A 50,546-nucleotide genomic window follows, 5' to 3' on the forward strand; every position below is an offset into this window, starting at 1 on the left:
TATCAGGAGATCAACGGCAAGCGGGTGCTGCTGGAGCGCGGGGATTTCGTCTTTATCCCCATCGGCTCCTACCACCAGAGCTTTTACGAGTTCGGCGCGACGAAAATCTTCAACGTGGCGGTCAGCAAAGCGTTCTTTGAAGAGCACTATTTGCAGCAGTTGCCGCGCTGCTTCGTCGCCTCGCAGGCCTACAGCCTGAGAAACGAGTTTTTGGCCTATATCGAATCGGTGGTGAGTTCGCCGCAGTTTCGCGAGGACGACTTCGCCGAATTTCTCGAAACGCTGACCTTCTATGTGATCAGCCGTATTCGTCACCATAAAGAAGAAAACGATGGCGGCGATGATATCCCGCAGTGGCTGAAGAACACCCTGGCCGGCATGCATGACAAGGCGATGTTCGGTGAAAGGGCGTTGGCTAACATGGTGGCGCTGTCGGGGAAAACCCAGGAATATCTGACCCGGGCGATGCGGCGTTACTACCACAAGACGCCGATGCAGGTGATCAATGAGATCCGCATCAACTTCGCCAAGACGCAGCTGGAGGTCACCAACTATTCGGTTTCCGATATCGCCTTCGATTCCGGCTATGGCGATGTCAGCCTGTTCATTAAAAACTTCAAGCGGCTCACCGATGTGACCCCAGGCAACTACCGAAAAAAGTGCTACGGCCCTCTTTAGGGCCGCTCCCGATCAGTATCAACGCCGATATGCCGATGAGCTTCAGGCCGCCGGCCGGTTAATCATTCGATTTTTACCTTAGCGAAGGGGAATGCCGCGCCGGTCGGTCGGGCTTCCCTTGCCAAAAATTCATCCCGCGGGAGCCACTATGGAAAAACTACTGATCGTGAATGCCGATGACTTCGGCCTGAGCAAGGGGCAAAACTACGGTGTTATCGAGGCGTATCAGCATGGCGTCGTTTCCTCTACCACGGCGATGGTGAACGGCGGCGGCGCACAGCACGCGGCGGCGCTCAGCCGGCAATATCCGGGGCTGCCGATCGGGCTGCATTTCGTTTTGACCCATGGCAGGCCGCTGGGCGCCATGCCTTCGCTGGTCAACGAGCATGGCGAATTGGGCAAATGGCTGTGGCGCCGCGTCGAGGCCGGCGAGCTGCAGCTGGACGAGATCCAGGAGGAGCTGCAGCGCCAGTTCGCGCGGTTTGTGACGCTGTTCGGCAGGCCGCCGACGCACATCGACAGCCACCACCATGTACATATGCAGCCGCAGATTTACCCGCTGGTGGAGGCGTTTGCGCAGGCGCAGGGTCTGCCGCTGCGCCTCGATCGCGAAGAGGCGAAACGGCGCGATATTGCGTTGCAGACGCCCTGCAGCACCGACGCGTTTGACGCGGGATTCTACGGCGAAACGATTTCCGAAGCCTTGTTCCTGCAGCGGTTGGCGCGCGCTGACGAGCTGGGCGCCGAGTCATTGGAAATGATGTGCCACCCGGCGTTCCTCGACGCGACGATCCTGCAGAGCAAATACTGCCACCCGCGCCTCGTCGAGCTGGATGTGTTGACCGCGCCGACGCTGAAAGCGGCGATCGCCGAACGCGGTTTTCTGCTGGGCTCTTTCCTGGATCTGTAGCTCCGCGCCGTTTACAGCATGGCGTGCGCCTTTTTCAGGCCGGTGTCCTCTTGCGGATCGGCGCCCTGAGGCAAGGGCTCTGCTTCCTGTTCTTCAGGCTGCGGCTCGTCGACATCGGGCGCCGCTTCCGGCGGCGGCATGGTGTCGTGAATGATCTGCTCATCAAAGGTCGGATTGAGCGCAGGCGACAGCGGCGAGCTGGCGAGGCTGTCCGGCAGCGGAATGTGCGGCACCGGCGCGTCCTGCGCCAGCTGCGGCTCCTCCGCTTTCGCCGTGCGGCTGAGGGCCGCCAGCAGCACGCCGCACAGGGCGAAGAAGGCGTACAGGATATTGCCGCCAAGCGGCTCGATCAGCGCGCCGACCGCCAGCGGCCCGATGCTGGCGCCGACGCCGAACGCCATCAGCAGGCAGGCGGCCAGCGAGACGCGACGCTCCGGCTCGATCAGATCGTTGGCCAATGCCACCACCAGCGGGTAGAGCGTAAACTGCAGCATGCTGACGACGAACCCCACCGCCAGCAGCAGCGGGAAATCGATGTGCGGCAGCAGCGCCAGCGGCAACGCCGCCACGATCAGAAAAATGGCGTTGAGGCGCATCAGCAAGGGGCGGTTATAGCGATCCGACAGCCAACTGAGCGGGAATTGCGCCACCAGCCCGGCGAAGATGGCCAGCGCCATGAACAGGCCGGTTTGCTGCGTGCTTAAGGATTGCAGGCTGGCGTAGACCGGCGCCAGGCCGTAAAACGAACCTACCACCATGCCGATCACCAGCGTGGTGGCCAGCACCTTGGGAATTGCGCCGACAAAGTAACGCAGTTCCATCGGCGCCGGCGACATGTGGCGCGCATTGGTGCGGGTGGTGAGAGCGATCGGCACCAGGCAGAGCGCGAAGCACAGTGCGATCACCAGCAGCGTGGTGATACCCAGATTGCTTTGCAGCATCAGCACGATCTGGCCCAGCGACATGCCGAGATAGGTTGCCGCCATATAGAAACCGAACACCATGCCGCGCTGGTTGGATTCCGCCTGGTCGTTCAGCCAGCTTTCCAGCACCATGAACTGACACATCATGCACAGCCCGATCACCAGGCGCAGCGCAACCCAGGCGGGAATGAACGCCGTCAGGCCGTGCCCCAGCACCGCGGCGGTAATGATGCCGGCGCAGGCCACGTAGGCGCGGATATGCCCGACGCGGGCGATGAGAAAGTGGCCGACCTTGCCGCCGATCACCAACCCGATGTAGTTGGCGGCGATGATGGCGCCGATCAGCGCGCTGCTGACGTGGATGGAGGCCAGCCGCAGCGAGACGTAGGTGGTGAGCAGGCCCGAGCCCAACAGCAGCAGCAGGGTGGTGGTGTACAACGGCAAGAATACGCCCAACGTTTTTTTCACGCTATCATCCTAATCTCTTCTGGTGCGCCCTGAGGCCGCCGCCGCAGCGTGCCGCCTCCGTGATGTTCCTTGTGCTGGTGCGCCGCCGCTCGCTGGGGCGCTTCTTTTGATACTAGCAGCTTGGCCGGGCGCTTAAAACCGCACCTCCTGCGAGGCGCTGCGCATTTCTGCGCGCCAGACGTCGCGCCGCCTTGATAAATGCTACTATCGGGCGCATATACCTGAATTCGCGAGGGAGGGGTTATGAGTGAAAACCAACTGCGCCGGCTCAGCGTGCTGGCGGGGGAAAAACTGAAGGCTCAGGGCCGCTGGATCACCTGCGCGGAATCCTGCACCGGCGGCGGCATCGCCAAGGCCATTACCGATATCGCGGGGAGCTCCGCCTATTTCGATCGCGGTTTCGTCACCTACAGCAATGCGGCGAAGCACGACCTGCTGGGAGTGAGCGAAGCCACGTTGGCGGCGCACGGCGCGGTCAGCGAAGAGGTGGTGCGCGAGATGGCGATAGGGGCGCTGCGTGCGGCGCGGGCCGATCTGGCGCTCTCGGTAAGCGGCATCGCCGGCCCGGACGGCGGCAGCGCGGAAAAGCCGGTCGGCACCGTGTGGTTCGGCTTCGCCGGCAGCGATGGCCGGGGGCTGTCGCGCAAGATGCAATTCGAGGGCGATCGCGATGCGGTGCGGCTGCAGGCGACGATTTTCGCGCTGCAAACCGCCATCGACGAATTTTTGTAAATTAGGCTTGATACTGTATGACTATACAGTATAATTAGTGACATTTCCTGCACAACATACATTCAGTGGCAGTGTGGGGTAACACCGGCATTGCGAAACGAAGGAGCAAAAATGGCTATTGATGAGAACAAGCAAAAGGCGTTAGCTGCGGCACTGGGCCAGATTGAGAAACAGTTCGGCAAAGGCTCCATCATGCGCCTGGGTGAAGACCGCTCCATGGACGTGGAAACGATCTCTACCGGCTCACTGTCACTCGATATCGCTCTGGGCGCCGGCGGCCTGCCGATGGGCCGCATCGTCGAAATCTACGGCCCGGAATCCTCCGGTAAAACCACCCTGACGCTGCAGGTGATCGCCGCTGCGCAGCGCGAAGGCAAAACCTGTGCGTTCATCGACGCCGAGCACGCGCTGGATCCTATCTATGCGAAAAAGCTGGGCGTCGATATCGACAACCTGCTGTGCTCCCAGCCGGACACCGGCGAGCAGGCGCTGGAAATCTGTGATGCGCTGACCCGCTCCGGCGCGGTTGACGTCATCATCGTCGACTCCGTGGCGGCGCTGACGCCGAAGGCGGAAATCGAAGGTGAAATCGGCGATTCGCACATGGGTCTGGCGGCGCGCATGATGAGCCAGGCGATGCGTAAGCTGGCCGGCAACTTGAAAAACGCCAATACCCTGCTGATCTTCATTAACCAGATCCGTATGAAAATTGGTGTGATGTTCGGCAACCCGGAAACCACGACCGGCGGTAACGCCCTGAAGTTCTACGCTTCGGTGCGTCTGGATATCCGCCGCATCGGTGCCATTAAAGAGGGCGACGAAGTGGTGGGCAGCGAAACCCGCGTGAAAGTGGTGAAGAACAAAATCGCTGCGCCGTTCAAACAGGCTGAATTCCAAATCATGTACGGCGAAGGCATCAACAGCCGTGGCGAGCTGGTCGATCTGGGCGTGAAGCACAAGATGATCGAAAAAGCCGGCGCCTGGTACAGCTATAACGGCGAGAAAATCGGTCAGGGCAAGGCGAATGCCTGTAACTTCCTGAAAGAAAACCCGGCTATCGCCGCCGAGCTGGATAAGAAGCTGCGCGATTTGCTGCTGCACAGCGGCGGTGAGCTGGTGGCCGCTTCCGGTGACGACTTCGAAGACGACGAAGCGGAAACCAGCGAGCAGTTCTAATCGCTGAAGATGTGCGCCGCCGTTCGTGTGGCGCATATCCCATAAATTCAGGCTTGAATGATGAATGACTTGCTAAGCCGCGCCATGCGCCTGCTGTCGCAACGCGATCATAGTGAAGCTGAACTGCGCCGCAAACTTGCGGCGCAGCCGTTTGTGGCGAAAGCCCGTTTTGGCAGCAAGGGGCCACATGCGCCGGCATCACCGCCGGTGGTTGAAGAGCCGGTGGATCCTGCGCTGATCGAGCAGGTTATCGCCTACTGTTACCAGCATAACTGGCTGGACGATAAGCGTTTCGCTCACAGCTACATCGGTAGCCGCAGCCGTAAAGGTTACGGTGCGCAACGCATCCGCAGCGAACTGATGCAAAAGGGCGTCGACAAAGCGCTGGTGCAGGACGCGCTGGCGGATTGCGATATCGACTGGTGCGAACAGGCAAAACAGGTGGCGCAGCGAAAATTTGGCGATGCGTTGCCAACCGACTGGAAAGAGAAAGCCAAAGTGCAGCGTTATCTGCTCTATCGCGGCTTCTTCCAGGAAGAAATTCAGTCAATTTACCGTGATTTTGCGCAATGAGCGCACACGGGGTTTTACTTCCCTCTGAAGAAAATTTATCTTATCCCCACTTTTTGTTCGTGAGCTGGTTGTCATCGTCGGGATGACGCGTCACCGGCTTACGTGTCGTTATTCTAGCCTTTCCAGGAAAATTATGAGCAAGAGCACCGCTGAGATCCGTCAAGCGTTTCTCGATTTCTTTCATAGTAAGGGTCATCAGGTTGTAGCGAGCAGCTCCCTGGTGCCTAACAATGATCCGACATTGCTGTTTACCAATGCCGGCATGAACCAATTTAAGGATGTTTTCCTGGGGCTCGACAAACGCGCCTATTCCCGCGCCACCACCTCGCAGCGCTGCGTGCGCGCAGGCGGCAAGCATAACGACCTGGAAAACGTCGGTTATACCGCGCGTCACCACACCTTCTTTGAAATGCTGGGCAACTTCAGCTTCGGCGATTACTTCAAGCACGACGCGATCGGCTACGCATGGGAACTGCTGACCGGTGAAAACTGGTTCAACCTGCCGAAAGAGCGACTGTGGGTCACCGTGTATGAAACCGATGACGAAGCGTTCGACATCTGGCAGAAGCAAATCGGCGTACCGGCCGAGCGCATTATCCGCATCGGCGACAACAAGGGCGCGCCTTTCGCTTCCGACAACTTCTGGCAGATGGGCGACACTGGCCCATGCGGCCCGTGCACCGAGATTTTCTACGATCACGGCGATCACATCTGGGGCGGCCCTCCAGGCAGCCCGGAAGAAGACGGCGACCGCTACATCGAGATCTGGAACATCGTTTTCATGCAGTTCAACCGTCAGTCCGACGGCACCATGCTGCCGCTGCCGAAACCTTCTGTGGATACCGGTATGGGTCTGGAGCGCATTGCGGCGGTGTTGCAGCATGTGAACTCCAACTATGAAATCGATCTGTTCCGTACCCTGATCGCCGCCGTGGCTAAAGTGACCGGCGCAACCGATCTGGACAACAAATCCCTGCGCGTTATCGCCGACCACATTCGTTCCTGCGCCTTCCTGGTGTCGGACGGCGTGATCCCGTCTAACGAAAACCGCGGCTATGTGCTGCGCCGCATCATTCGTCGCGCGATCCGCCATGGCAACATGCTGGGCGCGAAAGACACCTTCTTCTACAAACTGGTGGCGCCGTTGATCGAAGTGATGGGCCCGGCGGCCGACGAACTGAAACGCCAGCAATCGCTGGTGGAGCAGGTGCTGAAAACCGAAGAAGAGCAGTTTGCCCGCACGCTGGAGCGTGGTCTGGCGCTGTTGGACGAAGAGCTGGCCAAGCTGCAGGGCGATACCCTGGACGGCGAAACCGCTTTCCGTCTGTACGATACCTACGGTTTCCCGATCGATCTGACCGCTGACGTCTGCCGCGAGCGCGGTTTGAAAGTCGACGAAGCGGGCTTTGAAGACGCGATGGAAGCACAGCGCCGCCGTGCGCGCGAATCCAGCGGCTTTGGCGCCGACTATAACAGCCTGATCCGCGTGGATGGCAGCAGCCAGTTCAGCGGTTACGATCACGACGAGCAGCAGGCGACGGTCATCGCGCTGTTCCGCGACGGCCAGCCGGTCGATCAGATCAACGCCGGCGAAGAGGCGGTGGTGGTGCTGGATGAGACGCCGTTCTATGGCGAATCCGGCGGCCAGGTCGGCGATAAAGGCGTGCTGAAAGCCGCCGGCGCTGAGTTTACGGTCAACGATACCCAGAAATACGGTCAGGCTATCGGCCATCAGGGCAAACTGGCGCAGGGTTCGCTGAAGCTGAACGATCGCGTGGACGCGCAGATCGACGCTGAGCGCCGCAACAGCATTCGTCTGAACCACTCCGCAACTCACCTGCTGCACGCCGCGCTGCGCCAAACGTTGGGCGACCACGTCGCGCAGAAAGGCTCGCTGGTTAACGACAAATACCTGCGTTTCGACTTCTCGCACTTCGAAGCGATGAAGCCGGAGCAAATCCGCGCGGTGGAAGATCTGGTGAACCAGCAGGTGCGTCGTAACCTGCCGGTGCAGACCGAGCTGATGGCTTTGGAAGATGCCAAAGAGAAGGGCGCGATGGCGCTGTTCGGCGAGAAGTACGATGACAACGTGCGCGTGTTGACCATGGGCGACTTCTCCACCGAGCTGTGCGGCGGCACCCACGCCAGCCGCACCGGCGATATCGGCCTGTTCCGCATTCTGAGCGAGTCGGGCACCGCGGCGGGCATCCGCCGTATTGAAGCGGTGACCGGCGCTGGCGCTATCGCTACGCTGCATCAGCAAAGCGATTTGTTGCAAGACGTTGCTCAGTTGGTCAAAGGCGACAGTAACACCCTGACCGATAAAGTGCGCTCGGTGCTCGATCGCACGCGCGCGCTGGAAAAAGAACTGCAGCAGTTGAAAGATCAGCAGGCGGCGCAGGAGAGCGCTTCGTTGTCCAGCCAGGCAAAAGTGGTTAACGGCGTGAAGCTGTTGGTCAGCCAGTTGGACAATGTCGAAGCCAAAATGCTGCGCACCATGGTAGATGACCTGAAAAATCAATTGGGTTCGGCCATCATCGTGTTGGCAACGACGGCTGATGACAAAGTCAGCCTGGTTGCTGGTGTGACCAAGGATCTGACTGACCGCGTGAAAGCCGGCGAGTTGATCGGCAACGTGGCGCAGCAGGTCGGCGGCAAGGGCGGTGGTCGCCCGGATATGGCGATGGCGGGGGGGACGGATATCAACGCCCTGCCAGCGGCGTTAAACAGCGTAGAAGCCTGGGTGGCCTCGAAGCTGTGAATATAAATAAATAGCACGCACAAACGCCATAATACTTTGTTGATTATGGCGTTTTCATACTGTGCTAACACAATTTAGTTACAATTGCGGGAACAAAGTTTTTCAGGTCGGCTAAACTTACCATTATCTGAGGTGGGACCAAGTCTGCTTACACTTATTGTGGGTTGCGCGGCTTACGTTTTCACCACATATGATGGATAATGACGGGGAAACTGAGAGACCCGACTCTTTTAATCTTTCAAGGAGCAAAGAATGTTAATTCTGACTCGTCGAGTTGGTGAAACCCTCATGATTGGCGATGAGGTTACGGTTACTGTGCTAGGGGTAAAAGGCAACCAGGTGCGTATTGGTGTGAACGCCCCCAAAGAGGTTTCGGTTCACCGTGAAGAAATCTATCAGCGCATTCAGGCAGAGAAGTCTCAGCAGACGACTTACTGATTCCGAAGCAGCGTCTCGTTGCCAGACGAGACGCTACTGCATCGTTTTACCCACTTCCTTCACCCTCCCTCTTCTTTTTCGTGATTATTTTCCCGGTTAGTTTCCTGCTTTGTTGCTACAGACGCGGCGGTTGCCTGTTGATAAAACGCCCTTTTTGCCGTGAAATCGCCCATGTTGGGTGCGAATTGTGCAAACGCGCATGAGTTGGGAAAAATTGTTTGACTTAAAAGTCGGAGAAAGTAATATGTGCGCCACGCAGTGCCGATGAGCTTCTCTAAAGCGAGTTAGGCACAATTCGAAAGAAGCGTTTGGTGAGGTGGCCGAGAGGCTGAAGGCGCTCCCCTGCTAAGGGAGTATGCGGTCAAAAGCTGCATCCGGGGTTCGAATCCCCGCCTCACCGCCATTTGCATCCGTAGCTCAGCTGGATAGAGTACTCGGCTACGAACCGAGCGGTCGGAGGTTCGAATCCTCCCGGATGCACCATATTAGCCGTATGGTAGAGTTGGGAACAAAGTACCATAGGGTATCAAAGAATTACTGTGCATCCGTAGCTCAGCTGGATAGAGTACTCGGCTACGAACCGAGCGGTCGGAGGTTCGAATCCTCCCGGATGCACCATTCTTCACTTCCCGTACTGCGAAGAGAAATCTTCAGGCGGGCAGTAAAAAAGAAAGTGTCCCTTAGGGAGGATAACGTTGCTTCAGCAACGGCCCGCAGGGTGAGGCGCAAGCGCCGAATCATCCTCCCGGATGCACCATTCTTTAAGTCTGGCTTCATTAGCGAAGCAGGCAAGCAGTAAAAACAGTAATGCATCCGTAGCTCAGCTGGATAGAGTACTCGGCTACGAACCGAGCGGTCGGAGGTTCGAATCCTCCCGGATGCACCATCTAAGAGAAACCCGCTTCGGCGGGTTTTTCGCTTTTCAGCATTTAACCATTCTCTACTTCACCCCTGTCCTCCTTTGCGCCCGATAGGGCACAGCACATTCCGTTATGACGCAGTCAGCGACAACCCAACGGCTTTACGCTAAAGTAGTTTTCTTTCCTCAACGATCATGGAGTAACGATGTACGACCGCTATCAGGGTCTTATTTTCGACATGGACGGCACGATTCTGGACACCGAGCCAACGCACCGTAAAGCGTGGCGTGAAGTGCTGTCCCGTTATGGCATGACGTTTGATGAAGCGGCCATGGTGGCGCTGAGCGGTTCGCCGACCTGGCGCATCGCGCAGGCGATTATCGCCAGCCATCAGGCCGATCTCGATCCTCATCATCTGGCCGCGGAGAAAACCCGCGCGGTGGAAGCGATGCTGCTGGACAGCGTGCGTCCATTGCCGCTGATCGAGGTGGTGAAGTCCTATCATGGCCGCCGTCCGATGGCGGTCGGCACCGGCAGCGAGCACCGCATGGCGGAAATGCTGCTGCGTCATCTCGGCCTGTTCAACTGCTTCGACGCGATCGTCGGTGCGGACGACGTGCAGCGCCACAAACCGGAGCCGGACACCTTCCTGCGCTGCGCCGAACTGATCGGCGTGCCGCCGGAAAAATGCGTGGTGTTTGAAGACGCTGATTTCGGCATTCAGGCGGCGAAAAGCGCCGGTATGGCGGTGGTAGACGTCCGTACGCTGTGAGTAGTACGCTAGCCGTAATATCGTTATTTGGCAGTAGCTTCCTCAGTGCGACGCTGCTGCCGGGAAATTCAGAAATCGTTCTGGTCGCCTTGCTGACCCAGAGTCGCGTCTCGCCGGAGTTGTTGGTGCTGGCCGCGACCCTGGGCAACACGCTGGGTGGCTTGACCAATGTCATTATCGGGCGCCTGTTACCGGCGTTGAAACCACAGCGGGGGCTGGCAACGGCGCTCGGGTGGCTGCAACGCTTCGGCCCGGCTGCGCTGTTGCTCAGCTGGGTGCCGGTGGTGGGCGATTTGTTGTGCGTGTTGGCAGGTTGGCTGCGCATGCCCTGGGGCTCTGTCGCGCTGTTTCTGTGTATCGGAAAGGCGCTGCGTTACATCGTTTTGGCTATGATAACGGTACAGGGCATCGCCTGGTGGCAGTAACCAAGTGAATATAACTCAATATTCTCTCGGGTGCGGATTCAGTATGCTTACGAGTTATTGTTTTTAGAAGCGGGAGGTCAATTTGATCCCGGACGTATCACAGGCGCTTTCTTGGTTGGAAGCCCATCCCCAGGCATTAAAAGGCATTCGTCGCGGCATCGAGCGTGAAACGCTGCGGGTCACGCCGAACGGCACCTTGGCGACCACCGGGCATCCGGAAAAGCTGGGCGCGGCATTGACGCACCACTGGATCACCACGGATTTCGCCGAAGCGTTGTTAGAGTTCATTACGCCGGTTGATGACAATATCGATCACCTGCTGACGTTCCTGCGCGATATTCATCGCTACGTGGCGCGCAATATCGGCGATGAGCGCATGTGGCCGCTCAGCATGCCGTGCTTTATCGAAGCTGAGCAGGATATCGAGCTGGCGCAGTTCGGCTCGTCGAACATCGGCCGCATGAAGACGCTGTACCGCGAAGGGTTGAAGAATCGCTACGGCGCGCTGATGCAGACCATTTCCGGCGTGCACTACAACTTCTCGCTGCCGCTGGAGTTTTGGCAGGCCTGGGCCGGCGTGCAGGACGCAGAAAGCGGTAAAGAGCAGATCTCGGCGGGCTATTTCCGCCTGATCCGCAACTATTATCGTTTCGGCTGGGTGATCCCGTATCTGTTCGGGGCATCGCCGGCCATTTGTTCTTCGTTCCTCAAGGGGCGCGAGACCAATCTGCCGTTCGAGCGCACCGAGCAGGGGATGTGCTACCTGCCGTACGCCACTTCGCTGCGCCTGAGCGACCTGGGTTATACCAACAAGTCGCAGAGCAATCTGGGCATCACCTTTAACGATCTGCACAGCTATGTGGCCGGTCTGAAACGGGCGATCGCGACGCCTTCCGAAGAGTTCGCCAAGCTGGGCGTGAAAGAGGGTGACCGTTACCTGCAGCTGAACAGCAACGTGCTGCAAATCGAGAACGAGCTGTATGCGCCGATCCGGCCGAAGCGCGTGACCAAAAGCGGCGAGACGCCGTCGGACGCGCTGCTGCGCGGTGGTATCGAATACATCGAAGTGCGTTCGCTGGACATCAACCCGTTCTCGCCGATCGGCGTGGATGCGGTGCAGGCGCGTTTCCTGGATCTGTTCCTGGTGTGGTGCGCGCTGGCCGATGCGCCGGAGATGAGCAGCGATGAACTGCTGTGCACGCGCAAGAACTGGAACCGGGTGATCCTGGAGGGCCGCAAGCCGGGCCAGACCATCGGCATCGGCTGTGGCGCCAGCCATGAACCGCTCGAAAAAGTGGGCAAGGCGTTGTTCGCCGATCTGCGTCGGGTAGCGGAAGTGTTGGACGGCGAAGCCGGCGATCGCCAATACCAGCAGGTGTGCGATGAGCTGGTCGCCGCGTTCGACGACCCTGAGCTGACCTTCTCCGCACGCATCCTGAAAGCGATGCAAGCGGAAGGCACCGGGCGCGTCGGCCTGCAATTGGCGGAGCAATATCGCAAGATGCTGCTGGAAGAGCCGTTGGAAATCCTGAACGAGGCCGAGCTGGATAAAGAGCGGGAAGCCTCGTGGCAACGCCAACGCGACATAGAAGCCAATGATACGCTAAGCTTTGAAGCGTTCCTGAAGCAAAACGGCGGAAGCTGAAAAAGAAAAAGGCCACATCAATGTGGCCAAATATGCATCTCTGATGACAGGGATGATGATAACAAATGCGCGTCTTTCAGATACTGAGACTCGCAGGGTTGGAAAAGGTTTCCCGGTTAGGAAAAAAAGTTTCGAAATAAATGCTCTTTTACGAGGAGGTAGCGAAATGCCATTGCTGGATAGCTTTACCGTCGATCATACCCGTATGGCAGCCCCGGCTGTCCGCGTTGCGAAAACCATGAAGACGCCTCACGGCGATACCATCACGGTGTTTGATCTGCGCTTTTGCCGCCCGAACCTGGAAGTGATGCCCGAGCGCGGCATTCACACGCTGGAGCACCTGTTCGCCGGCTTTATGCGTGACCACCTGAACGGCCAGGGCGTGGAGATTATCGACATCTCCCCGATGGGCTGTCGTACCGGTTTCTACATGAGCCTGATCGGCGTGCCGGAAGAGCAGCGCGTAGCCGATGCGTGGAAAGCGGCGATGGCCGACGTGCTGAAAGTGACCGACCAGCGCAAAATCCCTGAGCTGAACGAATACCAGTGCGGCACTTACCATATGCACTCGCTGGAAGAAGCGCAGGAGATCGCCAAGCACATCCTGGATAACGACGTGGTGGTGAACCACAACGACGAGCTGGCGCTGCCGAAAGAGAAGCTGCAGGAACTGCATATCTAGCCGCGAGTTCCCGCAGAGAAAAAAAGACGCGATTTCGCGTCTTTTTTACGTTCTGGCCAGCGGTCAGTGATGGCCGACGCTGGACTGCAGCGAGGTGATCGGCGTGACCCGCACCTGTTTTATCATGTTGCCCTGTACGTCGAGAATGTCGATATCGTAATGGCCGATACGCAACCGGGTGCCGATTTCGGGGATCTCTTCCAGCTCTTCGAGCAGCATGCCGTTGACGGTGCGCGCCTCGTTGGCCGGCAAGGTCCAGTTGAAGGCCTTGTTCAGCTCGCGCACGTTGGCGGTGCCGTCGATCAAGACCGAACCGTCGCTCTGCGGTGTGACCTCTTCCGCCAGCGTGGGTGACATCGAGGTGGTGAAGTCGCCGACGATCTCCTCGAGGATATCCTCCACCGTGACCAGGCCCTGAATGTCGCCGTACTCATCGACCACGATGCCGACCTTCTCTTTGTTGCGCTGGAACTTCACCAGCTGCACGTTGAGCGGCGTGCCTTCCGGCACGAAGTAAATCTCGTCGGCGGCGCGCAGCAGGTTCTCTTTGTTGAACTCTTTTTTCTCGGTCATCAGGCGGTAGGCTTCGCGCACGCGCAGCATGCCGATGGCGTCGTCCAGCGAACTGCGGTACAGCACGATGCGGCCGTGCGGCGAGTGGGTCAACTGGCGCATGATCGACTTCCAGTCGTCGTTGACGTCGATGCCGACGATCTCGGTGCGCGGCACCATGATGTCGTTAACCGTCACCTTTTCCAAATCCAGCACCGAGATCAGCATGTCCTGATTGCGTCGGGAGATTTGCGACTGGGATTCGCGCACGATGGTGCGCAGCTCATCCTTGCTGACGGCATCGCTGATACGCACGTTGGTGCGAATGCCGAACAGGCGCAGCGTCATACTGGTAATGCCGTTGAGCAGCCAGACCAGCGGGAACATCACTTTTTGCAGCGGCGCCAGCAGAAAGCTGCTGGGGAAGGCGATGCGTTCCGGGTAGAGCGCGGCGAAGGTTTTCGGCAGCACTTCGGCGAACAGCAGCACGGCGAAGGTCAGTATGCCGGTGGCGATCGCCACGCCGAGGTCGCCATACAGTCGCATGCCGACGATGGTCGCCAGCGCCGAGGCGAGGATGTTGACCAGGTTGTTGCCGATCAGCACCAGGCCGATCAGCCGATCCGGTTTTTGCAGCAGCTTCTCCACACGGCGCGCCGAGCGATTGCCCTGTTTGGACAGGTGACGCAGGCGATAACGGTTGAGCGTCATCATGCCGGTTTCTGAGGCGGAGAAGTAAGCGGAGACCACGATCATGATCACCAGGATAATGATGAGGGTCCCCGTCGACACATGCTCCAATGCAGTATTCCTTATAGAGAGGGAAAGTTGAGGCGGCCGGCTTAGCGCACCATCACTTGCTGAATCAGACGGCTGCCGAAGTAGGCGAGCGTCAGCAGGAAGGCGCCGGCGAAGCTGAACCAGACGACGCGGCGGCCGCGCCAGCCTTCATGGTAATGGCCCCACAACAGCACGATATACACGAACCAGGCCATGATCGACAGCACCGCTTTATGCACGTTCTCTTTGCTGAACAGGTTATCCATGTACAGCAGGCCGGTGCACAGAGTGAGCGTCAGCAGCACCACGCCGATCTGGGTGATATGGAACATCTTGCGCTCGATGCTCATCAGCGGCGGCATGTCGGCGCTAAAGGTCAACTTCTTGTTTTTCAGAAGGTAGTCGAGCCAGGCAAGCTGCAAGGCGTAGAGCGTGGCGATGATCAGGGTGGCGTAAGAGAACAGCGCCAGGCCGATATGCACCATCAATTCCGGGCTGGACTCCAGGTGAGTGATGAACTCGCCGGGCATGAAGCTGGCGAAGGCCAGATTGATCATCGCGAAGCTGTAGACGATCGGCAGCAGGAACCAGCCGCGGTCGCGCGAGGCGACGAAGGTCATCACCGAACAGATGATCAGGCTGACGATCGAGCCAATGTTCAGCAGGCTGAGATTCTGCCCGGCGCTGACGTCGAAGATGCGCTGCTGCAGCGCGATGGCGTGGCAAATCAGCGCCACCACCGCCGAGACGAGGGCAAGCCGACGGTATGCGCTGTTCTTCCGCAACAAGCTGGGAATGATCAGTCCAAGGCTGAGCAGGTAGGCCATCAAAGCCACAATGGAGAAAACTGGCATAGCGTTTAATTTTGCTTCGGCGTGGTTAATTGGAGTGTCAGTATAACGTTGCGCGCGTTTCACTCCAACCTATCTCCAACGCTGAGGCAGAGATCCGGCGCGCTTCGTGTTATCATCGGCGCAATTGTGTCGCCGGAGCGGCCTGTCATCACACGTTGAGCATGAGACGATGTTTGAAAATTTAACCGATCGATTGTCGCGCACGTTGCGCAATATCAGCGGCCGCGGGCGGCTGACCGAAGAGAATATCAAGGAAACCCTGCGTGAAGTGCGTATGGCGTTGCTGGAAGCGGACGTCGCGCTGCCGGTGGTGCGCGACTTCATCAACCGCGTCAAAGAGAGCGCGGTCGGCCATGAAGTCAACAAGAGCCTGACGCCGGGGCAGGAGTTCGTCAAGATCGTCAAGGGCGAGCTGATCGCCGCGATGGGCGAAGTCAACACCGAGCTGAATCTGGCGGCCCAACCGCCGGCGGTGGTGCTGATGGCGGGCCTGCAGGGCGCCGGTAAAACCACCAGCGTCGGTAAGCTCGGCAAATTCCTGAAAGAAAAACAGAAGAAGAAAGTGTTGGTGGTTTCCGCGGACGTTTATCGCCCGGCGGCGATCAAACAGCTGGAAACGCTGGCGGAAGGCGTCGGCATCGACTTCTTCCCGTCTGACGTCAAAGAAAAACCGATCGACATCGTCAATCGCGCGCTGCAACAGGCCAAGCTGAAATTCTACGACGTACTGATCGTCGATACCGCCGGCCGCTTGCACGTTGACGAAGCGATGATGGACGAGATCAAACAGGTGCACGCGGCGATCAAGCCGGTGGAAACCCTGTTCGTGGTCGACGCCATGACCGGCCAGGACGCCGCCAATACCGCCAAGGCGTTTAACGAAGCGCTGCCGCTGACCGGCGTGGTGCTGACCAAGGTCGACGGCGATGCGCGCGGCGGTGCCGCGCTGTCCATCCGTCATATCACCGGCAAGCCGATCAAATTCCTCGGCGTGGGCGAGAAGACCGAAGCGCTGGAGCCGTTCTACCCGGATCGCGTGGCATCGCGCATCCTGGGCATGGGCGACGTGCTGTCGCTGATCGAAGATATCGAAAGCAAGGTCGACCGCGAGCAGGCGGAGAAGTTGGCCAACAAGCTGAAGAAGGGCGACGGTTTCGATCTGACCGATTTCCTGGAGCAGCTCAAGCAGATGCGCAACATGGGCGGCATGGCCAACATGCTGAGCAAGCTGCCGGGCGCTGGCCAGCTGCCGGACAACGTCAAGTCGCAGATGGACGATAAAGTGCTGGTGCGCATGGAGGCGATCATCAACTCGATGACGCTGAAAGAGCGCGCCAAACCGGAAATCATCAAGGGCTCGCGCAAGCGCCGCATCGCGATGGGGGCCGGCATGCAGGTGCAGGACGTCAACCGCTTGCTGAAGCAGTTCGACGAAATGCAGCGTATGATGAAGAAGATGAAGAAAGGCGGCATGGCGAAGATGATGCGCGGCATGAAAGGTATGATGCCGCCGGGCTTCCCAGGCCGCTGATAGGCCTCCGCACGCCGAGTGCGGGCGCTTTCAGCATTCGCCGTTCGCGGTGAAAACCGCCCGAAATTTGACAGGCTGCAAAAGTTGTCCCCTGCGATCGACGCTTTAGATTGCTTTTTGCGCCAAAATGAGTAAAATTTTCGGGCTTTTTATATTGCAACCGGGCCCCGTCCCTCAATGGGGCCCGGCTGTTTTATTAACTAAAGAGGATGTTATGGTAACAATTCGTTTGGCACGTGGCGGCGCTAAAAAGCGTCCGTTCTATCAAGTAGTAGTGACCGACAGCCGCAACGCTCGTGATGGTCGTTTCATCGAGCGCGTAGGCTTCTTCAACCCGATCGCTTCCGGTCAGGCTGAAGCACTGCGTCTGGACCTGGACCGCATCGAGCACTGGGTCGGTCTGGGTGCAACCGTTTCTGATCGCGTTCACGCGCTGATCAAAGACGCTAAGAAAGCAGCTTAATCTGTCGCGGTGGTGGCAATGAGCAAGCAACTCAAACCGGTAGCGCCGATCGCGCCGATTGTACTCGGTAAAATGGGGTCCGCTTACGGCATTCGTGGTTGGCTCAGAGTGTTTTCATCCACCGAGAACGCCGAAAGCATTTTTGACTATCAGCCGTGGTTTATCCAGCAGGCGGGTCAGTGGCAGCATATCGAGTTGGAAGACTGGAAGCGCCACAGTCAGGATCTGATCATCAAGGTCAAAGGCATTGACGATCGGGACGCGGCGAATCTGCTGACTAATCGCGAGATTATGGTGGATTCCGATCAACTTCCTCCGCTGGAGGGTGACGATTACTACTGGAAAGACCTGATGGGCTGCCAGGTAGTCACCACCGCCGGCTACGAGCTGGGTAAAGTCATCGATATGATGGAAACCGGCTCGAACGATGTGATGGTTGTGAAAGCGAACCTGAAAGATGCGTTCGGCATGAAGGAGCGGTTGATTCCGTTTCTTCATGGGCAGGTTATCAAGAAAGTCGATCTCACTGCCCGCGTGATTGAGGCAGATTGGGATCCTGGTTTTTGACCCCCGGATCAAACGGTCGAAGCAAGTGGAATAACGGTAAGGGGATTGGCTTGTGTTCATCGGTATTGTAAGCCTGTTTCCTGAGATGTTCCGCGCTATCACCGATTACGGGGTGACTGGCCGGGCAGTAAAAAATGGCCTGCTGAGCGTGCAGTGTTGGAGTCCTCGCGACTTCACCTACGACCGGCATCGCACCGTGGACGATCGCCCTTACGGCGGCGGCCCGGGAATGCTGATGATGGTGCAACCTTTACGGGAAGCCATTCATGCGGCGAAAGCAGCGGCAGGCGAGGGAGCAAAGGTGATTTATCTGTCACCTCAGGGGCGCAAGCTGGATCAAACCGGCGTGTGCGAACTGGCGGCCAATCAGAAGATGATTCTGGTGTGCGGCCGCTACGAAGGGATAGACGAGCGCGTAATCCAAACCGAAATTGACGAAGAATGGTCAATCGGCGATTACGTTCTCAGCGGCGGGGAACTGCCGGCGATGACCCTGATTGATTCAGTCGCCCGTTTCATACCGGGTGTGCTGGGCCATCAGGCCTCAGCGGAGGAAGACTCCTTCGCCGACGGATTGCTGGACTGCCCGCACTATACCCGCCCCGAGGTGTTGGAAGGGATGGAAGTACCGCCGGTTCTGCTGTCGGGCAACCATGCCGAGATACGTCGCTGGCGCTTAAAGCAGTCGCTGGGCCGAACCTGGCTTAGAAGACCTGAACTTCTAGAAAGCCTAGCTCTGACTGACGAGCAAGCGGTGTTGCTGGCTGAGTTCCAACGGGAACATCAGGCCAGGCAACAGGACTATGAAGGAAACGTCTGACATCAGACGGGACCGATATATCAGTTTACCTAGGGTAAGAGACATATTATGAGCAACATTATTAAGCAACTTGAACAAGAGCAGATGAAACAAGACGTACCTGCATTCCGTCCGGGTGATTCCGTGGAAGTGAAGGTATGGGTCGTTGAAGGTAGCAAAAAACGTCTGCAGGCATTCGAGGGCGTGGTTATCGCTATCCGTAACCGCGGTCTGCACTCTGCATTCACTGTTCGTAAGATTTCCAACGGCGAAGGTGTTGAGCGCGTATTCCAGACTCACTCCCCAGTAATCGACAGCATTGCTGTGAAACGTCGTGGTGCCGTTCGTAAAGCTAAACTGTACTACCTGCGTGAGCGTACTGGTAAGGCTGCTCGTATCAAAGAGCGTCTGAACCGCGTTGGCTAACGCTGCATCCAAAAGTTAATAGTTATCAGGGGTTGGCATTATGCCAACCCCTTTTTTTATCTGAAAAATCTATCACCTTGCATTTACGAGACTTAGCCGCCTGGCAGCGACATTAAAAAGCCTGCATCAGCAGGCTTTTTGCATTACAGCGCGGCGGCGCTTTGTTTATGCTGATTCTCCGGCGGGTGCGGCTGCGCCGGGACAATGTCATCGCCAGGTTTGACGATCACCCGCGCGACGGACTCGTGCGTGGCGAACGTGCAGCTGCAATTGATGTTGCGGCATTGATGGTAACGCTCTTTGGTCGACTCGCTCAGATAGCGGCTGGAGCGAGTGTGGGCCACGTGACCGCATAATGGACAGTGCATCATAGTTGAATCCCTCGTTCTGCTACATCAGGTTATATGACTTATAATAGCCCATTGACTCGCAAAAGCAAGATTAAGATGCAAATGAATTATCACCCCTCCGTGATTGCAAACTCCATGCGTTGAGTCAGTACATCCAATGCGAGGCTGGTGGAGAAACCTCGATCATTAAGCGTGTGAACGACTTGACTTATGATCCACGCTTGTCTGTCGATAACCTCTTTGAATCCACTCAGGTGGATCGGCGTTTCTGGACTGAGCTCAGGGCGGCCAACGGCGAGGTTTATGGATAATTGCACATTCCCTTGTTGAATGTTTGCCCACCTCGCTTTTGCCGCACGCATTGCGCTTTCTTTATTCGCGTAGAGCGTCGGCAGGGTAAAAACGTTATTGCTTTCACCTGCCAGATAGCTTGAAGCCGCATTTTCATCTGTGGTATTCCCTTCCTCACGTTGTACTGTCATCTGCTGTTGCCTGGCATGCTGAGTATCTTGCCATTTGGCAATAACGCCGGTGTAAGCGTTCCGATCGGCCACATTGAAGTAGTGCTGGTCGCCATCGCTGCGTTCCAAAGTCAGTGACGGCAGCGGTTTGCCCGAGATGCTTAGACCAGAACCTGGGACCAGAAACAGCAGGCGTTCATTTTTAATGGCGGCGACTGCACCATTCATGGTCGCCAGCCGGGTAAGAAAGGCGACATCCGTTTCCTGAGACTGATCGATATGCGTGATTTTGATCTCTGCCAGTCCTGCCGCCAGCGTATGCCCCATCCGGTTACGGTTGGCCACTTCGTTGACGATGTCACCAAGGGTGCGATCGTGATAGGAATGATCTCGCGCCACGTTCATCGAGTTTCGAAAGTCGACGCTGCGGGCCCGAATGACGAGTTTATCCGGTGCGCCACGATGTTCGATTTCATCAACGATAAACTTGCCTTTGTCGATCAAGGCGTGTCCTTTCCAGCCGAGCTTCACAGTGAGCGTTTGGCCGCGTTTGGGCATGGCGATTTGCCCATCCGCATCGTCGAGCTCAAGATCCAATCGATCCGCGGTAAAACCGCGATTATCGGTTAACGTCAATGAGAGCAGACGGTGGCGGAAAGCCTCCGTGATGTCTGCTTGCTGCAAAAACAAGGCGTAGTCTGGCGCAATGAGCGCGCCAATAGGGACGGGGGTTTGCGTGATCACGGCAGCATCTCCCTGAGCCGCGCCGCAGCCTGACCTGCTTTATCGGCAAGGTCAGAGGCTTGTTGGCGCAGATCGCCGAACATGGCGATCAGCGATTCATCAACGCGCATCAGATTGATCGTAAATTCTATCTGTCGCGCGCTGCCGTTCGAAAAAAGCTGGGTTTTCGTGTCGACTATGCTTTCAATGACATACATCCCATGAATAGTTCCATTGCCCTCGATCAGTGGCCAGGCTCTGCCTTGGGTAGCCATGAGCTGAAGCGCCATCAATGACAATGTCCCTCCGGTCACTTCCGGTACCAAGACTCCCGTCAGCGTTATTTTCTCATTGTCTACTCCCAGAAACTGCGCGGCAGGGCGCTGGCCGATGCGCGGCAAAGTCGGCCAGCGGTAATTGGCGCTGCGTTGCATGCTTTGATAAGGCACGGTTTTCAACATAAAAACGAACATGCCGAGGGTCAGCATCATCATATTTCTCCTATTCGCATGATTAACTCATCCGGCTGCGAGCATTTGCCGCCTGGCGATGAGCAAGTAATTCAAATTGCCGCGCGACTTCGCGGCCGATGTCTTGTTCATTCTGACCGGCGCCGGCAGTGATGTTGATAGTGACCGACGGAACCTGGATTTGGGTTACCGGCGAATCTGCTACCGGCGAGGCCGGCATTACAGGCGCGCTGAGCGACAGTAAAGCCGCCGACATGGCGGCCGTATGGCGGCGGCCGGTCACCTGAACGGGGCCGCTGACCAACTCAGGACCGTTTTCGCCTACAATGCCGAATTGTCCGGCAGGAATGTCTCCCCCGCGATCGAACTTGCCGGCAAACCAGGCGCTGCCGTTTTCGGCATTGCCAGAGGTGCCGCTCTTATCGCCAAATTGCATCCAGTCGGGAAGATATTCGGTCAATGACGTCAGTTGTTTTATCCAGCCATCAATGGTGTCTGAAATGTAATTCTTCAGCGCCTCACACCCTGCCGATATCTGCTCCCAGAGATGGCTAAAGAAGGGGCCGACCTTGTCCCAGTTTTCAATCAGGGTAAAAGCGGCAAGCGCAACCAGGCCGACAATGGCCAGCAGCGGGTTGGCCATCGCTATCCGCCCTAGCCACATCATGGCTTGCCCTGCCTTTAGGATCGCGCCGCTGATAATAGAGAACCCTGAGAGTACCTGGGTGGCGACCAGGCTGACGCCGCTAAGGCCGCCGAGCAATAACGTGAGCCCACCGGCGACCTGCAGCAAGGTGCCGGCCAACGCCGGATTATTGGTTATCCACATATTCAGTTTCACCAGCCACTCTGTCGCCGTTTGGGTCAGTTCCCGCAGGGCAGCGTTTTGGCCGCTAAACAGGTTGATTCTCAGGCTATCCCATGAGGCAAAAAGCTTTTGGATATCACCATCCATATTGTCGCCTTTGACGGTGACCAAGTGCTGCGCTGAGCCGGCAACCTGGTTGGCCTGGAGCTTCTCTCTGCCCGAAGGCGCAATCTGTTGCGCCGCACTGACGATATCGACACCTGTTGTGGCTTTGCTTTTCATGGCCGCACCAACGGCCCGAATATCCATGCCATATTGATTGCTGGCCAGCGCCAATACATCGGCAATGCGGTCGAATTGATCGGAGCCCATATTGAAGCTGTGCAGCATTTCCGTCATCGTTGCGGTGGCTTCGTTGACGCTGCTGCCCGTCGCGGCGGAGAGTGTCAGTGCGGCGGGCGAAGCCGTTAAAATTTCCTTGGCATTCAACCCTTGTTTTGCCAGCGCTGTTTGCGCTTGTAGGGCTTGATCCGGGGTATAACCGGATTGGCTCATACCGCGAGCCTGCTGCTCGAGAGCCGTGAGCTGCGGATCAGATTTGCCCAGATTCAGCTGCGCCCGCAGTTGAGAAAGCTGTTTTTCAAATTCGATTCCCGGCGCCAGCAGGTTAGCTCCCCCTATGGTGGCACTTTTGGCGACAGAAAAGCCTGCGCTGCTGGTGTTGCGTAATTTTTCCAGCTTGTCGAGGCGCGCTTGATTGCCTGCCTGTGCGGATCGATAGCGCTCCTGCGCTATCAATTGCCGTTGTTCTTTTAGGGTAACGATAGCGGCGCCGGCATTAATTCTGCCGTCACGCAGATTTTTGCGCTCATTGCCGAGCGATTTTAGATTAATCCCTTGCTGGGTAAGATGATGGCGCTGGCTTTTATCGATTGCGGCGAGGAGATCACGTTTCTTTTCCAGGGCATTTATCGTCTCCGCGACCTGCGCAATCTCTTTGTTCATAAATCGGGAACGCTGGCTTGGCTCGCGATCTTTCGTCAGCATTGCCAGCGCGGCGGATTTTTTGCGCGACGCTGCCAGCAACTTATTGGTTTCAGCCAGCGACTGGTTCGTCTTTTGGAAAGCGTCGATGTCATTTTCCTGCTGGCGCAGATGTTTGACTTTTTTCTCTGCTCGTTGGATATCCTGTCCCAGACTGTTGTACAGGTTTTTATCCCCGGTAGGCCTGCGCAACTGCCTCATCAGTTCTTTGCTCTGCTTGGCTATCGCTTGAAGCCCGATGACAATCTCGTTTTGTGACTCCAGCTCCTGTCTGCTGTTACTCATCTGTTTTTACTCCACTACGTTGCAGCGCTCTGTGGCGCCAGCCGATCAGCTCCGCCAGCGTCATGCCGTTCATTTCTGACGGCGGCCAGTGGAAAATCACCGCGATATCCGCCATCAGGTCATCTACTGTCAGAGTAGGCTCGACCGTTACTCGGCCGATGTCGGCGACAAAAAACCGATCACCTGGCCGGCCAGCGCAATCAGGTCAGGCAGTTCCAAACGGGTACACTCTTCCTTGGTCAGGTTCGGGTAGGTGACCCGAGGCAGAATAGTGATCAACGCGTCGACATCGGCGTTGGCCAGCGCGGCCAGACCGATGCCGCGCAGGCTGCCGGCATTCGGCTTGGTCACTTGCACGCGAGTGATTTCACTGTCGCCACGTTTAATCGGAGTATTCAGGACGACGGTGTTCTCCGGGGATGCATTCAGTTCCATGGGGTATCCAGTTTTCAGTCGGAAAAAGAGGGCCAGCGCGGGGCTGGCCGTTTGAGGTGAAAAATTACAGGCCGATGGCGCGGCGGTGCGCAGCCAGCAGATCTACGCCGTCGACTTTTTCGATCATGTTGACGGTATCGATCTCGATCAGCTCTTTGCCGTCGATGCTCAACTTGAAGTAGGTGCAGTCGGTGGAAACTTTGGTTTCGGTATCTTCACCCTGCTTGAAGTCGCCGCTGTCGATCTCTTTATGACGGCCGCGCATCACCACTTCGAGCGCAGAGACGTCGCCGGTATCGTCGCGTTGGAAAGAGCCGGTAAAGCGCAGCGGTACCGCATCGACGCGGCCCCATTGCTTGAGCACCAGTTCGTCAATGCCGCCCATGGTCCATTCCACCACCAGCGCATCGTCATCCAGGCCGAAGTCCACCGAGGCTGCGCCGCTCATGCCGCCGCCGCGGAATTTTTCCAGCTTGCGTGTCAGTTTCGGCAGCGTCATTGAGGAAACCACGCCCATGTAGTTGAAGCCGTCGTTAAACAGGTTCAGGTATTTCAGTTTTTTTGGCAGTGCCATGCTTCAGTCTCCTTAGCTGTTCACGGATGCGGCGAAGTTCGCCAGGTAGCGATCGGTAATGCGCTGACGCAGAGTCAGATCCTCCAGAGGAGGTACCGGGGTGTAGTCGTAATCGATAAACAGCTTGCCGGCCTTCAGGGTCTCTTTGTCGTTGGCGCTTTCGTCATACCAGCAGTCACCGTCGATGATCAGACCTGCGGATTTAAGTTCGCGGAACTTGGCCTTGATGCCGTCGATCATGTCGCGGATCAGCGTCGGGGTGAGCGGACGATCAATCGCCCACAAATGAGCTTCGGCCAAGGTGTCGGCCAATACCTGCGCGGTGCGGGTATAGTTTTCAAACTGGAACAGCGGCTCGTCGGAGCAGGTGCGAGATCCCCAGAACTTGAAGCCATCTTTGCGGATCAGGGTGGTGACGCAACCTTCATTCAGCAGATCGGCGTCGGTGCCTGCGGTTTGCAGATCCCAAAATACGCTGGCCGAGATGCCGCTCACGCCGTTGACGCCGACGTTGGATAAGGTTTTATGCCAGCCGGTCTCCTGGTCGATCTTGGCACGCAGCCCCAGTGCACGAGCGGTGGCGAAGGCGATGTCGCTGCTGTTGGTGGTGGTATTCCAGTTGATGAAGTCCGGCCAAATCAGCATCAGTTCGCGCTGGCTGAAGTTGGCGCGAAATTTGATGGCGTCGGACACGGTTTTACAGCCGTAAGCGCTGATATAGCCGAAAGCGCGCAGCTGCTGGCAGATGCCGGCCAACGCGGTCGCCACTTCCTGATTATCATGGCCCGGTACGCCCAGAATGCGCGGTTTCACGCCCAGCTCGGCCTGAGCGGCCAGCAGCGCTTTCATGCCAGTGTACTTACCGTTTTCATCGGCGCCACCGATGATATTGGACGTGGTTTCGGCCTCGTCTTTCCCTTCCGCCACGCGTACCACGACGGTTACCGGCTTAGTCTGCTCGGCGATCGCCAGCAGCGAACGCGCCAGCGTCCCTTTTTTACCTGCTTTGCCGCTGGCGGCCAGGACGTCGGTAATCAGCACCGGGGTGTTGAGAGGAAACAGGGTTGCATCGGCATCTTCTGCGGTACAAACCATGCCGACAATGGCCGTCGAGACGGTGGAAATTACGCGGGTGCCTTCGTTGATTTCGAGGACACGCACGCCGTGGTGATAGTCACCCATAGCATTACTCCGTTTGTGGTTGGTGATGACAGCATGCCTGTTGGCAGGCGGCGCCGCATCTCATTCGGGGTGTGGGATAACTGGTACAACAGCAGGAAAAATAAAGAAAAAAAACGCCCCAAGCGGGGCGTTGAACGACGTTATTGCGGCGGTTGCGGCCAATCGATATCAGGGGCCGCTTCGGGATCGACCCGATTAAGCAATACGCGGTAGGTTTTCCAGCGGGTCAGCAGCAGCAGTTCTTCTTCGCTCGCCATTCCCAGGTCAGAAGCGTCGTTAAGCGTTTCTATCTGCAGCGAACTTTGCTTAATCAACTCTTGTTTTTTATTAGCAGCCTGTTGCCGTAGCTCTTGAGTTGAATACGATCTTGGTATGATTTTTTCTCCATCAAAAATCCAGCGGCCGTTAATATCAGCGCCTTCCGGCAAGTTTCCGACCTCTGCCACGCTCATATTTTCCGGGAAAAATCCGGAAACGTCATAATGGCCTTCGGCATTCGGTTTCGTGGTGATTGAACGAATGATCCCGTCCTTGTCATACATCAGTTTTACCGTTTCAGGACGGAAGCTTTTTTGACATTCATACCAGTCTTCCCCTGCATCGGATTTTAAAAACAAAACACCGTGCGAGGCGGCCAGTTGTTTCTGCTCTACCGTTTCCGGCGCGGCGAGGGTAAAGTTCTTCATGTTATTCATCACTAAACGCTCCAGACGGTAACCCAATTGCCACCAATGTGTTTTTGCAGCGGACGACGGAAAATTACGTCGATGTATTCATCCACGTTGTTATTTGCTGCGCCGGTCAGGACATAACCCGCACTATCCGAATAGCCGGGGCCTCGCCAGGTAGCGATACTTTCCACATTACCCAGGCGAACATCGCGCACAAAGTTTTGATTGAGATAGTTGCTTAAATAGCCACCCCAAATGCTGCCGTTGATATTGCCGTCATTAAAGTAGGTTGCTTCACCTAACATCAGGCGCGGCCATGGGCCATTGCTGCGAATATCGCCTTGATGACCAAATTGGAACCAGCCATCAGAGCCGCCAGATGAAACATGCATTGCACCAAATGCACGCTTACCTATCTCCTCATAAAAGTAATGATCAACATACTGATTACCTGCACCTTGTATGTGCAGCCCTTGAGTATTGCGATTACCACTGGTTTCGGTTATTACCCCTTTTTTAGTAATAAAATCTTGGCCATTGATATAAAGAGTTCTATCAACGTGGGCGTCTAAGCCAACGGTAAGGTTTTCATTGGCCCGAACGTTTTTTGCACCCAGACTTAATTGACCCTGGCTATCATTAATGATGCGAACATCATAATCCGCGTTCGTATTGCCATGATGGAAATCTATATAGGGCGAGGTTCCGAATAATTCGACGCCGCCTTTGGTGGTTAACGACCCCATCACTGTGGCGTAAGGTGTGGTCAATCCCGATTTCGTTTCAATTGAGCCGTTGACCGTCAAGCTGCCGGTAATGGTATCGCCGCTCTGTTTGACGAATTTGCCGTCGGCTTCCGCCTTGCTGTAAGCACCGACGTCCGCAGCGGTCGGTTTAAAACCGGTGGTGTAAATTCGGTACCAGTTCAGCGGTTTGTCAGGGGTGGTGGATGTGCCGACGTAAGATGATCCATTAGTCTGAACCGCCAGATAGCCACTGGAAGGGCCGCCGTCGATTGGCAGGTTCAGCACGCCGTAGACGCCGCCGCCCGGCGCGTTTTTCGATGCGCTGGTGACACGGTAGATCTCGCCAAGATTGCTGATGGTCTCCTCGCGATGTTTCGGGCCAGAGCCTAGACCAAAGGCGCCCACCTCCATCAATTGACTGGCTTGCGTACCGACGTTACACGTGGCGGCAGTACCCAATTCCAAGTTGCGGCGCGCGATGGACTTGTTTGGCAGATCTTTCAGGTTAGCGGCAATTTTCAGCGAGGCGTCGCTGACCGTTTTCACCGCTTTTGGGGTGGCGGCCTGCGTTTCGCTGGCGCTATTGCTGTCGTTGCTCAATTGAGTGAAACCCTTTGCCAGCAAGGTGGCGTCAGGATGATTGCGCGAGCGGGCATGTTCGTCGATAGCGGCATTCAGCATATCGCGCGAGACCAGTAAGGCGGTTTTGTCTGCGACGATCGTCGCATTGGCGTCGCCTTTTACCAGAAGCACCATGCGCACGACCTGGGTGCGGCCGGCACCTTCGGTCAACTGCGGCTTGTAGGTGTCGGGCGTATTGGCGATCGCCACCAGCACGCCGTTTTTGTCATACAGCCCCAGCTCGCGGATCCACCAACCACCAACGTCCTCCGGGATCACTTGTTCGGCGATCACTTGGTTGCTGTTGCCGGTATCTATCTGCAGTGAATTCAATGCTGCGCGGCGTTTTTCGTTCACCAGCTTGGTCTGGCTTTCATCGGGCTGCGTTGGCGAACCCCCGCCGTCGCCGACCGCCATATGCGTAATTTCCAGCTTTTGGCCGGTTGCTGCAGCGTTAGCCAGCAGCGTTTTGCCCTGTTCGGTGAGCAGGGCGCGGTATTTTGCTGTCATGGTGTGGTTCTCTTCTGTTTGCCGGCCGGGTAGGTAAGGCCGTTTTTATACATCACATACAGGCTCAATCCGCGCAGGATCTCGCCTGACCAAAAGCCGAAGAACATGCCGTTATCGGTGCCAAGACGCGGCGCGGGCGACCAGCCGCCGTCCATCACGTCACCGGTGGAGAGGTAATGCCTTTGTAATTCCGTAACGCATTGTTCGATAAAGTGTTCGAGGCCCTCAATTTCACTGCCGGCCATTTTTGCCAGCACCGCGCCAGCCAGCCACAGGCCGCACATGTGGCCGGTAAAATCCTGTGCATCGGGCTGCGGCAGGCTGGCCATCGGGAAATCGGTTGGCGTGACACCGTCGGCGTCATTGGTAAAATCAATCAGCCAGCGCAGCCAGTTTTCGACATATTCCACCAGCTTGAGCGGTGGCGTTTTGCCCGCCTGCTGTAACTCGAGCCAGGCGCGCGCGGCACCGAAGAAGGCGCGTGGCTGATAGCCGGACCAGGCCGTGCCGTCACCCCAGTGATACATGGTCCAGGTATCCGCCGGACCGTAACTCCGATTGTCCCAACGGTTCCAGATATAGGCCGATGCGCCGGGGCCCAGCACGCCGAATTGCTGCTGATACCACTGCTGCGACTGCCACAGAAACTCGACCATGTTGTTGAGCATCACCCCGTCGGGATCGGCGGCGGCGTGCACGAAAATGAACGGGTACTGGTAGCCCGGATAAGGCATGCCGTGCCAACCATCGAACTGTTGGCCGTCCGCCTGATAAATGTTGGAGAACGGCATGACGCCCGGCGTACAGAACAGGCCGTCGTGGCGGTGATTCAGGAGGGTGCAGTCTCCCAACAGCGCGGTGTAGGGGTGTGCCGCCTGGAACGTGATGCGATAGCGGATCGTGTAGCCGTCATCTGCGTTGAGCGTCGGTGGAATGTCGTTCAGTACGTAGTAGCTGAATGTGGCGTCCGGTACATTGCCGTCTTGCAGAATGGTTACTTGCTTGACGCGGCTGAAACGAGGTGCGGCCGGTTTAGGCTCGACATCCTGATGATCCGGCTGATAGCCGCTCAGCGTAGCCGCTTGCGGGGCGAAATTTGCGATTTGCCATTTGCCGCCGGTGGCGGGCAGCATCCAATACCAGCGCCATTTGTCATCATCTTCGAGCCGCAGGTTGAAGTCGGCGTCCGCGCGATAGACCAACTGCGTAACGGGGAAACTTTCCTCCGCGGTCAACCAGGCGCCGATCACCATGCCAGCGTCATCATTGGGGAAACGGGCTTGGATCACCGTCGCGCTGCGGCTGTCGTAAACCTGTTCCTCAAACTGGCTGGCGATCGCGCAACCGCCGTAGTCGGTCACTGCGCGCAGATCGGCCAGCAGATAGTCGCTGCCGTCTTCTTTCGTCAGCGCCGCCAGGCTGCTGAGCGCGATGTCGTATGTTTTTACCTGAGGTTGGAACGACTGCGGCAGAGCGACGCCCCATTCCGTGGTGCTCGCCGCGTTTTTTTCCGGTGCTATAGACAGCTGTATTTTGCAGGAGATCGGCTGATTCTGATCGTCGACGCCACCAAAGCAAGTGCGGATTTTTGACTGGCGATTAATGCGGAACCAGATTGCCTGTTGTTCCAGCGATTGTTGCGATGCTATCTCTTTGCGAATGGTGATCATGCCTTCGGCGCTACGGCCGTAGCTTACCGGCTCACCGGAAGGGTATGACCAATCGTAGGAGATGCCGTCGGTAAACGGCGTATTGGCGCTGCGGCTCTGGCGAAAGAACTTATCCTGCGCATCAATATCGGTATATTCCATCGCGGTGAATTCAACGCTTTTCCAGGCGTTGAAATAGCGCTGATCGCCGGTGATGCTGTGCAGCAGATAGCAGGCGTCGGCAAACCACAGCTCGGCATCGGCCGCGTTGCCCATGGCGTTGTGCGGGACCGGCACATGCAGCGGACGGTTATGCTGTACCTGATTACGCTTGATTAACACGCCGCCGTGTTCGACTGGTTGGCGATTGGCGAAATTCAGCTTGTGATTGCCGCCGAGCGTGACGTCTTTTAACTGCACCGTACCGATTTGTTCAGCAGGCAGTCCTTTGATCAGGATCTCGCCGTCGGCATCGATCTGGTAACCCTGCCAATTGATGATCCAGTCCACGTCATAGCGTTTACCGTCGTTATTCCAGTCGATTTCACCGGCGGCATTGACCGCGCGCACCTGGGCGTTGACGGCATTCCAGGCCAGCGAGCCGTCGAAGGCGAAAGTAGCGATGTCGAGATATTCACCCCAGTAGGGGGCGCCGTGAGGGATCAGAGTACGGCCCTTGTTGAAAGTTAGAGGAATACCTTTGAAGCCGCTATGCGTCGGATCCCTCGTATCGACCGGCCAATTGGCGGGCACCGGCTCTTTGGCGTTGACGATCCAGTTGGCGATCCAGCGTTGAGGGCTGTCAGGGATCGGCGCACCGTCGTAAAAGTAGGTCACATAGGCGTCAAAACAGGCGATGGCCTGTTCCAAATATTTTTGTTCTCCGGTCGCCAGATACGCATGGGCATAGCCAAGGATCTGCAGAGCCTGTCCTTCGGTGGTGGCGTCATTCGGCAGCCCCGCCATGCGCGACAGCTCGCGTTCATGGCGCGAATCGGCCAAGACATGCTCGTCGTTAAGCACGAAGTGTTGTTGAGTCGAGTCCAGCGTGATGCCGGTATTGCGTTGCAAGAATTGGTAATGTCCCTCCAGCATTTGCAGGGCGAGACTGGCATAGTCGGGGTACACGGTAGTAAGCTCTCCATCATATTGACCGCTGGCGACGTTGATTGCGCCAGCGGCTTCGAGGTTCAGCGCCAGGCCTGTCAGATGGCGGCTGACCGGCTTGGCATCGGCGATCATCCGCTCCATTTCCAGATACATCTCTTCGGTGATACCGTTCTCCAACACGCCGATATCCAACGTGAAGGTGCCGGGCTCACCGTTGGTTTCCCACCACTCGCGCAGTTTGATCAGGTAACCCAACGGTTCCACCACGCGGCGAATAGCGCCGATGGTGCCCTTGTGACGGTGGATGAAGAAAGCGGCGGCTACGACGCTGCGTTTGGCATCTTCCGTCCAGGTTTCATCCCAATGATCGACCGAGAAGGCCCAGGCCAGGTACGGCAGCAGATTGACCGGACAGGTGGCTGGATCCCACAGATCGCGCAGCGGCACCGGCATGGCGGCCAGTTCGGCACAGGCGGCCGCAGCCGCGACCTCCAGCGGGGAAGAGCCGACCGGCAGCAGACGGTTACTCATCGGAGCCTCCCACCGTCAGACGATAAGAAGCACAATGCGACGCCTGGGTTTTATCCAATACGATGTCGGCCTGCGGGGTCTTCAATTCAACGCGTTGCACCCCTTCGGCATGCAGTGCGGCGTAGATTGCCGACAAGCGAATGTCACGGCCTAAACGGTGCTGGGCGCTGATGTAATTTTTCAGTTTGGCTTCGGCAGCGCGACGCACCGGTTCTGCTTCAGGGCCAGGGTAGAGGTACAGTACGGCATCGATGTTGTAGCTGATGATGTTGGCAGAGCGGACGGTGACGCGATCGGCCACCGGGCGCACATCTTCATCGTTCAACGCTTTATCGACGATCGCCACCAGTTCGGCGCTGGCGGTGCCGTCTCCTTCGCGTGACAGTACGGAAATCAGCACGTTGGCTGGACTGGGACTGATCGCGGAAACGTCGGCGACCCGACCATCGGCGGAACGGCCGTGATACTCGTAAGAGCCACTGGATCCAGCCACGCTTAAACCTTCGAATGCCTGCTGGATGCGCACACGGAAATCGCTATCCGATTCCATGACCGCCGGCAACGGCGGGATGACGCTGTCATCCGGCTGTTGCACCACCAGGCGTAGCACCTGGAAGTTTGCGCCCAGTTGGTCGAGGTCGCTGCCGCTGGCATAACCCAGCATCACTGCCTGTGCGGCTTCATTCACACGCTGGCGTAACAGCAGTTCGCGGTAAGCATTTTCTTGCAGCAGTTTGACGATCGGCTCCGATTCCAGCGTCAATGTGCGGGCGATGGCTTCACGCTGCTCTTCCGGGTAAAGGGAAATCAGCGTGGCCTTGCGATCCGCCAGCAGCGATTCGTAATCGAGAGGATCCACCACCGTCGGGGCGGGTAATAAACTCAGGTCAATGGTTGCCATGGTGTCAGCTCACTGAAATAGAAAGAGAAAAGGCATCCGGCGTATCTGTGCGGTTGCCGGTAATGTCGACCACCATTTTTCCGTCAAAGGTGGTGTTGCAACTGATGCCCGTCAGCCGAATGCGTGGTTCCCACTGCAGCATTGCGCTGTAGCAGGCCGCCATCATTTGCAATCGCAGTACGTCGTTTTGCGGCTGATCCAGCAACTCGGATAGCAACGAACCGTAGCTGCGGCGCATGACGCGTGAGCCGATAGGCGTAATCAGGATGTCGCTCACCGACTGGCGAATGTGCTCGAGATCGGCGATTGCGCGGCCGTTGCCGCGATTCATGCCAAGAAATTTCGCGTTGTTCATGCTGGTTTGTCCGTTTGGCCTCTGCCGTTTTGCACTCCACCGTGAGTGTGGGTATGCACCACAATGCCGTTAGAGCTGATGCTGCCACCGGTGTGATTGAGATCGCCGGTCATCGAGCCGCCCTGATGGATGGCGATGGTGCCGGTAGTGAGTTGCTGGGTACACTCCACTTCGGGAGCGTCCAGCGTAATTTTTCCGCTGGCGATACAGGTGATATTTGGCGCCGTCAGTGTGATCCGCTCGGCGGCTTCAATGGTGGCGCTTTTTATGCCGACGGCCTTAAGCGCCCCGGTAGCCGGCTCGTATTCGAGCACTGCACCGTCAGGAAAAGCGATATGCGCCGCCTGTGCTGAGGCCGACGGTGCGGGGTGAGCATCTGAAAATACGCCGGGCAACACGAAAGCGGTTTCAAGTTCCCCGCCAAGTGACAGCACCAAGACCTGTTCACCAATGCTGGGCGCCCACCAGCTGCGTGCGTCGCCGGCCCGTCCGGTCAGCCAGTTGAGCCAGTCGGTAAGATTGCCGCCGGTGGCTATGCGACAGCGCCCGCGTTCCAGGTCGAGCTCGCTGACGGTCCCGATCCGTATCAGGTTGCGCACTAGGCGCTGAATATCGAAGTTGTCTGTGTTCATGTCTCAAGAATGCCGCTGGATGAAAAGGGGGACAACGCGACGGCGTTTGGCTGCCGCCGGCACAACCGAAGCTGCCTGTAGGGCGCTACGGCTGACTAAATTCGCTGAGTAACTCTCCGTGCAGATAAATCTGGGTGAAGCGAACGACGTTCTCTGGTTCGGGAGGTTCAGCCAGCGGGGTGATATGCAATGCGCCGTCGCGCGGTTCCACCCGGATTCGTTCGGTAAGTTGCAGCTGCAATATCAACTGGTTGGGAGTGTCTATATCTCTTTGAAACGAAAAATCATTTTTACGCTTATCCGGATTGGCAAGAAGGTCTGGTTGGTGGCTGCGCAGCCAGGCCAGTACGGTGACCATGACCCGGTCATCGTCAGCTGACGGCACATCCAGCGCCAGATTGAGCTGATAGCGATATTCGAAGGACAGCGAGGGGGCGAGCGTTGAGACCACGCGGCCGTTAACAATGCCAAGGCGCAACCGTTCGGGGTTTTGCTGCAACAAGGGAATGGCATTGAGCAGTGCTGCACGTAGCTGTTCGGGTTTTAACATGGTGTATCTCCTGAAAAGGAAGCGGTTTGAGTGGGCGTTTATTGAAAACGGTCAGTGTGAGATGCCGTTCAGACATAGCGCACGTTCGGCCGTGCGGCGGCGCTCCAATCCTTTATTTTTGACGCCGTTGACATAAATCCAACGAGACAGTTGATCGCAAGCCGCCTGCCACTGACGGCGTTTGACAAAGGTGGCCAGCGTTGAATTGCAGGTGGCGTTGACGCCGACGTTGAAAGCGAAAGCGCTGACGGCGTCGTAAACCGGCTGCGGCATCTTGACGTCCATACAGCGCGCGATGCCGCGCTCTACGGAGCGCACATCGTCGACCAAATGGGTAGCTGCCTGGCGTTCGTTGATGACTGCACCCGGCTTCACGCCGGCGGTGTGGCCGATGCCGTTGGTCCAGACGCCGGCGCTGCATTGGTAGGGGGACAGCCGACAGCCTTCGAAATCGGCGATCAGGCGCAAACCTTGCTCAGAGGTTTTCAGCGTATTGAACTGAGGCAGCAGGGCGGCGAGCGTTAAAATAGCCGCCACGCTGCAGCGTTTAGCGAGTGAGCTCATCGTAGACTCCGCGTTTCAGGCCGTTTTTTTTTAGCGATTTCAGCAGCTGGTAGCTTTTACGCCGGTAGTACCAATTCACTGCAAAGGTACCGACGCCGACTGCGGCGCCGACCAGGATGGCAATGTCCTGTGCAGAGTGGCTCCCTAACCAGGCCAGGCAAGCCGCGACGAAATAGGCAAGGGTTGAAGTGAGTTTCTCCATCGCTTAATCCCACAATTTGACGGTTTCGCGTTGGGCCGCCGCAGGCAGGTCCGGCAATTCAACCGGTTGACCGTGCGGCAGCAGGGGCCCCAGATCGGCCAGGCCACGGTTAGCCAGATAGACTTGTTCCACCTGGCGTTGCGTGCTGCCGTAGTAGCGCCAGCAAATCGCATCAATGGTGTCACCTTGTTGTGCATAAATTTTCATCATTACCATCCTGCGATAGCGTTGGGAGAGAGGGCTGTGGCCCCGGATATCTTCAGTTTCGCGCGCGTGGGAGGGAGGGGCAACGCGAGGGGGTTGTGGATGAGATGGCACAACTGAGGAGCAAAAGTGCCGTCGGCAGAAATAAAAACCCCGCCGGCGGCGGGGGGATGAAAAACGTTTGGCTGGAGGGATTAGCAGGGGGGGTGTTCGTCAGCGGGATAAAATATTTCTTGATAATCATTGTTCGGCAGCACCTGACTGGCCAAATCGGAGATCAGCGACATGGCGATCAGAAACTCGGAGGCACTGCATTGCGCAGCCTGTGAAACATCGGCGATGAATTGGATTCGGGACAGTGTTACTTGTTGTTTATCCATAATTTCCACTGTTTTTGCCCTCTCTTGACTATACTGTGTATTTATACAGTATTAAGCAAAACGCTAAAGGCGTCAATGGTTGGGCTTATCATTTGTGCAGTAAAAATACGGCCAATCATTGATTAGCGGAAATTGTACAAGGAGGCCGTCAAAATGAATTTTGCCGCCGCGTGCGAGAACCTCCAATTGCCAGCATTGCGGTTCTATGCCAATACCTCGAAGTTTGCGGGCAATATTCAGACAATGCTGCCGCTGTGGCGGCGTCAAACGAGCCGACGGCGCGGGTGCCGGCGGCAGGTGAAGAGCGCGCGTTCCACAGTTATTGCCAGAACTCCAAGGCGTCGCGGCGGCGAGTGTTTTAGCGACGATCCGCCATTGCACGGTGCGCGTTCGGTATACCCGTTCAATTCCCAAATGCGGTGCATAAATGCCGACAACTTTTGTGACGGGCTCGTCATAAGCGTTCCGGGTTTCTGAGGCTTCGCGCGCGACCCGCACCCATTGGTGGCTGCGTGGCACATTGGCGCCGCCTTGCGCCTGTATGTAACCGGCAAAGTCGCCGGCGTCGGCAGCGGCGCGCACGGCTTCGGTGCCGGCGTCAAACTGCGGCGTCAGGTTTTGGCCGCGAATACGTCGACATTCGCGGTAGACCCCGAGACCGGGCAGGCCGAAGGGATGAAACTGAGGGATGCGCCAGGTGGCGGCCCAGGCGCTGACCGCGCGGGCGGTATCGCTCAGCGGGGCGCCGGTTTCGCGATCGAGCTCTTCCTCCAATGCATACCCATCGAGGTTTTTTGCGACATATTTGGCCAGATAGGCGGTTGCGCCACCCCGGTTGAGGTGTTTGCTCTGGAAACGATGTTGTTGGGCACCGGGTTCTGCTGCATCCTGTTGCAGCGCATAACGCTGTATGATGTCAAGCACTGCCTGACGTTGCATTTGTGGAGTGAACATCATCAGATGCCAGTGCGGCGTGCCGTCATGATGAGGCTCAACCACTCGCATACCGTAGACCTGCAGACGGCGATCCTTGAAGGCGGTTCGCATTTTCCCCCACTGGGCAACCAGATAACGTTGGCCATCCTTCGGTGTTAGGGCTTGTCCTTGCCAGCGTGTATTGAAGCGCATTTTGCCTCGTGCGCCGACATGCTGGATAGGGTGAAAGCGTGCCGGCGTCGTCAACGTGATAAACAACCCGCAGTGGCCGTTGCGAGTGGCGTAGGTTTCTATACCGGCGAGGGTATTCATCAACTCCATACGACGAATGGCGGGATTGGCGATGCTGCCGAGCACTTTATCCATAAGATCGGCGCGCTCGCCCGTGGCGACGTTTTCCAGCTCGCAACGGTGAAGATAATCGAGGTTCGATTGACGCCGAGCCTTGACATCGTGAAGGGCCTGTCTGCTGGCATAAGGTGACGTGTTGTTGCGGACGTTGCCTATCGCGATTTGCAGCGCCTCGCGCCACTGCATGCGCTGCATTTTGAGACGCCGCAGCCACCAGCGATCGTCGGTCAGGCGCGACAGCGCCGCAATCGCCCGCTCGCTGTCCAACTTGCCTTTACGATAACAGCGCCAGTGCATAGGCTGGATATTGAAGGCGCGGGCTATCGTGGCGATTTGGCGATAGAGGCGGCGCTGTATATCCGCGTGTAGCAGGATCTCGGCATTATTGCCATGCTTCGCCAGCAAGGCGTCACATTCACTCTGGTAGAGCGCAGAAAGTTGGCCCCCGATACGCCGCGCCAACTGCTCCAGCGCTTTATCGCCCAGCGCGGGCAGTGCGCTATAGCTGTCCGCTTCGCTGCCAAAGTGCAGTGATTTGCGTTGATCCAAACCGAAATTATTATTTACCTGCTGAATGCGTGGCCATATCCGCCGATGGAAAACTCGCACCAGATAATGCCAGGCTGCGTGGGCTCCCTTCTGGCTGAGCAGTTGGCGGTGGCGCTCAAGGAACGGCGTGCGCAGATAATAAGGCAGGTCATGAATGCACTGCAGTATCGCTTGCCATTGGCGCAGTTGGTCGCGATTCAGCGCCGCTTCGCGCCCTATCGCACGGCGTGGGGCATTCCATGGATAGGCGTAATCACCGTACGCTGCGTGTTGTATGGCAGAGGCGTTGCCCGGCAGATGTTCCGCCGGCCTATTTTTAACGGCGAGCGACATGACGTTGCTTGGCTTCTGATAGCTGCTGGCAGGTCACGCAGCGGCTGACGCCGGGAATCGCGATGCGTCTCGCCACAGGAATCGCCGCGTCACAATCGGCACAGCAGAACGCCGAGGGCGCTGTGGCAACCGGCCTGGCGTACGCAATTTGTTTCTCGAGCATCAATGCCTGGCGCTCTTGCGCCATATCAATAGTATCAGCCATAACATTTTCCAGTATTTAATAGGGTGAATTTGGGCCGAGCGATGCCCGGCGGGTTGCACGCCAGCTTTATTCGAAAGGTTATTTTTTTGGGGTTAACAGACAGTCTGTTTCGCTGATATAGCGCGGCAACGATTGACTGAGCGAGATGAGTTCATTGAGTGCCGCGACGATTTTCCGCCGTTCGGCATAACCCATTTCGTGAAACTTTAACCACACATAGCGTTCAGTCAGCCCGGCGTGGAAGCAAAACGTATGGCGCAGGTGCAGCGGCGCCGTGTCGTAAATTTCTTCGGCATGGTTGGTTTGCCGGGCAAACAGTGTGCGGCGGATTTCAGCAATACGCCGCAGGCCGATAGCCCGTTGCTCCTCGCTGGCTAGAAGCATGACAATCTCCTTATCTGAATCTGATGATGGATGAATACTCGCAAAAGCAAGGTTTGGTTATCCGTCGATCAAGGTCGAAAATTTGAGTAAACACGGTGTAAACAAAGTGCTTACGCAAGATCGTCGTCGCCTTACGGTATTTGCATTTTCATCAACCATGTCGCATCATCTTAACTAAAGCGATCGATATGCCGAGTGACGGCGAATTGATGTTACTTTAAATCGCATAATGCGACTTGTAAATGCAAATTTTATTTTAATCGGTGATGATATGCGTGAAGAAGCAACAAACAACAACACCTCCGTGGGAGCGGTGATTGAAAGAGTTCTTTCATCTTATGGCGTTGGCACGCAGAAGGAATTGAGTGAAATCCTCGGGATAGCGCCGAATAACATCAGTAGTTGGCAACAACGGGGGAGTGTTCCCGGATACGTCATCATCAACTGCGCGTTAACCACGGGGGCAGACTTGGCCTGGCTGATGACCGGCGAACTTGTAAAATCAAAAAGTAATCGCAAGCCTGCGTCACCTGCGCAAGGTAAAGCGCTTTACGATCGCGTTTTGGCTTCCGGCGGGAAAGGGGTATTGCGCCGCATTTTGGATGCTTACGGTTTCAATCTGCAAAAAGAGTTGGGTGACCTGCTGGGTATATCTTCAGGCACGATGAGCACCTGGGTCCGCCGCAACTACTTCCCCGGCGATATCGTGGTGACCTGTGCTCTGGATACAGACGTCTCGCTGCTGTGGTTGGCGACGGGACAGGGGGAAATGTGGGGTGATGCCGCACCGGCGGTACCGGTTCCCGGAGGGCGCACGATACCGAAATATCGCCTGCTCGCCGGGCAGTTGAAAGAGGTGGGGCAGTGGTCGGCAGACTGTTCTTTGATTCCTGACGGCGTGGCTCAGCCGGCTTATGTTGATGGCGGGCGCGTATCCTGGCTGGTGGATCTGGCCGTTACGCATATCGCCAATGGCCGCTGGCTGGTGGACATAGACGGTAACCTGGACGTTTACGATATAGCGCGTTTACCGGGTAACCAAGTGCGGGTCAGCGGCGGCAACGTCGACTTTCAATGTTCTCCGGATGCGTTGAAAGCGCTTGGTATGGTCTGGTTAACGTTGACGCCGCAGGCATAAAAAAGCCCATCTATGATGGGCTTCGAGAGATTCTGGAAGGGAGATTACAGGCCGTAGACCAGCGTGACCGAGGTGGTGGTGTCGGTGTTCTTCGGTGCCGAGGCCGGCGGTTTGCTGTTGTAGGTCACGGTGTAGGCTACGCGCAGTGAGAAGCGATCGTTGATCGCCACGTTCAACGCGCTTTCCGAGTTCAGCGTGGTTTCCTCGTTCGCCAGCGCGGAAACGCCCTGAATGAACTTGGTGTTGTCGGTCAGCTGATAGGAATAGTTGGCCGCACCGTAGGCCAGCCCTTTGGTCGAGCGGCCGCCGCCGTGGTATTCGTCATGGCGCACGCCGGGACCGAATTCCACCCGCAGGTCGCTGAGCGGCCCGTTGAGGAGTTGACGGCCGTAGCCGCCCGTCAGCGTGGAGCGTGAATCGTAACCGTTGAAACGGTCGCTCAGCCAGCTGGCTTGGCCGAACAGGTAGTTGCGGTCGGTCAGGTTATAGCGCGTACGGCCACCGGCCTGGTATTTTTCGGAGGAGCGCACGTTGGAGGAGGTGGTGTTGTTGGCCGCCCCCCACAGGCTGTACGCCGCGTCGCTGTTGAACCAGGTCATGTTGGTGTTGGCCAGCAGGGTGGAACTCTGCGAGTTGCCTGACTGGGCGTTGTAGCCCGCCTGCACGTTGCCTTCAAACGGTTTCTTGGCGGTGGCCGGATCGTCCATCGCGGTGAAAAGCGTATTGTCGGCGAGAGCTGAAACACTGGTGAAAGTCGTTAAGCAGCAAATATACAGCGGAAAAGCGCGACGAGCGCGAGAAGAGAGCATTTTGGATCCAGTTGTTAAGGGTGGTTATTGTTGATGACGGTCACATTATATCGGTTCATTTCGGCGACAAAAATAGCCGCCATTAGCTTAAGTTTTTAATTTTTATTCCTTATTTATTCGCTTTTCTTCTACTGAAATTCATCGCTTTCAGCAGCGCTTCGTGCTGAGTCTGGCGGATGCCTGTCTCAGCCCATTCGTTGGCGCTGAGGTGGGGGGCGCGTCTTCCTTGTAAAATCAAATGTACATTTATGTTTACGATTTCCGTCTATTGCCAGGCAAGCGGGTAGAGAGGCGCTGGCAATCCTTTTGTTTGTATATCTTATTAAATTTATTGCGTTTATTGTATTTATTAAAGTGCATTTTCCAATGGTTTTTCTTAGGGGTAATTACGGTAATTTTTTATTTACGGAAATTGGATTGAAAACTTTACATTGCGTGATAAGGTAGAGCCCTGAAACGCTCAAGGTTCCACTTCAACGCATAACGCCAAACGACAGGAATAGCATCATGCAAAAAGACGCGCTCAATAACGTACACATCAGTGCAGAACAGGTTCTCATCACGCCGGAGGAGCTGAAGAACCAGTTCCCGCTCAGCGCCGACGACGAAAATGAAATCGCCACCGCGCGCAACACCATCGCCAACATTTTGCAGGGGCGCGATCATCGCCTGTTGGTAGTGTGCGGACCTTGTTCGATCCACGATCCGGATGCGGCGCTTGACTACGCCCGTCGTTTGAAAACCCTGGCGGCTGACTTGAGCGATCAGCTGTATATCGTTATGCGCGTCTATTTTGAAAAACCCAGAACCACTGTCGGCTGGAAAGGTTTGATCAACGATCCGTACATGGACGGTTCGTTTGACGTTGAAGCAGGCTTGCATATCGCGCGTCGCCTGTTGCTGGATCTGGTGGGCATGGGCTTGCCGTTGGCTACCGAAGCATTAGATCCGAACAGCCCGCAGTACCTGGGGGACTTGTTCAGCTGGTCGGCGATCGGTGCGCGCACCACCGAGTCGCAGACCCACCGCGAAATGGCTTCCGGCCTGTCGATGCCGGTCGGCTTCAAAAACGGCACCGACGGCAGTCTGGGCACCGCCATCAACGCCATGCGCGCCGCCGCCATGCCGCACCGTTTCGTCGGCATCAACCAGGCGGGCCAGGTTTGCCTGCTGCAGACCCAGGGCAACCCGGACGGGCATGTGATCCTGCGCGGCGGTAAAACCCCGAACTACAGCGCCGAGCACGTTGCGGCCTGTGAAAAACAGATGCTCGAGGCGGGACTCCATCCGTCCTTGATGATAGATTGCAGCCATGGCAACTCGAATAAAGACTATCGCCGTCAGCCGGCGGTGGCCGAGTCCGTGGTGGAGCAGATTAAGGCGGGCAACCGTTCGATCACCGGCATCATGCTGGAGAGCCATCTGCATGAGGGCAACCAGTCTTCCGAGCAGCCGCGTGCAGACATGCGTTACGGTGTGTCCGTCACCGACGCCTGCATCAACTGGGAAAGCACGGAAACGCTGCTGCGTCATATGCATCAGGAACTCGGCGCTGCGCTGACGGCACGCACGGGAGAAAAGTAAGTTATGGTGGCAGAACTGACCGCGTTGCGCGATCAAATTGACGAGGTGGACAAAGCGCTGCTGGATCTGCTGGCGAAACGCCTGCATCTGGTAGCGGAAGTCGGCGAGGTGAAAAGCCGCCACGGTTTACCGGTTTATGTGCCGGAGCGCGAAGCGGCGATGCTGGCCTCGCGCCGTCAAGAGGCGGAAAACCTCGGGGTGCCGCCGGATTTGATCGAGGATGTCTTGCGCCGCGTGATGCGCGAATCGTACGTCAGCGAGAACGATAAAGGCTTTAAAACCCTGTGCCCGCAGCTGCGGCCGATCGTCATCATTGGCGGCAACGGCCAGATGGGCCGGCTGTTCAACCGGCTGCTGACGTTGTCGGGTTATCAGGTCAGGGTATTGGATCAGGAAGATTGGCCGCAGGCGGAACAGCTGTTGGCAGACGCCGGCATGGTGATCGTCAGCGTGCCGATCCATGTGACCGAACAGGTGATAAGCCGCCTGCCGCCGTTGCCCGACGACTGTATTTTGGTGGATTTGGCGTCGGTGAAGAACCGTCCGCTGCATGCGATGCTGGCGGTGCACAGTGGCCCGGTGGTGGGGTTGCACCCGATGTTCGGCCCGGACGTGGGCAGCGTGGCGAAGCAGGTCGTGGTTTACTGCGACGGCCGCCGGCCAGAGGCTTACCAGTGGTTGCTTGAACAGCTGCAGGTGTGGGGGGCGCGGCTGCACCGCATCAGTGCGGTCGAACACGATCAGAACATGGCGTTTATTCAGGCGCTGCGGCACTTTGCCACCTTCGCCTACGGGTTGCATCTGGCGGAAGAGAACGTGCAACTGGAGCAGTTGCTGGCGCTCTCTTCGCCGATCTACCGGCTGGAGCTGGCGATGGTTGGCCGCCTGTTTGCGCAGGATCCGCAGCTGTACGCCGACATTATCATGTCGTCGGAGGAAAACGTGGCGTTGATCAAACGCTACTACCAGCGCTTCGGCGAGGCGATCAAGCTGTTGGAGCACGGCGACAAACAGGCGTTTATCGATAGCTTCCGCAAGGTGGAGCACTGGTTTGGCGATTACGCCCAGCGCTTCCTGGTGGAAAGCCGCACGCTGTTACGGCAGGCTAACGACAGCCGGCAGTAAAATACCGGCGGTAAATAAAAATGAAGGGTTCGGCTTGGCCGAACCTTTTTTTATCGCGTCAGGATGGGTTGACCGGCACCACGGTGTCGCTGGGATAACAGCCCAGCACCTTCAGCGAGCGGGTGATGGGCGCCAGATCGCGCAGCGCTTTTTGCATTGCGTCGGCACGCAGGTTGGCCTGCACATCGATGTAAAACATCTCTTCCCACGGATTGCCGTTGATCGGGCGTGACTCCAGTTTGGTCATGATGATGCCGTTGTCGCGCAATACCAGCAGCGCTTCGACCAGCGCGCCGGATTGCTGGCCGGTCGCCATGATCAGCGTGGTTTTGGCCGGCACCTGTTCGGAGACGTCGATCGCTTTACGCGCCAGGACGATAAAGCGGGTGATGTTCTGCTGTTGATTGGCGAGGTTGTGTTCCAGCACTTGCAGCCCGTACAGCGCGCCGCCGGCCTCGCTGCCCAGCGCCGCCACCTTCGGCGAATTCAACTTGGCGACTTTCTCCATTGCGGCGGCCGTGCTTTCGGTGTATTCGATTTTCCAGTGCGGGAATCGATTCAGGAACTGGCTGCACTGCTGGAACGGCTGCGGGTGGCTGTAGACGGTTTCAATCTGGCTCAAATCGCTGTCGCCGGCCACCAGAACACAGTGGTTGATCGGGTTGGTCAGTTCGCCGACGATCGACAGACTGGTGTGTTGCAGCAGGTCGTACACCTCATTAATCGAGCCGGAGCTGGTGTTCTCGATCGGCAGAATGGCGTAGTCCGCCTGGCCGGTTTCCACCTGGGCGAAGATATCCTGAAACTTCTGGCAGCCACATTCGATCAACCGATCGAAATGGCGGGCGGCGTATTGGCGCGCCGCCAGATGTGAATAAGAGCCTTTCGGGCCGAGAAAGGCGATGCGGGCGGAGTGTTGGCTGACGGGATTGAGCTGGTGCTGCAGCAGCGCCTGCTGGGTCAGGACGGAGTCTTCAATGATCAGTTGGAACAGGCGGGTGACGTAGAAACCGTCCAGGTCGTAAGGCTTGGCGGCGGCGATCAGCGCATCCAGCAGATCGCGCTCGCGCTCTTTGTCGCGGATCGGACGGTGAGAGTGCAGTTTGGTCTTGCCGACTTCGATCGCCAGTTCACGGCGTTCCGCCAGCAGGGCCAACAGTTTCAAATCCAGTGCGCTGATGCGCTCGCGCAGCACCAATAACGGGTTGTCAGTCATAATCAGCTTCCGCCTTCAGTTCTTATTCGTTGTATAACAGCCATAAAAAAGGCCTCCTGTTTCCAGGAGGCCTTGTTGTTCGTCTTCGCATTCTTTCTCACACGACGAAACGCCTCCCAGTCAGGGGAAGGTAAAAAAGAATGCGAAGAAAAACGGTGTGCGTGGCATGGTCTACCTAAGGTTAATGCGAACAGGTTTTAAAGTAACCGCTGGCTTTTACCCCGTCAACAAAAATACCCGACAAAAAACGCGCCCTCGGGCGCGTTTGATGCGGCAACCGCAGTCGGACGGTTATTCCTGTTCCTGCGTCACTTCCGGCACGATGTCTTTCACGCTGGCATTGCAGCGGCGCGCTTCGCCTTTGTGCTGCACCTTGTTCAGCTGGCGCTCCAGCTTGGCGATCAGCTCGTTAACGGCGGTATACATGTCATCATGTTTGGCGCTGGCGACCAGCGGGCCGTTCGGCGTGGTAATGGTAGCGTCGGCGACAAACCCCTGCGGTTCTTTGGATAAGACGATATGCGGGTTTATCAGCTGGGTCTGCCATTTTTCCAGTTTGGTGAGACGGTCTTCGACGTGATTGCGGATTGCGGGAGTGATATCCATTTGTTTGCTGGTAATGTTCAATGTCATATAACTTACCTCTCTGTCTTTCCGTCTTGGTGAACCCAGCATACCCCGCTTTTTGTTTAAATGCGTGATGTAAATCACGATTTTTTGTCACTTTTTGCAAAGTTAGTTCAATCTGTGATTCAGCATTTGAATTGGTTATCTAATGCTTGAGAGTTGCCGCCGGATGGCGCATTATCGATGAGTTGACCGGTGAGGAGCGCTAGCTAACACCGTGTTTTTACTTGTGTATTCTTCCAGTGAAAACCAGGTCCACGCCAATGAAAACGGCAGCCGAGGCTGCCGTTTTGTTTTTTTGCCGTTGCCGACGCGCGTTTATTGCGGGTTGGCGGCGATCACTTTGGCCACTTTGTCAGCCTGGCCGTTCAGCTGCAGTTGCTTGTAGGCATTTTCCATCAGCGGCAACACGTCGTGCGTCGCTTTGGTATCCGGGAATTCACGCAACATCTGCTCGGCGCGATTAACGACCGCGACGTAAGCACCGCGTTTAGTGTAGTATTCCGCCACCGAAAGCTCATACTTGGCCAAGCGGTCTTTCAGATACACCAAACGCTTGTTGGCGTCGGTCGCGTATTGGCTGTTCGGGTATTGCTGAATCAACTGGCTGAAGTCGCGGAACGCAGCGCGAGCGTGCTGAGGATCGCGGTCCGAACGGTCAACCCCGAAGAAGCCCTGCAGCGCGCTGTCATCGAGCGCCATGTCGGTCAGACCGCGCATGTACATCACGTAATCGATGTTCGGGTGCGTCGGGTTCAGGCGCATGAAGCGATCGATGGATGCCTGCGCCATCGGCAAGTCGGCGGCCTTATAGTAGGCGTAAATCAAATCCAGCTGGACCTGCTGGGAATACGGCCCGAAAGGATAGCGGTTATCTAACGCTTCGAGTTGCGTAATCGCGCCCTTGAAGTTACCGTCCTGCAGCTTTTGCTGCGCGGTGGCATAGATTTCCGAAGGTGGGTTGTCGGGAACCGCATCCTTGGATGTGGAGCAACCTGCCAGCGCCAGGCTCAACGTGGCTGCCGCCACCAGATATTTCATACGCGTCATGACGTTTTGATTATCCTCAGGGTGTTATTCCGGGAGACTGTCCGTTAAGCTCCCGACAAAGACCAGGTACAATAGCACATTATATTAAACGGCATCGCCGTGAAAACCCAACGTTAACGAAGAAGCTGCATATGGCACAACAAGTACAACTCACCGCAACGGTGGCCGAATCTCAACTCGGACAACGTTTAGATCAGGCTTTGGCCGAATTGTTCCCTGATTATTCACGATCTCGCATAAAAGAGTGGATCCTGGGCGATCGGGTGAAGGTCAATGGCAAAACGTCAAACAAACCGAAAGAGAAGGTGCTGGGCGGAGAGACGGTCGCCATCGATGCACAGATAGAAGAAGAGGCGCGTTGGGAGCCGCAGGATATCGCGTTGGATATCGTCTATGAAGACAGCGACATCCTGGTGATCAACAAGCCGCGCGATTTGGTGGTGCACCCTGGCGCCGGTAACCCGGACGGCACGGTGCTCAATGCGCTGCTGCATCACTACCCGGAAATCGCCGACGTGCCGCGCGCCGGCATCGTGCACCGTCTGGATAAAGACACCACCGGCCTGATGGTGGTGGCGAAAACCGTGCCGGCGCAAACCCGGCTGGTGGAAGCGCTGCAGGCGCGTGAAATCACCCGCGAATACGAAGCGGTGGCGATTGGCACCATGACCGCCGGCGGCACGGTAGAAGAGCCCATAGCGCGCCATTCCACCAAGCGTACCCACATGGCGGTGCATCCGATGGGTAAACCGGCGGTGACGCACTACCGCATCATGGAACACTTCCGCGCACACACCCGTCTGCGTCTGCGCCTGGAAACCGGCCGTACTCACCAGATCCGCGTGCACATGGCTTACATCAGCCATCCGCTGGTGGGCGATCCGCTGTACGGCGGCCGTCCACGTCCGCCGAAGGGGGCTTCGGAAGCCTTCATCAACACGCTGCGCGGTTTTGACCGCCAGGCGCTGCACGCCACCATGCTGCGTTTGTACCATCCGATCAGCGGCATCCAGATGGAGTGGCATGCGCCGCTGCCGCAGGACATGGTCGATCTGATTAACGCGCTGAAGGCGGATACCGAAGAATTCAAAGATCAGATGGACTGGTAATGAACTCGCTCATTCTGCCCGACTGGCCATTGCCTCCCGGCGTTAAGGCCTGCAGCACCACGCGCGGCGGCGGCGTCAGCCTGCCGCCTTATGACTCGCTGAACCTCGGCGCCCACGTCGGTGACGAGGAGCAAGCGGTGAAGCGCAATCGGGAACGGTTGGTTACCGTCGCCGGCTTGCCGCAGATGCCGGTGTGGCTCGAGCAGATACATGGCACCCGTGTGGTGACGTTGGCGGGGCAAGCGCCTGCCGATCTGCGGGCGGATGCGGTTTACAGCAACGTGCCGGGGCCGGTGTGTGCCGTGATGACGGCGGATTGTCTGCCGGTGCTGTTCTGTTCGCAGCACGGCGATGAAGTGGCCGCCGCTCACGCCGGCTGGCGTGGGTTATGCCATGGCGTGCTGGAGCAAACCGTGGCGGCGTTCAGCGCCGCGCCGAGCCAGATCAGCGCCTGGCTGGGGCCGGCGATCGGCCCGCAGCAGTTTGAGGTCGGGCCGGAGGTGCGCGCTGCCTTTATCGCGGAAGACGCCGAAGCCGCGTTGGCATTTACGCAGCACGGCGATAAGTTTTTGGCTAATATCTACTTGCTGGCTCGCCAACGTTTGTTGCGGGCAGGCGTGCAGGCCATCTACGGCGGCGACCGCTGCACGGTTAACGAAAAGAGTCATTTTTTCTCCTATCGACGCGATGGAATAACCGGACGTATGGCAAGTTTAATCTGGCTGATATAACCTATTGAATTAGGACGATCCAACGACGCATGGCGTTGTACCGAAAATTTAGCGTCGAGATAACCTTGAAAATTTGAGGGATGACCTCATTTAATCTCCAGTAGCAATTTCGACCCATCTTGGAGGTGTTATGCGTCTGGATCGTCTTACCAACAAATTCCAGCTTGCCCTCGCCGATGCCCAGTCACTAGCCCTTGGGCACGACAACCAGTTTATTGAACCGCTACATCTGATGAGCGCCCTGCTCAATCAGGAAGGGGGCACGGTTCGTCCACTATTAACTTCCGCAGGTATCGATGCCGGGCGCGTGCGCACCGAGATCGAACAGGCGCTGTCCCGTTTGCCGCAGGTAGAAGGTACCGGTGGCGACGTTCAACCGTCCCACGAGTTGGTGCGCGTCCTTAACCTGTGCGACAAGCTGGCGCAGAAGCGCGCGGACAAATTCATTTCTTCCGAGCTGTTTGTGCTGGCGGTGCTGGAAGACCGCGGCTCGTTGACCGACTTGTTGAAAGCGGCCGGCGCAACGGCCGACAAAATCAGCAAAGCCATTGAACAGATGAGAGGCGGTGACAGCGTGGAAGACCAAGGCGCCGAAGACCAGCGGCAAGCATTGAAGAAATACACGATCGATCTGACCGAACGCGCCGAGCAGGGCAAACTTGACCCGGTGATCGGCCGTGACGAAGAGATCCGTCGCACCATTCAGGTGCTGCAACGCCGTACCAAAAACAACCCGGTGCTGATCGGCGAACCTGGCGTGGGTAAAACCGCCATCGTCGAAGGCCTGGCGCAGCGCATCATCAACGGCGAAGTGCCCGAAGGGCTGAAGCACAAGCGCGTATTGTCCCTCGATATGGGCGCTTTGATCGCCGGCGCCAAATACCGCGGCGAGTTTGAAGAGCGCCTGAAAGGCGTGCTCAACGATCTGGCCAAGCAGGAAGGCAGCGTTATCCTGTTTATCGACGAACTGCACACCATGGTCGGCGCCGGTAAGGCTGATGGTGCGATGGATGCGGGCAACATGCTCAAGCCGGCGCTGGCGCGCGGCGAACTGCACTGCGTCGGTGCCACAACGCTGGATGAGTACCGCCAATATATAGAGAAAGACGCGGCGCTCGAACGTCGTTTCCAGAAAGTGTATGTGGCGGAGCCGAGCGTGGAAGACACCATCGCTATCCTGCGCGGCCTGAAAGAGCGTTACGAATTGCACCACCACGTGCAGATCACCGACCCAGCCATCGTGGCGGCGGCGACGCTTTCTCACCGTTATATCGCCGATCGTCAATTGCCGGACAAGGCTATCGACCTGATCGACGAAGCGGCATCCAGCATTCGCATGCAGATGGATTCCAAGCCGGAGTCGCTCGACAGGCTTGAACGCCGCATCATTCAGTTGAAGCTGGAACAGCAGGCGCTGAATAAAGAGTCTGACGACGCCAGCAAGAAACGCCTGGATATGCTCAGCGATGAGCTGGGGCAGAAAGAGCGCGAATATTCGGAGCTGGAAGAAGAGTGGAAAGCGGAAAAAGCCTCGCTCTCCGGCACCCAGAACATCAAGGCTGAACTCGAGCAGGCCAAAATCACCCTGGAGCAGGCGCGCCGCGTCGGCGATCTGGGGCGGATGTCAGAACTGCAATACGGCAAAATCCCTGAGCTGGAGAAACAGCTCGCTGCCGCCACGCAGGCCGAAGGCAAGAGCATGAAACTGCTGCGCAATCGGGTGACCGATGCGGAGATTGCCGAAGTGCTGGCGCGTGCCACCGGGATCCCGGTGGCCAGAATGCTGGAAGGGGAGCGTGACAAACTGCTGCGCCTCGAGCAAGAGCTGCATTCGCGGGTTATCGGCCAGGACGAAGCGGTCAGCGCGGTTTCTAATGCTATCCGCCGCAGCCGCGCCGGGTTGTCCGATCCTAACCGGCCGATCGGTTCGTTCCTGTTCCTCGGCCCGACCGGGGTGGGGAAAACCGAGCTCTGCAAGGCACTGGCTTCGTTCCTGTTCGACAGTGATGACGCCATGGTGCGTATCGACATGTCCGAATTTATGGAGAAACACTCCGTTTCGCGTCTGGTCGGCGCGCCTCCGGGTTATGTCGGCTATGAAGAGGGCGGCTACCTGACGGAAGCCGTGCGCCGCCGGCCTTATTCGGTGATTCTGCTGGATGAAGTCGAGAAAGCGCACCCGGACGTATTCAATATTCTGTTGCAGGTGTTGGATGATGGCCGACTGACCGATGGTCAAGGCCGCACCGTCGATTTCCGCAATACCGTGGTGATCATGACTTCCAACCTGGGCTCCGATCTGATCCAGGAGCACTTCGGTCAGATGAACTACGCGCAGATGAAAGAGTCGGTGATGGAGATGGTGAGTCACCACTTCCGTCCTGAGTTCATCAACCGTATCGACGAAGTGGTGGTGTTCCATCCGCTGGGCGAGAAACACATTGCTGCAATCGCCAAAATTCAGCTGTCTCGCCTGTACAAGCGTTTGGAAGAGCGCGGTTACGAAGTGACCATGACCGAACCGGCTCTGGCTTTGTTGAGCAAAACCGGTTACGACCCTGTGTATGGTGCGCGTCCGTTGAAACGCGCGATTCAGCAGGAGATCGAGAACCCGCTGGCGCAGCAAATCCTGTCCGGCAAGCTGATTCCCGGCAAGCTGGTGACGCTGGATGTGGAAAACGACCATATCGTTGCACGCCAATAACGGCAACTAAGCGTCATGAAGATGAAAGGGAGCGGGTGACCGCTCCCTTTTCTTTATCTTCATTTGTCTCTATTTACAGGGTTTGCCGCTATTGCTGCGCTAAAACCGGTGTTTTTTGACTAATAAACATCCTAAAAAGGCATTTTGGGCGATTATTTGAGCGCTTGAAAAGTTTTTTGCATTTAGGGGTTGCGGCCTGCCGAGAACTCCCTATAATGCGCCTCCACTGACCGGGAACAACGACTGACAAGCCGCCGGGTCAGCGAGAAGACAGCGAAATAAACGCTTGACTCTCCGGGCTAAAAGCGTAATATACGCAGCCCGCGCCGATGAGTTTCTCGGCACTGCTCTTTAACAATTTATCAGACAATCTGTGTGGGCACTCCACAAGACGATATCCAGCATCTTCGGATGCAAAAAAATATCAAGTCTTGAAGAGTGACTAACTGAAGTAAAATTCATGCAGTAAATCTTTGAGCATCGCTTCTCGAGTGGAAGCACATCAAGCTTTTAATTGAAGAGTTTGATCATGGCTCAGATTGAACGCTGGCGGCAGGCTTAACACATGCAAGTCGAGCGGTAGCACAAGAGAGCTTGCTCTCTGGGTGACGAGCGGCGGACGGGTGAGTAATGTCTGGGAAACTGCCTGATGGAGGGGGATAACTACTGGAAACGGTAGCTAATACCGCATAACGTCGCAAGACCAAAGAGGGGGACCTTCG

51 protein-coding genes, 4 tRNA genes, 1 rRNA gene, 1 pseudogene and 1 other annotated feature (1 of these 58 only partly in view) are annotated in these 50,546 nt (G+C 57.0%); of the genes and pseudogenes, 27 read left to right on the top strand and 30 right to left on the bottom strand.

Annotated features, from left to right (window positions below):
• A protein-coding gene (chbR, locus tag ACJ8IM_RS11085) for a transcriptional regulator ChbR (RefSeq protein WP_033637170.1) crosses the window boundary here: on the top strand, positions 1-678 show its 3' portion. Its footprint begins 171 nt before the window's first position; 678 of the gene's 849 nt are visible here — the last part of the coding sequence; the start codon falls outside the window, past its left edge; the stop codon is at positions 676-678.
• 148 nt (positions 679-826) lie between these two features.
• Positions 827-1,588 (top strand): chitin disaccharide deacetylase, encoded by a 762-nt coding sequence (chbG, locus tag ACJ8IM_RS11090; RefSeq protein ID WP_033652951.1) that lies wholly within the window; start codon positions 827-829, stop codon positions 1,586-1,588.
• A gap of 11 nt (positions 1,589-1,599) precedes the next feature.
• Here the strand turns inward: chbG and ACJ8IM_RS11095 are convergent, their stop codons facing one another.
• Positions 1,600-2,979 (bottom strand): MFS transporter, encoded by a 1,380-nt coding sequence (locus ACJ8IM_RS11095; RefSeq protein ID WP_033652953.1) that lies wholly within the window; start codon positions 2,977-2,979, stop codon positions 1,600-1,602.
• A gap of 243 nt (positions 2,980-3,222) precedes the next feature.
• Between ACJ8IM_RS11095 and pncC the strand changes: the two genes are divergently transcribed.
• The 13 genes from pncC to luxS all read left to right on the top strand — a co-directional run bounded on the left by pncC (position 3,223) and on the right by luxS (position 13,043).
• Entirely contained in the window at positions 3,223-3,711 is a 489-nt protein-coding gene (gene pncC, locus ACJ8IM_RS11100; RefSeq protein WP_033649270.1) for a nicotinamide-nucleotide amidase, read from the top strand.
• A gap of 111 nt (positions 3,712-3,822) precedes the next feature.
• Entirely contained in the window at positions 3,823-4,887 is a 1,065-nt protein-coding gene (gene recA, locus ACJ8IM_RS11105) for a recombinase RecA (RefSeq protein WP_004932541.1), read from the top strand.
• A gap of 60 nt (positions 4,888-4,947) precedes the next feature.
• Positions 4,948-5,460, top strand: a complete 513-nt coding sequence (recX, locus tag ACJ8IM_RS11110) for a recombination regulator RecX (RefSeq protein ID WP_033649272.1) — start codon at positions 4,948-4,950, stop codon at positions 5,458-5,460.
• A gap of 133 nt (positions 5,461-5,593) precedes the next feature.
• On the top strand, positions 5,594-8,221 hold the full coding sequence (gene alaS, locus ACJ8IM_RS11115) for an alanine--tRNA ligase (RefSeq protein WP_033649274.1): 2,628 nt from the start codon (positions 5,594-5,596) through the stop codon (positions 8,219-8,221).
• Between the two features lie 252 nt (positions 8,222-8,473).
• Positions 8,474-8,659, top strand: a complete 186-nt coding sequence (gene csrA, locus ACJ8IM_RS11120; protein ID WP_004091602.1) for a carbon storage regulator CsrA — start codon at positions 8,474-8,476, stop codon at positions 8,657-8,659.
• Positions 8,660-8,969: 310 nt separating this feature from the next.
• A tRNA-Ser gene (locus ACJ8IM_RS11125) sits at positions 8,970-9,062 on the top strand.
• A gap of 3 nt (positions 9,063-9,065) precedes the next feature.
• Positions 9,066-9,142 (top strand) — tRNA-Arg (locus tag ACJ8IM_RS11130).
• Positions 9,143-9,200: 58 nt separating this feature from the next.
• Positions 9,201-9,277: transfer RNA gene (locus ACJ8IM_RS11135), tRNA-Arg, on the top strand.
• Positions 9,278-9,468: 191 nt separating this feature from the next.
• A tRNA-Arg gene (locus ACJ8IM_RS11140) sits at positions 9,469-9,545 on the top strand.
• Between the two features lie 179 nt (positions 9,546-9,724).
• A complete protein-coding gene (yqaB, locus tag ACJ8IM_RS11145; RefSeq protein WP_033637176.1) occupies positions 9,725-10,291 on the top strand; it encodes a fructose-1-phosphate/6-phosphogluconate phosphatase in 567 nt (188 codons plus the stop codon).
• Positions 10,288-10,716 carry a YqaA family protein gene (locus ACJ8IM_RS11150; RefSeq protein ID WP_004932520.1) on the top strand — a complete coding sequence of 143 codons (429 nt, stop codon included), beginning with the start codon at positions 10,288-10,290 and terminating at the stop codon, positions 10,714-10,716. The genes yqaB and ACJ8IM_RS11150 overlap by 4 nt, the downstream gene beginning before the upstream one ends.
• Before the next feature lie 82 nt (positions 10,717-10,798).
• Positions 10,799-12,361, top strand: a complete 1,563-nt coding sequence (gene gshA, locus ACJ8IM_RS11155; protein WP_033650024.1) for a glutamate--cysteine ligase — start codon at positions 10,799-10,801, stop codon at positions 12,359-12,361.
• A gap of 166 nt (positions 12,362-12,527) precedes the next feature.
• Positions 12,528-13,043, top strand: coding sequence for an S-ribosylhomocysteine lyase (gene luxS, locus ACJ8IM_RS11160; protein ID WP_019455133.1), 516 nt, complete (start codon positions 12,528-12,530; stop codon positions 13,041-13,043).
• A 63-nt stretch (positions 13,044-13,106) separates the two neighbouring features.
• Here the strand turns inward: luxS and ACJ8IM_RS11165 are convergent, their stop codons facing one another.
• Both ACJ8IM_RS11165 and ACJ8IM_RS11170 read right to left on the bottom strand, forming a co-directional pair.
• Complete coding sequence (locus ACJ8IM_RS11165) at positions 13,107-14,396, bottom strand: HlyC/CorC family transporter (protein WP_033637180.1); 1,290 nt, start codon at positions 14,394-14,396, stop codon at positions 13,107-13,109.
• 41 nt (positions 14,397-14,437) lie between these two features.
• Positions 14,438-15,229 (bottom strand): cytochrome C assembly family protein, encoded by a 792-nt coding sequence (locus tag ACJ8IM_RS11170; protein WP_033652955.1) that lies wholly within the window; start codon positions 15,227-15,229, stop codon positions 14,438-14,440.
• 169 nt (positions 15,230-15,398) lie between these two features.
• Here ACJ8IM_RS11170 and ffh point away from each other — a divergent pair, with 169 nt between their 5' ends.
• The 5 genes from ffh (at position 15,399) to rplS (ending at position 19,015) form a co-directional block, all read left to right on the top strand.
• Positions 15,399-16,760: a signal recognition particle protein gene (gene ffh, locus ACJ8IM_RS11175; RefSeq protein WP_004932504.1), complete on the top strand. Its 1,362-nt coding sequence runs from the start codon at positions 15,399-15,401 to the stop codon at positions 16,758-16,760.
• A gap of 214 nt (positions 16,761-16,974) precedes the next feature.
• Positions 16,975-17,223, top strand: coding sequence for a 30S ribosomal protein S16 (gene rpsP / locus ACJ8IM_RS11180; RefSeq protein ID WP_004932501.1), 249 nt, complete (start codon positions 16,975-16,977; stop codon positions 17,221-17,223).
• Between the two features lie 18 nt (positions 17,224-17,241).
• Positions 17,242-17,790 (top strand): ribosome maturation factor RimM, encoded by a 549-nt coding sequence (rimM, locus tag ACJ8IM_RS11185; protein ID WP_033637182.1) that lies wholly within the window; start codon positions 17,242-17,244, stop codon positions 17,788-17,790.
• A gap of 52 nt (positions 17,791-17,842) precedes the next feature.
• Positions 17,843-18,610, top strand: coding sequence for a tRNA (guanosine(37)-N1)-methyltransferase TrmD (gene trmD / locus ACJ8IM_RS11190; protein ID WP_004932485.1), 768 nt, complete (start codon positions 17,843-17,845; stop codon positions 18,608-18,610).
• A 48-nt stretch (positions 18,611-18,658) separates the two neighbouring features.
• Positions 18,659-19,015 (top strand): 50S ribosomal protein L19, encoded by a 357-nt coding sequence (rplS, locus tag ACJ8IM_RS11195; RefSeq protein ID WP_025301638.1) that lies wholly within the window; start codon positions 18,659-18,661, stop codon positions 19,013-19,015.
• 143 nt (positions 19,016-19,158) lie between these two features.
• On the opposite strand, the gene ACJ8IM_RS11200 is transcribed toward rplS, so the two are convergent.
• The 22 genes and pseudogenes from ACJ8IM_RS11200 to ACJ8IM_RS11305 form a co-directional block, all read right to left on the bottom strand.
• Complete coding sequence (locus tag ACJ8IM_RS11200) at positions 19,159-19,386, bottom strand: ogr/Delta-like zinc finger family protein (protein ID WP_016929021.1); 228 nt, start codon at positions 19,384-19,386, stop codon at positions 19,159-19,161.
• A gap of 89 nt (positions 19,387-19,475) precedes the next feature.
• The gene (locus tag ACJ8IM_RS11205; protein ID WP_033652956.1) at positions 19,476-20,570 is read right to left on the bottom strand and encodes a phage late control D family protein; all 1,095 of its coding nucleotides are present in this window, start codon (positions 20,568-20,570) and stop codon (positions 19,476-19,478) included.
• Positions 20,567-21,040 (bottom strand): phage tail protein, encoded by a 474-nt coding sequence (locus ACJ8IM_RS11210; protein WP_033652990.1) that lies wholly within the window; start codon positions 21,038-21,040, stop codon positions 20,567-20,569. The genes ACJ8IM_RS11205 and ACJ8IM_RS11210 overlap by 4 nt, the downstream gene beginning before the upstream one ends.
• A gap of 22 nt (positions 21,041-21,062) precedes the next feature.
• The gene (locus tag ACJ8IM_RS11215) at positions 21,063-23,156 is read right to left on the bottom strand and encodes a phage tail tape measure protein (protein ID WP_033652958.1); all 2,094 of its coding nucleotides are present in this window, start codon (positions 23,154-23,156) and stop codon (positions 21,063-21,065) included.
• Positions 23,149-23,271: a GpE family phage tail protein gene (locus ACJ8IM_RS11220; protein WP_033641916.1), complete on the bottom strand. Its 123-nt coding sequence runs from the start codon at positions 23,269-23,271 to the stop codon at positions 23,149-23,151. The genes ACJ8IM_RS11215 and ACJ8IM_RS11220 overlap by 8 nt, the downstream gene beginning before the upstream one ends.
• A 32-nt stretch (positions 23,272-23,303) precedes the next feature.
• On the bottom strand, positions 23,304-23,591 hold the full coding sequence (locus ACJ8IM_RS11225) for a phage tail assembly protein (RefSeq protein ID WP_033652960.1): 288 nt from the start codon (positions 23,589-23,591) through the stop codon (positions 23,304-23,306).
• 64 nt (positions 23,592-23,655) lie between these two features.
• A complete protein-coding gene (locus ACJ8IM_RS11230) occupies positions 23,656-24,165 on the bottom strand; it encodes a phage major tail tube protein (protein WP_033641919.1) in 510 nt (169 codons plus the stop codon).
• 12 nt (positions 24,166-24,177) lie between these two features.
• Positions 24,178-25,347, bottom strand: a complete 1,170-nt coding sequence (locus ACJ8IM_RS11235) for a phage tail sheath protein (RefSeq protein WP_033652961.1) — start codon at positions 25,345-25,347, stop codon at positions 24,178-24,180.
• A gap of 140 nt (positions 25,348-25,487) precedes the next feature.
• Entirely contained in the window at positions 25,488-26,042 is a 555-nt protein-coding gene (locus ACJ8IM_RS11240; protein WP_033652963.1) for a tail fiber assembly protein, read from the bottom strand.
• A gap of 2 nt (positions 26,043-26,044) precedes the next feature.
• Complete coding sequence (locus tag ACJ8IM_RS11245; protein ID WP_033652965.1) at positions 26,045-27,895, bottom strand: phage tail protein; 1,851 nt, start codon at positions 27,893-27,895, stop codon at positions 26,045-26,047.
• Between the two features lie 2,768 nt (positions 27,896-30,663).
• Positions 30,664-31,185 (bottom strand): annotated as a pseudogene (locus ACJ8IM_RS11250) (phage tail protein I); the annotation flags it as partial.
• A complete protein-coding gene (locus tag ACJ8IM_RS11255) occupies positions 31,178-32,086 on the bottom strand; it encodes a baseplate assembly protein (protein ID WP_033652967.1) in 909 nt (302 codons plus the stop codon). The gene ACJ8IM_RS11255 and the pseudogene ACJ8IM_RS11250, both read right to left, overlap by 8 nt.
• Before the next feature lie 4 nt (positions 32,087-32,090).
• The gene (locus ACJ8IM_RS11260) at positions 32,091-32,441 is read right to left on the bottom strand and encodes a GPW/gp25 family protein (protein WP_033652968.1); all 351 of its coding nucleotides are present in this window, start codon (positions 32,439-32,441) and stop codon (positions 32,091-32,093) included.
• The gene (locus tag ACJ8IM_RS11265) at positions 32,438-33,073 is read right to left on the bottom strand and encodes a phage baseplate assembly protein V (protein WP_033652969.1); all 636 of its coding nucleotides are present in this window, start codon (positions 33,071-33,073) and stop codon (positions 32,438-32,440) included. Before ACJ8IM_RS11265 ends, ACJ8IM_RS11260 begins: the two co-directional genes overlap by 4 nt.
• An 85-nt stretch (positions 33,074-33,158) precedes the next feature.
• Positions 33,159-33,623 carry a phage tail protein gene (locus tag ACJ8IM_RS11270; protein ID WP_033652970.1) on the bottom strand — a complete coding sequence of 155 codons (465 nt, stop codon included), beginning with the start codon at positions 33,621-33,623 and terminating at the stop codon, positions 33,159-33,161.
• Positions 33,624-33,674: 51 nt separating this feature from the next.
• The gene (locus tag ACJ8IM_RS11275; protein ID WP_033652971.1) at positions 33,675-34,187 is read right to left on the bottom strand and encodes a lysozyme; all 513 of its coding nucleotides are present in this window, start codon (positions 34,185-34,187) and stop codon (positions 33,675-33,677) included.
• Positions 34,171-34,389, bottom strand: a complete 219-nt coding sequence (locus ACJ8IM_RS11280; RefSeq protein WP_033641928.1) for an HP1 family phage holin — start codon at positions 34,387-34,389, stop codon at positions 34,171-34,173. The genes ACJ8IM_RS11275 and ACJ8IM_RS11280 overlap by 17 nt, the downstream gene beginning before the upstream one ends.
• Before the next feature lie 3 nt (positions 34,390-34,392).
• The gene (locus tag ACJ8IM_RS11285) at positions 34,393-34,596 is read right to left on the bottom strand and encodes a tail protein X (RefSeq protein WP_033641929.1); all 204 of its coding nucleotides are present in this window, start codon (positions 34,594-34,596) and stop codon (positions 34,393-34,395) included.
• 191 nt (positions 34,597-34,787) lie between these two features.
• Complete coding sequence (locus ACJ8IM_RS11290) at positions 34,788-34,982, bottom strand: hypothetical protein (RefSeq protein ID WP_033641930.1); 195 nt, start codon at positions 34,980-34,982, stop codon at positions 34,788-34,790.
• A gap of 63 nt (positions 34,983-35,045) precedes the next feature.
• Entirely contained in the window at positions 35,046-37,142 is a 2,097-nt protein-coding gene (locus tag ACJ8IM_RS11295) for a replication endonuclease (RefSeq protein ID WP_080289885.1), read from the bottom strand.
• Complete coding sequence (locus ACJ8IM_RS11300) at positions 37,126-37,347, bottom strand: TraR/DksA C4-type zinc finger protein (protein WP_033641931.1); 222 nt, start codon at positions 37,345-37,347, stop codon at positions 37,126-37,128. The genes ACJ8IM_RS11295 and ACJ8IM_RS11300 overlap by 17 nt, the downstream gene beginning before the upstream one ends.
• A 78-nt stretch (positions 37,348-37,425) precedes the next feature.
• A complete protein-coding gene (locus ACJ8IM_RS11305) occupies positions 37,426-37,731 on the bottom strand; it encodes a hypothetical protein (RefSeq protein WP_033652973.1) in 306 nt (101 codons plus the stop codon).
• A 271-nt stretch (positions 37,732-38,002) separates the two neighbouring features.
• Between ACJ8IM_RS11305 and ACJ8IM_RS11310 the strand changes: the two genes are divergently transcribed.
• Positions 38,003-38,869, top strand: a complete 867-nt coding sequence (locus tag ACJ8IM_RS11310) for a helix-turn-helix domain-containing protein (RefSeq protein ID WP_373275241.1) — start codon at positions 38,003-38,005, stop codon at positions 38,867-38,869.
• A gap of 44 nt (positions 38,870-38,913) precedes the next feature.
• Here ACJ8IM_RS11310 and ACJ8IM_RS11315 read toward each other — a convergent pair whose 3' ends face one another.
• The gene (locus ACJ8IM_RS11315) at positions 38,914-39,678 is read right to left on the bottom strand and encodes a DUF481 domain-containing protein (protein WP_004932469.1); all 765 of its coding nucleotides are present in this window, start codon (positions 39,676-39,678) and stop codon (positions 38,914-38,916) included.
• 507 nt (positions 39,679-40,185) lie between these two features.
• Here ACJ8IM_RS11315 and ACJ8IM_RS11320 point away from each other — a divergent pair.
• Positions 40,186-41,262: a 3-deoxy-7-phosphoheptulonate synthase gene (locus ACJ8IM_RS11320; RefSeq protein ID WP_016929016.1), complete on the top strand. Its 1,077-nt coding sequence runs from the start codon at positions 40,186-40,188 to the stop codon at positions 41,260-41,262.
• 3 nt (positions 41,263-41,265) lie between these two features.
• Positions 41,266-42,387 (top strand): bifunctional chorismate mutase/prephenate dehydrogenase, encoded by a 1,122-nt coding sequence (tyrA, locus tag ACJ8IM_RS11325; RefSeq protein WP_033637185.1) that lies wholly within the window; start codon positions 41,266-41,268, stop codon positions 42,385-42,387.
• 58 nt (positions 42,388-42,445) lie between these two features.
• Here the strand turns inward: tyrA and pheA are convergent, their stop codons facing one another.
• From pheA to bamD, 4 genes are all read right to left on the bottom strand, one after another.
• Positions 42,446-43,603, bottom strand: coding sequence for a bifunctional chorismate mutase/prephenate dehydratase (gene pheA, locus ACJ8IM_RS11330; protein ID WP_033637186.1), 1,158 nt, complete (start codon positions 43,601-43,603; stop codon positions 42,446-42,448).
• A gap of 42 nt (positions 43,604-43,645) precedes the next feature.
• Positions 43,646-43,772, bottom strand: a sequence feature (Phe leader region).
• Positions 43,724-43,771 (bottom strand): hypothetical protein, encoded by a 48-nt coding sequence (locus tag ACJ8IM_RS11335; protein ID WP_101428074.1) that lies wholly within the window; start codon positions 43,769-43,771, stop codon positions 43,724-43,726. Its footprint overlaps the feature before it by 48 nt.
• 122 nt (positions 43,773-43,894) lie before the next feature.
• Positions 43,895-44,236, bottom strand: coding sequence for a ribosome-associated translation inhibitor RaiA (gene raiA, locus ACJ8IM_RS11340; protein WP_004932457.1), 342 nt, complete (start codon positions 44,234-44,236; stop codon positions 43,895-43,897).
• Between the two features lie 312 nt (positions 44,237-44,548).
• Positions 44,549-45,280, bottom strand: coding sequence for an outer membrane protein assembly factor BamD (bamD, locus tag ACJ8IM_RS11345; RefSeq protein ID WP_004932456.1), 732 nt, complete (start codon positions 45,278-45,280; stop codon positions 44,549-44,551).
• 131 nt (positions 45,281-45,411) lie between these two features.
• Here bamD and rluD point away from each other — a divergent pair, with 131 nt between their 5' ends.
• The 4 genes from rluD to ACJ8IM_RS11365 form a co-directional block, all read left to right on the top strand.
• Positions 45,412-46,389: a 23S rRNA pseudouridine(1911/1915/1917) synthase RluD gene (gene rluD, locus ACJ8IM_RS11350; RefSeq protein WP_004932452.1), complete on the top strand. Its 978-nt coding sequence runs from the start codon at positions 45,412-45,414 to the stop codon at positions 46,387-46,389.
• The gene (gene yfiH / locus ACJ8IM_RS11355; RefSeq protein ID WP_033652975.1) at positions 46,389-47,120 is read left to right on the top strand and encodes a purine nucleoside phosphorylase YfiH; all 732 of its coding nucleotides are present in this window, start codon (positions 46,389-46,391) and stop codon (positions 47,118-47,120) included. The genes rluD and yfiH overlap by 1 nt, the downstream gene beginning before the upstream one ends.
• 130 nt (positions 47,121-47,250) lie before the next feature.
• Positions 47,251-49,824 carry an ATP-dependent chaperone ClpB gene (gene clpB / locus ACJ8IM_RS11360; protein WP_025301647.1) on the top strand — a complete coding sequence of 858 codons (2,574 nt, stop codon included), beginning with the start codon at positions 47,251-47,253 and terminating at the stop codon, positions 49,822-49,824.
• 511 nt (positions 49,825-50,335) lie between these two features.
• A 16S ribosomal RNA gene (locus ACJ8IM_RS11365) occupies positions 50,336-50,546 on the top strand; the annotation flags it as partial.

The sequence above is a fragment of the Serratia sp. CY33525 genome (genome assembly GCF_052169115.1).
Lineage (GTDB): Bacteria > Pseudomonadota > Gammaproteobacteria > Enterobacterales > Enterobacteriaceae > Serratia > Serratia sarumanii.

Bases quoted from the DNA above. Each gene is read 5' to 3' on its own strand.
- chbG (WP_033652951.1), top strand. From the start codon at position 827: ATGGAAAAACTACTGATCGTGAATGCCGATGACTTCGGCCTGAGCAAG.
- pncC (WP_033649270.1), top strand. From the start codon at position 3,223: ATGAGTGAAAACCAACTGCGCCGGCTCAGCGTGCTGGCGGGGGAAAAA.
- recA (WP_004932541.1), top strand. From the start codon at position 3,823: ATGGCTATTGATGAGAACAAGCAAAAGGCGTTAGCTGCGGCACTGGGC.
- recX (WP_033649272.1), top strand. From the start codon at position 4,948: ATGAATGACTTGCTAAGCCGCGCCATGCGCCTGCTGTCGCAACGCGAT.
- alaS (WP_033649274.1), top strand. From the start codon at position 5,594: ATGAGCAAGAGCACCGCTGAGATCCGTCAAGCGTTTCTCGATTTCTTT.
- csrA (WP_004091602.1), top strand. From the start codon at position 8,474: ATGTTAATTCTGACTCGTCGAGTTGGTGAAACCCTCATGATTGGCGAT.
- yqaB (WP_033637176.1), top strand. From the start codon at position 9,725: ATGTACGACCGCTATCAGGGTCTTATTTTCGACATGGACGGCACGATT.
- luxS (WP_019455133.1), top strand. From the start codon at position 12,528: ATGCCATTGCTGGATAGCTTTACCGTCGATCATACCCGTATGGCAGCC.
- ACJ8IM_RS11170 (WP_033652955.1), bottom strand. From the start codon at position 15,229: ATGCCAGTTTTCTCCATTGTGGCTTTGATGGCCTACCTGCTCAGCCTT.
- ffh (WP_004932504.1), top strand. From the start codon at position 15,399: ATGTTTGAAAATTTAACCGATCGATTGTCGCGCACGTTGCGCAATATC.
- rpsP (WP_004932501.1), top strand. From the start codon at position 16,975: ATGGTAACAATTCGTTTGGCACGTGGCGGCGCTAAAAAGCGTCCGTTC.
- rimM (WP_033637182.1), top strand. From the start codon at position 17,242: ATGAGCAAGCAACTCAAACCGGTAGCGCCGATCGCGCCGATTGTACTC.
- rplS (WP_025301638.1), top strand. From the start codon at position 18,659: ATGAGCAACATTATTAAGCAACTTGAACAAGAGCAGATGAAACAAGAC.
- ACJ8IM_RS11200 (WP_016929021.1), bottom strand. From the start codon at position 19,386: ATGATGCACTGTCCATTATGCGGTCACGTGGCCCACACTCGCTCCAGC.
- ACJ8IM_RS11210 (WP_033652990.1), bottom strand. From the start codon at position 21,040: ATGATGCTGACCCTCGGCATGTTCGTTTTTATGTTGAAAACCGTGCCT.
- ACJ8IM_RS11215 (WP_033652958.1), bottom strand. From the start codon at position 23,156: ATGAGTAACAGCAGACAGGAGCTGGAGTCACAAAACGAGATTGTCATC.
- ACJ8IM_RS11220 (WP_033641916.1), bottom strand. From the start codon at position 23,271: ATGGCGGATATCGCGGTGATTTTCCACTGGCCGCCGTCAGAAATGAAC.
- ACJ8IM_RS11225 (WP_033652960.1), bottom strand. From the start codon at position 23,591: ATGGAACTGAATGCATCCCCGGAGAACACCGTCGTCCTGAATACTCCG.
- ACJ8IM_RS11230 (WP_033641919.1), bottom strand. From the start codon at position 24,165: ATGGCACTGCCAAAAAAACTGAAATACCTGAACCTGTTTAACGACGGC.
- ACJ8IM_RS11235 (WP_033652961.1), bottom strand. From the start codon at position 25,347: ATGGGTGACTATCACCACGGCGTGCGTGTCCTCGAAATCAACGAAGGC.
- ACJ8IM_RS11240 (WP_033652963.1), bottom strand. From the start codon at position 26,042: ATGAATAACATGAAGAACTTTACCCTCGCCGCGCCGGAAACGGTAGAG.
- ACJ8IM_RS11245 (WP_033652965.1), bottom strand. From the start codon at position 27,895: ATGACAGCAAAATACCGCGCCCTGCTCACCGAACAGGGCAAAACGCTG.
- ACJ8IM_RS11255 (WP_033652967.1), bottom strand. From the start codon at position 32,086: ATGGCAACCATTGACCTGAGTTTATTACCCGCCCCGACGGTGGTGGAT.
- ACJ8IM_RS11260 (WP_033652968.1), bottom strand. From the start codon at position 32,441: ATGAACAACGCGAAATTTCTTGGCATGAATCGCGGCAACGGCCGCGCA.
- ACJ8IM_RS11265 (WP_033652969.1), bottom strand. From the start codon at position 33,073: ATGAACACAGACAACTTCGATATTCAGCGCCTAGTGCGCAACCTGATA.
- ACJ8IM_RS11270 (WP_033652970.1), bottom strand. From the start codon at position 33,623: ATGTTAAAACCCGAACAGCTACGTGCAGCACTGCTCAATGCCATTCCC.
- ACJ8IM_RS11275 (WP_033652971.1), bottom strand. From the start codon at position 34,187: ATGAGCTCACTCGCTAAACGCTGCAGCGTGGCGGCTATTTTAACGCTC.
- ACJ8IM_RS11280 (WP_033641928.1), bottom strand. From the start codon at position 34,389: ATGGAGAAACTCACTTCAACCCTTGCCTATTTCGTCGCGGCTTGCCTG.
- ACJ8IM_RS11285 (WP_033641929.1), bottom strand. From the start codon at position 34,596: ATGAAAATTTATGCACAACAAGGTGACACCATTGATGCGATTTGCTGG.
- ACJ8IM_RS11295 (WP_080289885.1), bottom strand. From the start codon at position 37,142: ATGTCGCTCGCCGTTAAAAATAGGCCGGCGGAACATCTGCCGGGCAAC.
- ACJ8IM_RS11300 (WP_033641931.1), bottom strand. From the start codon at position 37,347: ATGGCTGATACTATTGATATGGCGCAAGAGCGCCAGGCATTGATGCTC.
- ACJ8IM_RS11305 (WP_033652973.1), bottom strand. From the start codon at position 37,731: ATGCTTCTAGCCAGCGAGGAGCAACGGGCTATCGGCCTGCGGCGTATT.
- ACJ8IM_RS11310 (WP_373275241.1), top strand. From the start codon at position 38,003: ATGCGTGAAGAAGCAACAAACAACAACACCTCCGTGGGAGCGGTGATT.
- ACJ8IM_RS11315 (WP_004932469.1), bottom strand. From the start codon at position 39,678: ATGCTCTCTTCTCGCGCTCGTCGCGCTTTTCCGCTGTATATTTGCTGC.
- ACJ8IM_RS11320 (WP_016929016.1), top strand. From the start codon at position 40,186: ATGCAAAAAGACGCGCTCAATAACGTACACATCAGTGCAGAACAGGTT.
- tyrA (WP_033637185.1), top strand. From the start codon at position 41,266: ATGGTGGCAGAACTGACCGCGTTGCGCGATCAAATTGACGAGGTGGAC.
- pheA (WP_033637186.1), bottom strand. From the start codon at position 43,603: ATGACTGACAACCCGTTATTGGTGCTGCGCGAGCGCATCAGCGCACTG.
- raiA (WP_004932457.1), bottom strand. From the start codon at position 44,236: ATGACATTGAACATTACCAGCAAACAAATGGATATCACTCCCGCAATC.
- bamD (WP_004932456.1), bottom strand. From the start codon at position 45,280: ATGACGCGTATGAAATATCTGGTGGCGGCAGCCACGTTGAGCCTGGCG.
- rluD (WP_004932452.1), top strand. From the start codon at position 45,412: ATGGCACAACAAGTACAACTCACCGCAACGGTGGCCGAATCTCAACTC.
- yfiH (WP_033652975.1), top strand. From the start codon at position 46,389: ATGAACTCGCTCATTCTGCCCGACTGGCCATTGCCTCCCGGCGTTAAG.
- clpB (WP_025301647.1), top strand. From the start codon at position 47,251: ATGCGTCTGGATCGTCTTACCAACAAATTCCAGCTTGCCCTCGCCGAT.